This is a genomic window from Methylobacterium sp. B4, assembly GCF_003201865.1.
Classification (GTDB): Bacteria; Pseudomonadota; Alphaproteobacteria; order Rhizobiales; family Beijerinckiaceae; genus Methylobacterium.
Genome location: NZ_QJJJ01000014.1, coordinates 1 through 56454 on the forward strand (window position 1 = coordinate 1; position 56454 = coordinate 56454).

Here is a 56454-nt window from a genome sequence, read left to right on the forward strand (position 1 = left end):
TCCGCATGCGCAACCGCGACCTCGTCTACGTGTCGAGCGCGCCGTTCGCCGAGGTGGGCAAGGTGCTCGGCGTGTTCTCCACCGTGGCCGCTCCGATCGCCTCCGGCGCCTCCCTCTACTCCGTCGCACGATAGGATCGTCGTCCCGTACGATTCTCCCCCGCTAGACCGAGATCGCGACTTGCCAACGGCCCCGCCCGCATCGTTCCATAGGGAGGAACGGCCGGCTCCACCGATGGCCGCAGGGTCGCGCCGGCTTCGGCGCGACAGGACCTTTGTCCTGATGGCGGCGGAGGCTCGGACCGTTCAAGTCTGGGCGCAGGTGTCAGCCCAGGACTTGGCAACGGGGCGGCGGGCTGAAAAAGAGGCGCTATGACCGTCCGACGCTCCTTCGCCCTCGGTCCGGCCTCTCTCGCGCTGCTCGCCGGGCTCCTCTCGGCCGCGCCGGCCGCGGCGGATGTCAGGGTCGGCGTCGCCGTGCCGCGCACCGGCCCCTACGTCACCGTCGGGGAGCAGGTTCTGCGCGGCGTCGAGGCCGCGGCCAAGGACGCCAACGCCCGGGGCGGCATCAACGGCGAACCCATCGTTCTCGACGTGCAGGACGATTCGTGCGACTCGAATCAGGCCACCGCGGTCGCCAACCACTACGTCCATTCCGGCGTCCGGCTCGTGGTCGGCCATGTCTGCTCAAACGCCTCGCTCGCGGCCTCCGAGGTCTACGCGGCCAACGGCATCGTCATGATCACCGCGGCCTCGGTCGCCGCGCGGCTCACCGATCGCGGCCTGCCGACGATCTTCCGGGTCTGCGGCCGGGACGACGATCAGGCCAAGCTCTCCGCCGCGATCCTCGCCGAGCGCTTCCGCGACCGGAAGATCGCGATCCTGAGCGACCTCTCCCCGGCCTCGCGGGCGCTCGCGGCGGCGACCAAGGACAATTTGAACCGCATCGGCGTGAACGAGGCGCTCGCCACCGCCTTTCAGCCGAGCGACGCCGACGCCGCGGCCCTGGCCGACCGGCTGAAGGCGGCGGGGATCGACGTGGTCTATTACGGCGGGGACGCGCAGGAGATGGGCCGACTCGTGCGCATCGCGGCCGAGCGGGGCTTCCGCCCGCAATGGTTCGGCACCTCCGCCATCGCCACATCGGACTTCGCCAAGATCGCGGGGTCGGCGAGCAACGGCGTTCTGATGACCTTCTATCTCGACCCGAGCCGCAAGCCCGAGGCGCAGGGCGTGGTCAACGCCTTCAAAGCGCAGGGCGTCGAGGCGGACGGCTCGATGATCTACGGCTACGCCGCACTCCAGGCGCTGGTGGAAGCGGGCAACTTCGCCCACAGCACGGACCCTGCCGCGATCGCCAAGGCGCTGCGCGGCGAGCGCTTCGATCTGGTGCTGGGTCCCGTCGGCTTCGACGCCAAGGGCGACATCACCGCTCAGGGCTACGTGCTCTACGTCTGGCGCGACGGCAATTTCACGCCGGCCAAGGCGAACTGACCGATCAACCGGGCCGGACGGCGCGCCGCGTCAGCCCCGGAGCGCCGCGTCGACCTCCGCTCCACGGCCGAGATCGCGCATCACCTGATCGAGATGCGGGCGCTTGCGAAGCTGCAGCGCGTGCAGGCGCCGTACGGCCTCGCTCAGGCTGCCCTGCCGGCCGAGGATCTCGTCGGCGAAGGCGATCATTCGCGCGTTCGGCCACGCCTTCTCCCGCTGCTCGTGCAGGCGGGCAATCAAAGTCTCGGCGGGCGTCTCCGGCTCGGCCTGCGCGAAAAGGCTCGCCAGCGCCGCGGTCGAGCGCGAGATGCCGACATGGCAATGGACGAGGATGTGGACCTCCCCGCCATCGGCCGCCGCCGCGCGGCCGAAGCTCAGGATCGTCTCGACATCCTCGCGCTCGGGCAGGATCACGCCCGGCGCCGGCTCGATCGCATCGTGGAAGCGCAGGACGGTGCGCTGGTGCGTGCCGTAGCTGCCGAACGCCTCGGGGTCGGCCCGGTCGGGATCGAGGATCGACAGGACGTGGCTGACGCCGGCCGCCCGATGCTCGACGAGCTCGTCGAGGCCGCAGACGGTATGGAGGCTGAGGTTTTCGGTCTTCACGGGGCGCTTGGTATCACGGCCCGCCGTGGGAGGCGACCGCTCGAATACAGGCCGTGAACGCGGTTTCCGCTTGCCGTCGATCGCGTGTATGGCACGGGCCGGCCGCCAGACGGCCGTTGGCCACGGGACGAGCCGGGAGACCCATGTCAAAGACCCTGCAGCGGCGCGCCCTGCTCGCCGCGGGCCTCGGCGCCGCGACGCTGACCTCCCCCGCCCGCGCCCAGCAGGGCGCGCCGGAGCTGCGCTGGCGCCTGTCCTCGGCTTATGCGCGCAATCTCGACATCCTGTTCGGAGCCTCCGAGAGTCTCGCCAAGGCGGTGGCCGAGGCGACCGACGGCCGCTTCCAGATCCAGGTCTCGGCCGCGGGCGAGGCTGCCCCCGCCGACGGCCTGCTCGATGCGGTGGGCGCTGCCAAGGTCGAGATGGGTCACGCGCCGGCCAGCGTCGGCATGGCCAAGAACTCTGCCTTCGCGCTGGCAACGGCCATGCCCTTCGGGCTCAACGCCCGGGGGCAGAACGCGTGGTGGCTCCAGGGCGGCGCCTCGGAACTCTTCGCCGAGATCTTCTCCAAGCAGGCACTCGTCGCGCTCCCGGGCGGCAATACCGGCGCGCAGATGGGCGGCTGGTTCCGCAAGGAGATCAAGACGGTCAACGACCTCCAGGGATTGAAGCTGCGCATCGGGGGCCTCGGTGCCACGGTGATGGCCAAGCTCGGCGCGGCAGTGCAGGCGACGCCCGGACCGGAGATCTACGGCGCCCTGGAGAGCAAGGCGCTCGATGCGGCCGAGTGGATCGGTCCGCACGACGACGAGAAGCTCGGGCTGCAGAAGGTCGCGCCGATCTACCACTATCCCGGCTTCTGGGAGGGCGGCGCGCTCCTGCATTTCTGGATCAACGCGGAGGCCTGGAAGGGCCTGCCCAAGACCTACCGCGCGATCCTGCAGGCCGCCGCGGCCCAGGTGAACGCCGACGTGCAGGCCCGCTACGATGCGCGGAACCCGCAGGCCCTGCGCCGGCTCGTCTCGGGCGGGGCCCAGCTTCGCCCCTTCCCGCAGGACGTGATGGAGGCGGCCCTGAAAGCGGCCAACGAGGTCTACGCGGATCTCTCGTCGAAGAACCCGGACTTCAAACGGATCTACGACGCGATGAGGACCTTCCGGAATGAGGAATACCTCTGGTTCCAGGTCGCGGAATACACCTACGACAACTTCATGATCCGCGCCCGCGCCCGTGGGTAGCGCCGGCGAGCGGGCAAAAAAAAGCCGCCCTTGCGAGCGGCCCGAAGTCTAGGGAGGAAACGCCCAAGGAGGGCAGCGGGAGGCAGACGCCGTCTGCGTTCCCGCAATGCACAAAATGATCCGACGCCGGATTTTTGCAAGACCGGCAGCCGGCAATATTCGGCTTTGCGGGTGCGCCCCGCACGTCTGTCAGGCCCTGTCTCCAAAATGTCGCAGGCAGTTTCACAGATAGGTCATCTGTAATCTACCTCCCCGCTGAATAGAGATCGGCGCCGGCACTGTCTTCGCATCGGCTATGATCCTCGATCGTCTCGCGAATCCTGCCGGGCCAGCGCGGTGGGGCACTCTGTGCAGAGGCATCGATCGGATTGCGCCGCAACCTTTCGCGCACTGGTGCATTCGGCCCCCGGCGAGCCGGAGATCGCACCACATCGCTAGCGCGCAATGCATATCGCGTTGCGCGGACGGGTGTGCCTGATTCGGGTCGCGCGCGGTCGGAGCATGACCGGGCAAGAGAGGGACAGAAGCGAGTATGGCGATTCAGACCGGCCGCATCCGCGTGCTGCACGATGTCCCGGCCCGCGACGAGGCCGGGTACGTCCTCTACCTGATGCAGCAATCGATGCGGATCGCCTTCAATCCGGCGCTGGAACTGGCGGTGGAGGAGGCCAACCGCCTGGGCCTGCCAGTCCTCGTCTGCTTCGGCCTGCTCGACGGCGCGAACGGCTTTCCCGAGGCCAATGCCCGCCACTACGCCTTCCTGCTGCAGGGATTGGCGGATGCGGCGGCGGGATTGTCGAAGCGCGGCATCGGCTTCCACCTGCGCCGGGCGACCCCTGCGGAGGTGGCGGTCGATCTCTCGGGCAAAGCCGCCCTGCTGGTGCTCGACCGCGGTTACCTCGCGATCCAGCGGCGCTGGTACGAGGAGATCGTGAAGGGCGCGCCCTGCCGGATCGTCCAGGTCGAGGGCGACGTCGTGGTGCCGGTCGAGACCGCCTCGCCCAAGCACGAATACGCCGCGCGCACCCTGCGGCCGAAGCTGCAGAAGCTCTGGGACGACTTCCTGGAGCCGCTGACGATCCGCAAGGTGGCGCATCCCGCGACGGATTTGCGGCTCAAGGGCGGTCTCGATGTCTCGGACCCGGACGCACTCCTGGCCAAGCTGACGCTCGACAGGGTGGTCGGCCCGGTGAAGCGTTTCGGCGGGGGCTACACCGAGGCGCGGCGGCGCTTCGACCGCTTCCTGAAGGACGGCTTTGCGGGCTACGGCGCCGGCCGCAACAAGCCGGAGGCGGCCGCCGCCTCGCATATGAGCCCCTACCTGCATTTCGGGCAGATCTCGCCGGTGGAGATCGCCCTGGCGATCCGTGACGCCAAGACCGGCGACCGCGACGACCGCTCGGCCTATCTCGAGGAGCTGATCGTCCGGCGCGAATTGGCGATGAACCACGTCTTCCGAACGGAAGGATACGACGATTACGCCCGCGCGGTGCCCGAATGGGCGCGCAAGACCCTGGCCGAGCACGCCGACGACCCGCGCCCGCACCTCTACTCGGAGGAGGAGTTGGCGGAGGGGCAGACCCACGACCACTATTGGAACGTGGCCATGCGCGAGATGCGGGAGACCGGCTACATGCACAACCAACTGCGCATGTACTGGGGCAAGAAGATCCTCGAATGGTCGCCCTCGCCGGAAGAGGCCTTCGCCCGGACGCTTCGGCTCAACAACCGCTATTTTCTCGACGGGCGCGACGCGAACTCCTTCACCAACGTGGCCTGGATCTTCGGCCTGCACGACCGCCCCTGGCAAACCCGCAAGGTCTTCGGCAGCGTGCGCTACCAGAGCGAGAACTCCCTGCGAAAGTTCGATGCCAAGGCCTACGAGCGCGCCGTGACGCGGCTCTGCGAGGCGGAGAAGGGCTGAGGCCTCACCGCTTCAGGCAACCCATCAGCCCATCGACCTGCCCCATCCGGGCCTGGATGCGCGCCGCGATCGCCCGCACGCCGCGCGTCGGCTTGCCGGCGCTGCGCAGGATCGGGTTCGGCAGCACGGCGGCCAGCAGCGCGGCCTCGCCCCGGGTCAGGTCTCGGGCACTCTTGCGGAACCAGTGGCGGGCGGCGGCCTCGGCCCCGAAGATCCCCTCCCCCCACTCGGCCACGTTGAGGTAGATCTCCAGCGTGCGGCGCTTGCCCCAGAGCGCGTCGGCCATCACCGCGAGCGGAATTTCCAGACCTTTCCGGATGTAGGAGCGGCCGGGCCAGAGGAAGACGTTCTTGACCGTCTGCATGGTGATGGTGGAGGCGCCGCGGCTCGGCCCCTCCTCGTCGTCCACCACCTCGCGCAGCGCCCCCCAATCGACGCCGTTATGCAGGCAGAAGCGCTGATCCTCGGATGCCATCACCGCCTGGACCAGGGCCGGCGCGATCGCCTCCAGAGGCACGCTCTCGCGCTGCACGCCCTGGAGCGTCAACCATCGGCCCAGCATCAGGGTTGAGGGCGGGGTCACCACGCTATAGACGAGCGCCAACGTGAGCGTGACGACGAGAACCGCAACGGGCGCGAGGGTGATCAGGGTGGCGGCCCGCCGCAACCCGAACCGGCGCGCCGGAACGGCTTTCCGCGATGGGGAGACCCTTCGCAAGTCGCGCCCGCGCCAACCGGCTTCGCTGTCCTCCGGCACCGCCACCTCGCGTCCGCCCCTCCCCGATCCAGGCCAGTCCCGATGACCTCAACGCAGGCTCCCCACCCCTCGGTCAAGGCGGACGCGTATACGGGTGACTTTACCCACAGGCTCGCTCAGGTCGCCGACACCGTCGAGACCTTCCTCGTGGATCTGCTCGGGCCGAACCTCCAGGCCGGCGAGATCGCCCGGCCGCCGCGCCTGATGGAGGCGATGCGCCACGCCGTGCTCGGCGGCGGCAAGCGCCTGCGGCCCTTCCTCGCCATCGAGACCGCGCGGATGCTCGGCGGCGCCGAGGATGCGGCGCTGGCGGCCGGCGCGGGCGTCGAGCTCGTCCACTGCTACAGCCTCGTCCACGACGACCTGCCGGCCATGGACGACGACGACCTGCGCCGCGGCAAGCCCACCGTCCACAAGGCCTACGACGAGGCCACCGCGATTCTCGTCGGCGACGCGCTCCAGACGCTCGCCTTCGAGGTCACCGCCGATCCGCGCTGGCAGCCCGATCCGGCGATCCGGGCGGAACTCGTGCTCGGTCTGGCCCGGGCCTCCGGCCTCGGCGGCATGGTCGGCGGCCAGCTTCTCGACCTCTCGGCCGAAGGGCGGTTCGGCCCCGCCAGCATGGATATCGACGACACCCTGCGCATGCAGGCGATGAAGACCGGGGCGATCCTCGCCTTCTCGGTGGAGGCCGGCGCGCTGGTCGGCGGGGCGAGCGCCGAGGAGCGCGCGGCTCTCCTGAGCTACGGCAAGGCCTTGGGTCAGGCCTTCCAGGTCGCCGACGACATCCTCGACCGCGAGGCGTCGCCGGAGGCGATGGGCAAGGCCACGGGCAAGGACAAGGACGCGGGCAAGGCCACGCTCGTCGACCGCCTCGGTCTCGATGGCGCGCGGGCCGAATGCGACCGGCTGGTCGCCCTGTGCGAGGAAGCGGTCGCTCCCTGGGGCGCGCGGGCACAGGTGCTGAAGGACGCCGCCCGCTTCACGGTCGCCCGCAAGGCCTGATTTCGCTCCAAGGGCTCTTCGATGGGGCCCCTCCGCTGCCTCGTCTTGGAGGTGGGGAAGGCCGACGGGCGCCGAAGCGGCGTCCGGACGATGACGTCGTCGACGCTTCGTCCTTGCGATGCGAAGCCGTGGCAATCCAGGGCTCCGCACGCTCCGGAGAAGTCGCGCCCTGGATCGCTTCGCATCCGCTCGCGATGACGGAGTTCGGCAAAATCCGAACGTGATCGCCCGGAGATGGTGTGATCCGGTGTCGATCGGTCAGGTTGGCTGGGTTTCCGCCGGCCGTACGCCGTGGAAGCGGTGTCGCTGCGTCGGCGGCACTCGGGCGCAATCGACGCGCTGACCGAACCAGCGATAGCGGCGCCGCGCGACATACGCGTAGACGGCATCGCGCGGCCGCTTCGGGATGAAGCCGAACAGCCCCAGCCAGCGCCAGGGCGCCCGCAGGTGGCGCGCCAGAGCGAGGCCGGCATCCGAGTGGGTCAGCGCCCGGCCGTCCTGCACGAACAGGAAGGTCCCGTTCAGATCCTCGGCGGTGAAGCCGTGAGCCGCGGCCAGGGCGAGCCCGTCCGGGGACCACGCGCCGACGAAGTGCAGCCGGTCGTCGCGCTCATGCGCCAGCACGAAGCGCACGCTCGTCGCGCAGAGCACGCAATCCGTGTCGAAGACGAGGGTGGGCGGCATCGGCCGCGGAACGGAAACGTCGCTCATGTCGCGCTGACGACCACCTCCACGAGGTTCGGACCGCCGGAGCGGATGCCCGCCTCGATCGCTCCGGCAATGTCTCCGGCGCGCTCGATCCGCCGCGACGGCACGCCCATGGAGGCGGCCAGCGCCGGAAAGTCGATGCGGGGCTCGGTGAGATCCATGGCGATGAAGCGGTCGGCGCGCACGGAGGCGTAGTGCGTCTGCGATTTCATGAATTGCTTGAGGATGTTGTACTCGGCGTTGTTGATCACCACGAAGGTGATCGGCAGCCCCTCGTGGGCGGCGGTCCACAGCGCCTGGGGCGAGTACATCGCCGCCCCGTCGCCGACGATGCAGACCACAGGCGCCCGGTCGAGGCCGAGCGAGAAGCCGACCGAGGCCGGCATGCCCCAGCCCAGCACGCCGCCGCGGATGGACGAATATTGCCGCGTCCAGGTGCTGTGCAGGATCGTGCGCAGGTGCCCCAGCGTGGCGGGCGCCTCGTCTATGATGGCGATGTCCGAGCCGACAGCCCGGGCGATCTCCCAGGCGGCGACAAGGGGATGGATCACCGGATCGGCGAAGGCGGCCTGCGCCCGCTCCGCCAGAGCCGCCCGGCGCGCGTCGTAGGCCGCGACCGCCTCCATCCGAAGCCGGGCATAGGCCTCGGCCCGCGGCGCGAGACGGGCCTCCAGCAGCGGCAGCAACGCGTCGAGGGAGGCGCGAATGTCGCCGACGGTCGAGAGATGCGTGGCGTAGGTGCGGCCGAGATCGCGGGCATCGACCGAGAGCTGAAACACTTCGGTGCCCGGCGGCACCGCCGAGCCCTCCGTGTAGAGCACCGTGATCAGCGACTTGCCGCCCAGCGCGAAGACAGCGTCGTAGCGGCCCAGGATCTCCGCGATGCCGCTCGCCTTGGTCGGCAGGTTGCCCATCCAGAGCGGGTGGGCGGTCGGGAACGGGATGTGGGCCGGCCAGGACGAGCCGTAGACGGGTGCGGCCAGGAGGTCGGCGAGCCGCACCGCCTGGGCCGAGGCGTCGCTGGCCTCGACCTCGTCGCCCGCGATCAAGGCGAGGCGGCCGGGAGCGATGGCCGCAAGATGCTCCACGAGCCGGTCGAGGGAGCCGGCCACGGCGCGGTGGTCGATGGTGGAGATCTCGCCCAGCGGCGCGGCGGTCCTTTCCTCCATCACGTCCATCGGCAGCGACAGGAAGACCGGGCCGGAGGGCGCGGCGGCGCAATCATGGAAGGCGCGGCGCAGGAGCACGGGTAACTGGTCGGCATGCGTGACCTCGCGGGCCCATTTCACGGTGGGGCCGGCGAGGGTGACGAGGTCGCCGAAGAGCAGCGGATCGGTGACGACGTGGCGGGAATCCTGCTGCCCCGCAGTGACGACCAGCGGCGTGCCGGAGATCTGGGCGTTGAGCAGGTTGCCCATGCCGTGGCCGAGGCCGCCGGCCGTGTGCAGGTTGAGGAAGCCCGGCCGGCGCGCGGCCTGGGCATAGCCGTCCGCCATGGCGACGGCGCTGGCCTCCTGCAGGGCCAGAACGTAGGCGATGTCGGTGGCATCCGTCAGCGCGTCGATGAGGGGCAGTTCGGTGGTACCCGGATTGCCGAAGACGTAGGCCACGCCCTCGCTGCGCAAGACCTCGACCAGCACGTCGGCCCCGCGCCGCTCGGCCAGAGCTTCGAGTTTCGCAACCGTCATGCGCGCCTCCCGAGGACAGCATCATGCCCTGTCAACGCGGCAGGCCGGCTCCATCGTCCCACGCAGCGCCCACCTCGTTGTGCAGCGACTCGCGAAATGGCCGATGCGTCAGGGCGCGGCGGGGCGCGGCTGCACCGTCCAGGTCGCCCAGAAGACCGGGCGGCCGTAGAGGGAGGAGGCGTCGCTGCCGTCGACGCGCGGGGCCCGTCGGTCGAGCCAGGTCAGGAAACCGCCCTTGTCGGGATAGATCGCGGGGGCGTCGAGATTGCCGTAGCGGTCCGTCATCCAGCCGAAGCCGTCGCGGGTGAAGCGCCCGAGGGCGTCGCCGCCGGAGCGCAGGCCGAGATAGGCACTCGAATGGCCCGCCGCGACGGGCTCGGCGTAGAGCGACAGGGCGGTGATGCTGCCGGGCGAGAGGTCGGCGGTGTAGTGAAGGCAGATGTCGGCGACCGGACCGCCCGAGGCGGTGACCGGTCGCGCGCAGGAATAGGCCACCGCCCAGCGGTCCATGCCCCGCGCCTTGGCCACCCGCATGTTGGTGTCGGCCGGCAGGCCCTCGATCAGCGTGACGGGCGCCGACCATGCGCGCTCGGCCAGGGGGTCGCGGCTCGTGCGCAGGTAGAGCCCCATGCGCCGCTTGGCCGGTGCCGCGCTGCAATCGGAGGGCAGCACGTCGGTGTAGAAGTAGTGGTAGGTACGATCGACCATGGCGATCGAGCCGGTCAGGCCGCGGGCCTCCAGGCCCGGGGCGGCACAGTTGCCGACGATGGGCTTGCCGGTTTCGTCGAGCACCGGCGCGGGCTTCTGCGCCTCCGGCCGGCCGCGGCCTCGGCGCCGGCCCTCCGCTTCAGGCGGGGCGCCGAAGGGCTTCCACTCCGTGCCGGGATCGGACTCCACGCGCAGGTCGAGCCCCTGGAAGTCGTAGGTCCGCGCCTGCACCAGAACCCGGCGATGCCCCTCCGGCGCGGGCTCCGTCGCCGTGGTGAGGATGGCGTAATAGGGGTCACCCGCCCAGTCGCGCCCGGCCACCATCATGGCGCTGCCGGAAGGGTCGTTCTCCGGCGCGACGTTCTGGGGCTGGAAGGTCATCTTGCCCCGCTCGCCCGCCTCTCGCTCCGCGCGCCGGGCCTCCCGCCGCGCCTGGCGGCTTGCCCGGCTGCGGCGGCGCGGGGACGCGGCCTGCGCCGCCCGGGCGGCACCCGGGCCGGCCCCGGCCCGACCCTCGTTCCAGAAGCGCGGATCGGCGAGCGGCAGCGTGGTGGCCAGGGCCTCGACCTGCCGGCCGATGCGGACGGCGCCGCCCGCCGTAGCGTCGGTGGCCCGCAAGTCCGGCGGGCAGTTCTGCTCGCCGCGCCGTCCTTCGCGGCGGGGCGGCTCGGCCCGGTAGATCACTTGGAGCGGACCGGGCGGGCCGGTGTCCTTGAGGCGCAGGATCTGCACGTCGTGGACGAAGCGGCAGGGCGGCGGGACGGCGTAGACGCCCTCGGCCTCGTTCGACGAGCGGCAGATTTCGAGCGCGCCCCCGCCGGTGACGTAGCAGGTGCTGCTGCCCGCACGGGGCGCGCCGGCTTCGGAGGGTCCGGCCATCGCCGCCAGGAGCAGCACGCCGCCCGCGAGGGCGCGCGCCGACCGGCCGGCTCCGGGCCTCGGGACACCGCATCCGGCGGCGACAGGGGTTTGGGAAGGGCGCGTCCGATACACGGCGGAACCTTAGCGCGGCGGCCACGCTTGCGGAAGCAGTCGCGCACGGCTTCCCCCACGCGATCGAACCGATCGCGACCCGCGAACCTTGATCTTCGTCAAGGGCATGATCCTGGTGAAAGGATTGGCTCACCAACGGGGACTAGCCTGCGCGTTCGATCGATCGAGAGGGCATTCATCGATGAGTAGCGGTCTCTCAGCACCACCCGCCGGCCTGTCGGAGGTCTCCCGCCTCGCGACGCTGCTGGCCGATCAGGCGCTCGATGCGCAGATCATGAGCCGTCCGATTCCCGACGACCAGATCCGCGCGCTCATGGAGGCCGCCCTCCTGCTCGACGAGTACGGCCAGGAGCTGCCCCCCCTGCTGGGGCAGATCGTGCACGAGATCGGCACCGCCGCCTCCGCCAAGCCGTCGCGCCCTGGCCGACGCCCGGAGGAGGACGAGGTCGGGCGCATGGCCTGGATGCTGCGCCCGTTCCGCTCCTCCAAGCGGACGGGCTGAGGGCGAACCTCACGGGGATCCGTGGGCTTGCAGCCGCCCATCCGCCCCGATAGAGCCGCGGGCGCGATCAGCGACGCGCCGCATCCGCGCGCGAGACCGCGCGCGATCATCCCGGAGGCAGCCCGATGACCACCTACAAGCTTCTGCTCCTGCCCGGCGACGGCATCGGCCCCGAGGTGATGGCCGAGGTGGAGAAGGTCGTCGGCTGGCTCGGTCGTGCCGGTCTCGCCTCCTTCGAGATGGAGCGCGACCTCGTCGGCGGCGCGGCCATCGACGTGCACGGCAAGCCGCTCGCGGACGAGACGCTGACCCGGGCCGACGCGGCGGACGCGATCCTGCTCGGTGCCGTCGGCGGGCCGAAATGGAACGGCGTGGCCTACGACATCCGCCCCGAGGCGGGCCTCCTGCGCCTGCGCAAGGATCTCGGCCTGTTCGCCAACCTGCGCCCGGCGATCTGCTACCCGGCGCTCGCGGACGCCTCTGCCCTCAAGCGCGAGCTGGTCGAGGGCCTCGACATCATGATCGTGCGCGAGCTGACCGGTGGCGTCTATTTCGGCGAGCCGAAGGAGATCACCACGCTCCAGGACGGCTCGAAGCGGGCGGTCGACACACAGGTCTACACCACCGCCGAGATCGAGCGGATCGCGCACGTGGCCTTCGACCTCGCCCGCAAGCGCTCCGGCCGGGTCGCCTCGGCCGAGAAGAACAACGTGATGAAGACCGGCGTCCTCTGGAAGGAAGTCGTCACGCGCGTGCATGCCGAGCACTACGCCGAGGTCGAGCTGGAGCACGTGCTCGCCGACAATTGCGCCATGCAGCTGGTGCGGCGCCCCAAGCAGTTCGACGTGCTCGTGACCGACAACCTGTTCGGCGACGTGCTCTCGGACGTGGCGGCGATGCTGACCGGCTCGCTCGGCATGCTGCCCTCGGCCTCGCTCGGCGCGGTGGACGCGCGCGGCACCCGCAAGGCGCTCTACGAGCCGGTCCACGGCTCGGCTCCCGACATCGCCGGCAAGGGTTTTGCCAACCCCATCGCGATGATCGGCTCGCTCGCCATGTGCCTGCGCTACTCCTTCGGACTCGGCGAGGCCGCCGACCTCGTGGAGGGCGCGATCACCCGCACGCTCGCCTCGGGCACCCGCACCCGCGACATCGCCGGCGAAGGCCAGACCGCCGTCAGCACCAGCGAGATGGGCGACGCGATCCTGCGCGAGCTGGAGACGCAGGCGGGCTGAGACACATACACCCGCTTCCCCCCTTTCCCCGCAGGCGGGAGAGGGGGCGCCCCCCGCACCGTCACCGCGAGGCGAAGCCGAAGCGACCCGGAGCGCGACTACTCCGGAGAGTGCGGAGCCCTGGCTTGCCACGGCTTCGCCTCGCAAGGACGAAGGAAGCGACCGAAGCGATCAACCGAAACCGGATCACGCGTCCCCGAGCGGCAGCCACGCCCGGCCGTCGCGGGCCAGCAAGTCGTCCGCCGCCTTCGGTCCCTCGCTGCCCGCCGCGTAGGGCGCCACGGGTGCGTCCTTCCAGGCTTTGAGCAGCGGATCCACGGCGGCCCAGGCCGCTTCGATGGTGTCGGCGCGCTGGAACAGGGTCGTGTCGCCCCTCATGCAATCGTAGAGCAGCGTCTCGTAGCCGACGGTCGGGGCCGGATCGAAGAAATCGCCGTAGCGGAAACCCGTCTCGATCGCGGCGAGATGCATCTGCGGGCCCGGGCGCTTCACGTTCAGGCGGGTGGCGGAGCCCGGCTCCGGGTCGATGCGAAGCCGCATCACGTTCGCGTCGAGTTTGGGAGCGTCCTTGCCCTGGAAGAGCGGGAAGGACGGCGGCTTGAACTGCACCGCGATCTCCGTGCGCCGGCCGGCCAGGCGCTTGCCGGTGCGCAGGTAGAACGGCACCCCGGCCCAGCGCTCGTTCCCGATCTCGAGCTTCAGGGCGACGTAGGTTTCGGTGTGCGAGGCTTCGTCCACGTTCGACTCGTCGCGATAGGCGGCCACGTCGCTGCCCCCCTCCTTGCCCGCCCGGTACTGGCCGCGCACAGCGTTCTCGGGGGTCATGGGGCGGATCGCCTGGACCAGCTTGGACTTCTCGCCGCGCACGTCCTCGGCGTCGAAGCTGTCGGGCGGCTCCATCGCCGCCATGCAGAGAAGCTGGAACAGGTGGTTGGGCACCATGTCGCGCAGCGCGCCCGTCGGCTCGTAGAAGCGGCCGCGCTCCTCGACGCCGATCGTCTCGGCGGCGGTGATCTCGACATGATCGATGTGCTCATGCCGCCAGATCGGCTCCAGCATCCGGTTGGCGAAGCGGATCGCCAGGAGGCTCTGGACCGTCTCCTTCCCCATGAAGTGGTCGATCCGGTAGAACTGGCTCTCCTCGGCCTGGGCCAGGATCGTCTTGTTCAGGGCGCGGGCGGATTCGAGATCCGAGCCGAACGGCTTCTCGATGATGACGCGGCGGAAGGCGCCCTCCGCTTCCTTCAGCAGACCCGCCCGGCCCAGCCCCTCGACCACGGGGCCGAAGAAGCGGGCCGCCACCGCCAGATAGAACACGACGTTGCCCTTCAAGCGCCCGGCGAGCGCGCGGTAGGTCGCCTCGTCGGTGAAGTCGCCTTGCGTGACGTGCAGGCGGTCCCGCACGAAGTCCCAGGCCTTCGGCTCGATGCTCTTGGCGTGGAACTCGGCCGAGGTATCCTTGGTGAAGGATTCCATCGTCGCGCTGAGATCGTCGCGCCAGCCCTGGTCGGTCAGGGGGTTGTGATCGACGCCGAGCACGGAGAAGCCATCCGCCAGGAGACCGCCGCCGGCGAGATTATAGAGGGCCGGCATCAGCAGCCGCTTGGTGAGGTCGCCGCCGGCACCGAACACCACGAGGGTGCAGGGCGGGGCCTGCGGCGTGTCGGGCGTATCGTGGACGCAGGCGTCGGGCATGACTGATCCGGAGCTGACGGCCGGGGCCGAAGCCTGACCGCGGGAAACGCCGTTTCAACAGCACCGGGCGGCCCATGTTCCGGGATCGCGGGGCGGCCGACCGTGATCGTGCGCGCTCACACGTCCGAAGCCCGCTCTCCCCGTCATCGCGAGCGTGAGCGAAGCGATTTAGCTGCGCGCCTTCTCTGGTTGTCGCGGCGCGCTGGATTGCTGCGGCTCCGCCTCGCGACGATGGATCGAGCCTGAGCGAGCGCGATCCTACTCGTCGGTGCGGAGGGCCGTGCCCCGGTCGATCGGCAGGCGCGGCCCCTTCAGCTCCTCGCCGGTCGGGAGGGCGCGGGCGTCCCAGCCGCCGCCGAGCGCGCGGATCAGCGCCACGGCGGTGGTGAAGCGGGTGAGCCGCACCTGCAGGGCGGTGATCTCGTTGTTGATGAGCAGCGCCTGGGCCGTGACCACGGTGGTGTAGTTCTGCGTGCCGGCCCGGTACTCGTTCAGCGCGATCTCGACCGCGCGGCGGGCCGAGGCCACCGCCTCGTCCTGCTTGGCCTGCTGCCGGGCGAGGATGCGCACCCCGGCCAGCCCGTTCTCGACCTCGCCGAAGGCGGTCAGCACGGTCTGGCGGTAATTGGCCACCGCCGCCTCGTAGGCCGCCCGCGCCGCCTGCAGCACCGCTCCGCGGGCGCCGCCGTCGAAGAAGACCTGGCTGCCCGAGGCGCCGATCGACCAGACGCGGTTGACCGCCGAGAACACGCCGTTGCTGGTCGCCCCCGAGATGCCGCCCGAGGCCGAGAGGGTGACGGTGGGGTAGAAGGCGGAGACGGCCACGCCGATCTGCTCGCTCTGCGCCTGCACCAGCCGTTCGGCCCCGGCCACGTCGGGACGACGCTCCAGGAGGTCCGACGGGATGCCGACGGGCACCGCGGGCGGGCGCACCGGCAGCGGCGCGAAGGCGAGGCTGACCTCGGAGGGCGGACGCCCTGTGAGGATCGCCACCGCGTGCTCGAAGGTCGCCCGCTGGAGATCGACGGCGATCAGCGAGGCCTGCGTCGTCTGAAGCTGGGTCTGCGCGGTGATGACGTCGGAGCGCGCCGCCACGCCGGCCGCGTACTGGTTCTCGGCAATGGCGAGGCTGCGCTTGAAGCCCTCGACGTTCTCCTCCAGCACGCGCTTGAGCGCATCCTGGTAGCGGAGCTGGAGATAGTTCGTCGCCAGTTCCGCCTGGAGGCTGAGACGGACCAGCGCGAGGTCGGCAGCCGAGGCCTGGGCCGAGGCGACGTCGCTCTCGATCTGCCGGCGGATGCCGCCGAACAGGTCGAGCTCCCAGCTCGCCTGCCCCTGGAGGGAGACGGTGGTGCGCTCGGCGCCGAGCGCCCGGGAGCGGACGATGCTCGGTGCGCCGATCACCGTGGGAAACAAGGCGGCGCGGGCCTGCGCCACGAGGGCGCGGGCCTGATCGTAGACCGCGATCTGGGCGCGCAGGTTCTGATTGTCCACGTCGATGGAGCGGATCAGGCGATCGAGAGTCGGGTCCTTGAAGACGCGCCACCAGTCGCCGCGATCGGCCGCGTCGTTCGGGCTCGCCGGGCGCCAGCCCTTCTGCGCCTGGACGTAGGCGAGGCTGTCCTCTCGCGTGCCGCCCTGCTTGAAGCCGAGGGGCGTCTCGACGGAGGGACGCGAATAGTCGGGGCCGACAAGGCAGCCGGAGGTGGTTGCGGCAAGGGCGATCACGCCAGCAACCCGGAAAACAAGTGCGCGCACGTCCCTCTCCCCTCTGCAGGAGAGGGTGGCCCTCGAAGAGGGACGGGTGAGGAGAGCGCCGCTTCCGGACAGTGCGGAGCCGGCCCCTCTCCCGCCTGCTCCGCAGGCCCCCTCCCCCGCAGAGGGGAGAGGGTTTTTGCACGTGTCAGGGATCACGAAACGAACATCCTCACTCGGCGGGCACCGCCGCCGCTCCGCCCCGGCGGCGCTTCGCCCAGAGCCGGAGACGGTCGAGATACAGGTAGACGACCGGTGTCGTGTAGAGGGTCAGGATCTGGCTGACGATCAGTCCCCCGACGATGGCGATGCCGAGCGGCCGCCGCAGCTCCGCCCCCTCGCCGCCCGCGACGATGAGCGGGGCCGCGCCGAGGATGGCGGCCAGCGTCGTCATCATGATCGGGCGGAAGCGCAGGATGCAGGCCTCGAAGATCGCCTCATGCGGCGTCATCCCCCGATGCCGCTCGGCATCGATGGCGAAGTCGATCATCAGGATGGCGTTCTTCTTCACGATGCCGATGAGGAGGAACACCGCGATCAGGGCGACGATGGTGAATTCGGTGCCGGTGGCGAGCAGGGCCACGATGGCGCCGATGCCGGCCGAGGGCAGAGTCGAGAGAATCGTCAGCGGGTGGATGTAGCTCTCGTAGAGGATGCCGAGCACGGCGTAGACCGCGAGCAGGGCGGCGAGGATGAGGAGCGGCTGGCGCGAGGCGGAGTCCTGGTAGCTCTTGGCCGCGCCGGCGAACTCGCCGTGGATCGTCTGCGGCAATTGCAGGTCGAGCATGGTCTGGTCGATCACGGCCGTGGCCTCGCCCAGGCTCTTGCCCGGCACGAGGTTGAAGGAAATCGTGGTGGCCACGAACAGGCCCTGGTGCGAGACCTGGACCGGGGCGTTGCCGGTCTCGAAGCGGGCGAAGGCCGAGAGCGGGACCATGGTCTCGCGGGCGCTCGACACCGGCGCGCTCGACGAGGCACTGCCCCGGCTCGCGGCGATGGCGTTCGCGGCGGCGTTGCGCGCCGAGTCGGCGGCGAGCGTCGCGGCCGTGTCGGTGGTGGAGGTCGAGGCGGTCGATTCGGTGGTGGTGCCGCCGCCCTCGACCGTGCCGGCCACTGCGTTGGTCGTGGCCGAGCCTCGCGCCCGGCCGCCCGTGGTCGAGACGTAGATCGTCTTCAGAACCTCCGGGTTCTGGAGGTATCGCGGCGCGATCTCCATCACCACGTGGTACTGGTTGAGTGGGTTGTAGATCGTCGAGACCTGACGCTGGCCGAAGGCATCGTAGAGGGTGTTGTCGATCTGGTCGGGCGTGATGCCGTAGCGGAAGGCCGTCGGCCGGTCGATCACGAGGCGGCTCTCCAGCCCGCCCTCCTGCTGGTCGGAAGTCACGTCGGCGAAGATGTCGGTGCGCTTCTGCAGCGCCTGGAGCAGCTTCGGCGAGGCGGCGTAGAGTTCCTCCGCCGTGTCGCCCTGCAGCGTGTACTGGTACTGGGCGAAGCTCTGCCGGCCGCCCATGCGCAGATCCTGGCGGGGGAAGAGAAACAGGCGCGCGCCCGCCACCTGGGCGAGCTTGGGCCGCAGCCGGTTCATCACCTTCTCGATGGAATCGCGCTGGCCCAGGGGTTTGAGCCCGACGAAGACGTTGGCCGAGTTGGTGCCGCGCCCGCCGGTGAAGCCGACGATGCTCTCCACCGCCGGATCCGCCTGCACGATGGCGCTCGCCCGCTCCAACTTCTCCTTCATCGACTGGAACGAGATGCGCTGGTCGGCCTGGATGCCGCCCATGAGCTGGCCGGTATCCTGATCGGGGAAGAAGCCCTTCGGCACGATGATGTAGCCGTAGACGGTCAGCCCGATCGCGATGAAGACGCTGAGCGCGGTCAGGCGGCGATGGTGGAGCGCGATGCGCAGGGTCCGCTCGTAGCCCCGCAACAGCGCGTCGAAGCCGCCCTCCAGCCCCCGCAGCAGGATGTTGGGGCGCTTGGCCCCATGCCTCTGCGCCTCCGGCTTCAGCAGCAGCGCGCACATCATCGGCGTGGTGGTGAGCGAGAGCACGAGCGAGACGAGGATCGCCATCGACAGCGTGACCGCGAATTCCTGGAACAGGCGGCCGACGATGCCGCCCATGAGCAGGATCGGCAGGAACACGGCGATGAGCGACAGGCTCATCGAGACCACGGTGAAGCCCACCTCGCGGGCGCCGGTCAGCGCCGCCTCGACCCGCGGCATGCCGGCCTCGATGTGGCGCTGGATGTTCTCCAGCACGACGATGGCGTCGTCCACGACGAAGCCGGTCGCGATGATCAGGGCCATCAGCGAGAGGATGTCGAGGGAGTAGCCGAGCAGCCACATCGCCGCGAAGGTGCCGACGATCGAGATCGGCACGGCCACCGCCGGGATCAGCGTGGCCCGCCACGAGCGCAGGAAGATGAAGGTGACGAAGATCACGAGGCCGATGGCGATGACCAGCGTCTCCTCGGTACTCGCCAGCGAGGCGCGGATCGTGGCCGAGCGGTCGCCGGAGATGTTGAGGTCGATGTCGCCCGGCAGCGCCGCCTTGACCTGCGGGATCGCCGCGCGCACCCGCTCCACCGTTTCGACGACGTTCGAGCCCGGCTGCTTGTAGATGAACAGGATCACGCCCGGCTTGCCGTCGACCAGGCCGAGATTGCGCTTGTCCTCCACCGAGTCGACCACCTCGCCGACATCGGCCAGCCGCACGGCGGCGCCGTTGCGGTAGGCCACGACGATGTCGCGGTAGTCGGAGGCCTGCCGGCCCTGGTCGTTGGCGTAGAGCTGGTAGCGGCGGTCCCCTGCCACGATGTCGCCCTTGGGCGAGTTGGCGTTGGCCGAGGCCAGGCCTGCGCGGATGCCCTCCAGGCCGATGCCGTAGTGGAACAGGGCGGTCGGATCGAGCTCGACCCGCACCGCCGGCAGCGACGAGCCGCCGATATCGACGTTGCCGACGCCCTCGATCTGGCTCATCCGCTGCTGCACGATGGTCGCGGCGGAATCGTAGAGCTGACCGGGCGTCAGGGTGCCGGAGGTCAGCCCCAGGATCAGGATCGGCGAATCGGCCGGGTTGAACTTGCGATAGGTCGGGTTGGTGCGCAGCGAGGTCGGCAGGTCGGCGCGCGCGGCGTTGATCGCCGCCTGCACGTCGCGGGCGGCGCCGTCGATGTCGCGGTTGAGGCCGAACAGCAGGACGATCCGCACGGTGCCGGTCGAACTCGTCGAGGTCATCTCGTTGACGTCGGCGATGGCCCCGAGCCGCCGCTCCAGCGGCGCGGCCACGGTGGTGGCCATGGTCTCGGGCGAGGCGCCGGCCATCTGCGCCTGGACGAGGATGACCGGGAAATCGACCTGCGGCAGCGGCGCCACCGGCAGGCGCACGTAGGCGAACATGCCGGCCAAGAGCAGGCCGATGGTCAGCAGCGTCGTCGCAACCGGGCGGCGGATGAAGGGTTCGGAGAGGTTCAAGGCACCGCCCCGCCCGGCGCCAGCCCGTCCCGCTCCCGCCGCCGCATGATCCGGCGCTCCAGCCGGTCGAAGGCGAGGTAGATGACGGGGGTCGTGAACAGCGTCAGAACCTGGCTGACGATGAGGCCGCCGGCGATGACGATGCCGAGCGGCTGGCGCAGCTCCGAGCCGACGCCGGAGCCGACGATCATCGGCACCGCCGCGAACAGGGCGGCGAGCGTCGTCATCAGGATCGGGCGGAAACGCAGCAGGCAGGCTTCGTAGATCGCGTCGCGGGGCGTCTTGCCCTCCTCGCGCTCCGCCTGGAGCGCGAAGTCGATCATCATGATCGCGTTCTTCTTCACGATGCCGATCAGGAGCACGATGCCGATGATCGCGATGATGTCGAGCGAGAGCCCGAACCACATCAGCCCGAGCAGCGCGCCGATGCCGGCGGACGGCAGGGTCGAGAGGATGGTGATGGGGTGGATGAAGCTCTCGTAGAGCACGCCGAGCACGATGTAGACGGTGATGATCGCGGCGCAGACGAGGAACAGCTCGTTGGAGAGCGCCGTCTGGAACGCGATGACCGAGCCCTGCGGCACCACGTTGAAGCTCGCCGGCAGGTCGATCGCCTTGCGCGCGGCGTCGAGCGCATCCACCGCCTGGCCCAGGGCGACACCCGGGGCGAGGTTGAACGAGACGGTGGTGGCCGGGAACTGGCCGAGATGGCCGATCAGCAGGGGCGCGCGGCGCTCCTCGATTTTCGCCACCGCCGAGAGCGGCACCTGCCCCGAGGGCGCGGTGGAGGACGGCAGGTAGAGGTTTTCGAGGGAGGCCAGCGAGGTGTGCAGCTTCGGGTTCGCCTCGAGGATGACCCGGTACTGGCTCGACTGGGTGAAGATGGTCGAGACGATGCGCTGGCCGAAGGCGTCGTAGAGCACGTTGTCGATCGTGGCCGGCGTGATGCCGTAGCGGCCCGCCGTGGCGCGGTCGATGGTGACGTAGGCGGCCAGTCCGTTGCCCTGGTAATCGCTGGTGACGTCGGCGAGCAGCGGCGAGCGGCGCAGGGCATCGACGTAGCGCGGCACCCAGGTTTCGAAGTCGCCGAGATTCGGGTTCTCCAGGATCACCTGGTACTGCGTGGCGGAGACGGCCGTGTCGATCGTCAGATCCTGCACCGGCTGCATGTAGAGCCGCACGCCGGATACCGTGGCGGTCGCCGCGTTGAGGCGGCGGATGATCGTGCTCGCATCCGCGCCGCGGGCCTCGCGGGGCTTCAGGTTGATGAGGAAGCGGCCGGAATTGAGCGTGACGTTCTGCCCGTCCACGCCGATGAACGAGGACAGGCTCGCCACGTCCGGGTCCTTCAGCACCACGTCGGCCAGCGCCTGCTGGCGCTCCGCCATGGCCTCGTAGGAGACGCTCTGGTCGGCCTGGGAAATGCCCTGGATCACGCCCGTGTCCTGCACGGGGAAGAAGCCCTTGGGGATCACCACGAACAGCCAGGCGGTGAGCGCGACGGTGCCGAGCGTCACCAGCAGCGTCAGGCCTTGATGGGCGAGCACGACCCGCAGCGCCCGGCCGTAGAGCGCGATGACGCCGTCGTTGAGCCGACGGCCGGCACGGGCAATCGGGCCCTCGCGGCGGGTGGCGGGTGTGTCGGCGCCGTGGGCGACGGGCTTCAGAAGCCGCGCGCACATCATCGGAACGAGCGTCAGCGAGACCACAGCCGAGATGACGATGGTGGCCGAGAGCGTGATCGCGAACTCGCGAAACAACCGTCCCACCACGTCGGCCATGAAGAGCAGCGGGATCAGCACCGCGATCAGCGAAACGGTGAGCGAGATGATGGTGAAGCCGATCTCGCGGGAGCCCTTCAGCGCCGCCTCGAACGGGTCGTCCCCCTCTTCGACGTGGCGGGCGATGTTCTCGATGACGACGATGGCGTCGTCCACCACGAAGCCGGTGGCGATGGTGAGCGCCATCAGCGAGAGGTTGTCGAGGGAGAAGCCCCAGGCATCCATGGCCGCGAGCGCGCCGATCAGCGAGAGCGGCACCGACAGGCTCGGGATCAGCGTCGCGGAAAAACTGCGCAGGAACAGGAAGATCACCATCACGACGAGCGCGATGGCAAGCATCAGCTCGAACTGCACGTCGTGCACCGAGGCGCGGATCGTCGTCGTGCGATCGGTCAGCGTGGCGATCGAGACGGAGGCGGGCATCGTCGCTTCGAGCTGCGGCAGCAACCGCTTGATGCGGTCCACCGTATCGATGACGTTGGCGCCGGGCTGGCGCTGGATGTTGAGGATGACCGCGGGGGTCCGGTCGGCCCAGGCGCCGAGCCGGGTGTTCTCAGGGCCTTCCACCACCTCGGCCACGTCGGTCAGGCGCACGGGCGCGCCGTTGCGGTAGGCGATGATGGCGCTGGCATAGACCGCCGGGTCGCGGACCTGATCGTTGGCGTTGATGGCGTAGGACTGGGTCGGGCCGTCGATGTTGCCCTTGGGCGTGTTGACGTTGAGGTTGGCGATCGTGGTGCGCAGGTCGTCGATGTTGAGGCCGTAGGCGGCCATGGCCATGGAGTTGAAGCGCACCCGCACCGCCAGCCGCTGGCCGCCGCCCATGCTGACGAGGCCGACGCCCGCGATCTGGCTGATTTTCTGCGCCAACCGCGTTTCGGCCAGATCCCGGACCTGCGTGAGGGGCATCGTGGCGGAGGTCAGCGCCAGCGTCAGCACCGGTGCGTCGGCCGGGTTGACCTTGGCGTAGATCGGCGGCGCCGGCAGGTCGGTCGGCAGCAGGTTGCCCGCCGCGTTGATCGCCGCCTGGACCGACTGCTCGGCGATGTCGAGGGGGATGTCGAGGTTGAATTGAAGGGTGATGACCGAGGCCCCCGCCGAGCTCTGCGAGGACATCTGGTTGAGATTGGTCATCTGGCCGAACTGCCGCTCCAGCGGAGCGGTCACGGCCGAGGTCATCACCTCCGGGCTGGCGCCCGGGTAGAAGGTCTGCACCTGGATCGTCGGGTAATCGACGGCGGGCAGCGCCGAGACCGGCAGGTTCAGGTAGGAGACCGCGCCGACGATCAGGATCGCCAGCATCGACAGCGTGGTCGCGACGGGCCGCAGGATGAAGATGCGGGACGGGTTCATGGCTTCGACCCGCCTACTGCGCCGGTCGCCGGCGTCCCCGACGTTCCTGGCCGCCCTGTTCGGCGCCCGCCTCGGCCGGCGGACCGGCCGCGGGCGCGCCTCCCGCGGATGCGTTTGCAGCCGGCGTCCCCGGGAGCGTCGAACCGGGCGCGCCGGCCGCCGGACCCGCGGCTTGAGGACCGGCCGTGTGCCCGACGACCCGCACCTGCGCGCCCTCGCGCAGGCGGTCGGTTCCGTCGGTGACGACGCGGTCGCCGGCCGTGAGGCCCGACAGCACCACCGTGTTCACGCCGTCGGTCTCGCCGGTCTTGATCGGCCGCACGGTGACCTTCTCGTCGCCGTCCATCAGGTAGACGTAGGTGCCCGGCGTGCCGCGCAGGATGGCGCCGTTGGGCACGAGCGGCGCGTTCTCGATGGTCTCGACCGTGAGACGCGCGTTGACGAACTGGTTCGGGAACAGCGTCTCGTCGCCGTTCTCGAACATCGCCCGCAGCTTCACGGTGCCGGTTGTGGTGTCGATCTGGTTGTCGACGGTGTCGAGCCGGCCGGTGGCGATCTCGTGCTGGTCGCTGCGGTCGTAGGCGCGCACGGTGAGCGTGGCGCCCGCGCGCACCCGGCGCATCACCCGCGCCACGTCGTCCTCGGGCAGGGTGAACACCACCGAGATCGGCCGCAGCTGCGTCACGACCACGATGTTGGTCGAGCCGGCGGTGATGTAGTTGCCGAGATCGACCTGACGCAGGCCCACACGCCCCTCGATCGGCGAGACGATCCGGGCATAGGTGAGGTTGAGCTTCTGCTGATCGACCAGCGCCTGGTCAGCCGCCACCGTGCCCTCGTTCTGCTTCACCAGGGCGGCCTGGGTGTCGACGTTCTGCTTGGAGATCGAATCCTGGCGGTTCAGCGTCTGGTAGCGCTGGAGATCAAGCTTCGAGTTCTGCAGCAGCGCCTGATCGCGGGCAAGCTGGCCCTGATACTGCGCGAGCAGGGCCTCGTAGGGACGCGGGTCGATCTGGGCGAGGAAGTCGCCCTCCTTCACCATCTGGCCCTCGCGGAAACCGATCTTCGTGAGGTAGCCGCTGATCTGCGAGCGGATCGAGACGGTGGCGAGCGGCGTCACCGTTCCGAGCCCCTGGAGCACCACCGGCATGTTGCCGGTGGTGACCGGCGCGACGCCGACCGCCTGCTTCATGTCGGCCGGGCGTCCGCCGCGGCCCGGACCGCCATGGCCCGGCGCGCGGGCGGTCTCCTCGGCGGGCTTCTGCCTCGCGTCGTAGGTGCGGTGCGCGACCGCGCCGGCCCCGCCCAGGATCAGGAGCGCGAGCATCCAGCGGCCCAACCGGCGGCGCCGACGGACCGGCACCGAGGCCGGCACGGGATCGGCGACCCTGTATTCCCGGGCCGTCTCCCTACGTATCGGCGAACTCTCGTTCATCCCTCACACTCGTCGACAGAAGTCCGAGCCCGAAACGCGGGCCCGCTCGTGGGGAGCCCCATGGCTCCGTTCCCAACTTGGCGGTGAAGCGATCCCAGCCGACGCGCGCGCGGACGGAGGCCGGGCCGAAGCGGAGCCGGCCGCGAGGCTGACCGGGCAATACGGTGTTCCTAGGGCGACGACGTTTCCGGCGTATTGCTGGATCCCGCCGCGCCCTGCGGCTGATAGAGGCGGATCACCTCGCGAAACGAGGCATCCACCGCCGTCACCGGCAGCGCGAGACGCAGGCCCAGCCCGGAGACGCCGCAGCCGAGCGCGAGGAGCAGACAGGTTCCCAGACGCATGTTCCGCCGATTCCGAGCCCGTTCGCCGCGCTGGTCGCGATCGGACATGAAAAAGGCCGCCGAGTCGAGCGGCGGCCTTTTTCATTCTGCGACCGGACCGGCCAGCCACACTCGCGAGACGAGGGGGCGAAGTCCCTCAAGTGCGGCGGCCGGTCCGACCGTGGTCAGAACATGCGCTTACGACTGATGATCGTCAACATTCGTCACCCCCAACTCCGCCCGCAAATCCCGGCTTTCCTGCTCGTCACGCAAGCTCATGTGCGTGAGCGCACCTTACAGGAAGCCTTCGCCGAGAGCCCTGGCAAGTTTCTGCAAGACGCCTCTTGCCTGAGGCCATGACGATGCCATGCAGCGCCAAGTTCTTGTGGCAGCTCCCGTCTTGCACCGGAGCCTCGACGCCGCGCGACCGGCGGGCAAAGACAACTTCATGGATCGTTTCGCGCACCCCGTCTTCGCCGACCTTCCGGAAACCGTGTTCGAGACGATGTCGCGCCTGGCCCGACAGCACGGCGCCATCAATCTCGGACAGGGATTTGCCGACGGCCAGGGACCGGACGACGTACGGGCCGCCGCCGCGCGGGCGCTGGAGAGCGTCAGCAACCAGTATCCGCCGATGATGGGGCTGCCCTCCCTGCGCACGGCGGTCGCCGCGCATTACCGGGCGCACCAGGGCCTCGATCTCGATCCCGAGCGGGAGGTGATGGTCACATCGGGCGCGACCGAGGCCCTGGCCGGCGCGCTGATGGCGCTGATCCGGCCCGGCGACGAGGTCGTGCTGTTCGAGCCGATGTACGACGCCTACCTGCCGCTGGTGCGCCGCGCAGGCGGCGTGCCGCGCTTCGTCACGCTCAAGCCGCCGCATTTCCGGATCGAGGAGGCGGCCCTGGCCGAGGCCTTCTCCGAGCGCACCCGGCTCGTCCTCCTGAACAACCCGCTCAACCCGAGCGCGACCGTCTTCCCCGAGGCGGACCTTGCGCTGGTGGCCGCCTTCTGCCGCCGCCACGACGCGGTCGCGGTCTGCGACGAGGTCTGGGAGCACGTGATCTTCGATCGCAGGCGCCACGTGCCCCTGATGGCCCTGCCGGGGATGCGCGAGCGCACGGTGAAGATCAGCTCGGCCGGCAAAATCTTCAGCCTCACCGGCTGGAAGGTCGGCTTCGTCATGGCGGCCGAGCCCCTCATGCGCGTGCTCTCGCGGGCGCATCAGTTCCTGACCTTCACCACGCCGCCCAACCTTCAGGAGGCCGTCGCCTACGGTCTGGCCAAGGACGACGCTTTCTTCGAGGCCATGCGAGACGGCCTCGGCCGCTCCCGCGACCGGCTCGCGCGCGGTCTGTCCGACCTCGGGTTCACGGTGCTGCCGAGCGCGGGCACCTACTTCCTCAGCATCGACATCGCCGGGTTCGGCGAGGGCGACACCGCCTTCTGCGAGCGCATGGTGCGGGAGCACGGCGTGGCGGGCATTCCCGTCAGCGCCTTCTACGAGCGGGGAGACGTGACGAACCTCGTCCGGCTCTGCTTTGCCAAGAACGACGCCACGCTCGACGCGGCGATCGAGCGCCTCGCCGGCCTCGTGCGCGCGGGGTAGCGCGCGGCCGGTCGTTCCTTGTGGAACGCGAAAGGCGGGGCCACATCCCGTCCCATGAGCACGCCCGCCGACACACACCGCATGGCCTTTCGCGAGTCCGAGGGCGCGGCACAGATCCGCCGCTTCACGGATACCGGCACGGAGGCGAGCCTTCAGCGCCTGGAGCAGCTCGCCCACCTGATGGACTCGGCCTTCCTCCTGCCGGGCATCAACCGCCGCGTCGGCCTCGACGCGGTGATCGGTCTCGTCCCCATCATCGGCGACATCGCGGGCATGGCGATCGCCTCGTACATCGTCTACGAGGCCAAGCGGCTCGGCGCGCCGCGCTGGCTGGTCTGGCGCATGATGGCCAACGTCGCCCTCGACGGCGCCGTCGGCTCGGTGCCGCTGGCCGGCGACCTGCTCGACGCCGCCTTCAAGGCGAACCGTCGCAACGTGCGCCTGCTGCGCCGCCATCTGGAGCGCAAGGGCAACTTGCGGCCGAGCGAGATCGAGGGCACCGCAGTCCGGCTCGACTGAGCCGTGCATCGGCCGCCCGAGCGGGAGGGTTGAGCCGATGAACGAGCACCTGCGACCCGAACTCGACGCGGTGCCCGTCACCGCGCCGGGCAACGCGCCGCAGATGCAGGTCCTGCCGACCGCCGCCCGCCGCGGCCTCTCGCCGCTGAACCGGCGGCGGCTCGCGAACTTCCGGGCCAACCGGCGGGGCTACTGGTCGGCGGTGATCTTCGCCACCCTGTTCGTGCTGAGCCTGTTTGCCGAACTCATCGCCAACGATCGCCCGATCGTGATGCAGTACAAGGGCGAGTGGCTGTTTCCCGTCCTGATCGACTACCCGGACGAGAAGTTCGGCGGTTTCCTGGCGCGGACCGATTACCGCGATCCGCTGACACGCCAGGAGATCGAGTCGAACGGCTGGGTGCTCTGGCCGCCGATCCCCTACGCCGACAACACCTTCATGCGGGACCTGCCGACCGCGGCCCCCTCCCCGCCGACCTGGATGCTGGACGACGCGCAGTGCCGCCCGGTCGCCGAGCGGGCCGGCGTCAAGGCGGAGGGGCGCGAACTCGGCTGCCGCGACATCGAGTGGCACTGGCTCGGCACCGACAACGCGACCCGGGACGTGCTGGCCCGCATCATCTACGGCTTCCGAATCTCGGTCCTGTTCGGCCTCGTGCTCGCCGCCCTCTCCTCGGTCATCGGCGTGATCGCCGGGGCGGTGCAGGGCTATTTCGGCGGCTGGACCGACCTGATCTTCCAGCGGGTCATCGAGATCTGGGGCGCGATCCCGACGCTCTACCTCATCATCATCATGTCGGCCTTCCTCGTGCCGAGCTTCTTCACCCTGCTCGGCATCCTGATCCTGTTCTCGTGGACGGCGCTGGTCGGCGTCGTGCGCGCGGAATTCCTGCGCGCGCGCAATTTCGAATATGTGCGCGCCGCCCGCGCCCTCGGCCTGTCCAACATCCGCATCATGACCCGCCACCTCCTGCCCAACGCCATGGTGGCGACGCTGACCTTCCTGCCGTTCATCCTGAACGGCTCGATCACGACGCTGACCTCTCTCGACTATCTCGGCTTCGGCCTGCCCCCGGGCTCGCCCTCGCTCGGCGAACTGCTGGCGCAGGGAAAGGACAACATCAATGCGCCCTGGCTCGGGCTGACCGGCTTCGCCGTGGTGGCCCTGATGCTGAGCCTGCTCGTCTTCGCGGGCGAGGCGGTGCGGGACGCGTTCGATCCGAGGAAGACCTTCGGGTAGGGGGCCGGAGCATCATCCCGAAAGACGGCCTCCGGCTTTCGGGATGATGCAGACTCGGATGCCGGGATCCTCGTCCTGGATCCGGGATCCAGGGCGAGGCTCTAGCGCCGTGCCTCGTCGCTGCCCGGCGGCCCGCGCCAGCCGGTCTCGACCGTGAAGCCGGCGCTTCGCGTGCCGACGGAATCGCCGCCGACATGGGCGAGGTAGGCGCCGGCCTCGACCACGAGGGTGCCGTCCGGCTCGTGGTAGCCGAGGTCGCGCGCCGGGACGCGGAAGGTGGCGATTCCGGTCTCGCCCGAGGCGAGGTCGAGCAGGGCGACCCCCTTGAGCAGGCGCCTCGGGCGGCTGCGGGCGGCCACCGGTTGGCTCACGTAGAGCTGGACCACCGCCCGCCCCGCCCGCGTGCCGTGATTGGTCACGGGCGCGCGGACCTCCAAGACAGCCTCGAAGCGGTCGCCCACGCCGAGGCGCGGGGTCGCGATCTCCGGCTCGCCGTAGGCGAAGCGGGTGTAGGACAGGCCGTGGCCGAACGGGAACAGCGGCAGCGGCGACGCGTCGGCGTAGCCCATGGTCCAGCGCGTGCCCGGAAGATGCGGGCGTCCGCCCGGCAGGGCGTCGTAGGTGAGCGGCATCTGCCCGACGGTGCGCGGCCAGGAGACCGGCAGCTTTCCCGACGGGTTGGCATCGCCGAACAGCGTCTCGGCGATCGCCGGCCCGCCCTCCGTGCCGGGAAGCCAAGCCATTAGCACGGCCTGCGCCCGATCCAGCGCCGGGCCGAGTTCGGTCGGCCGCCCGCCGAAGACGACGAGCGCCACGGGCGTGCCGGCCTGCGAGACCGCCGCGAGCAGTTCCTGCTGCAGGCCGGGCCAGGACAGGAAGGCGCTCGACGAGCCCTCCCCCGAACGATCGCGGGGCTCGCCCATCACCGCCACGACGAGGTCGGCCCTGCGCGCCGCCTCGACCGCGGCGGGAAAGCCGTCGCTGCCGTCGCAGACCCGCCCGCAGCCGGGCGCGAACGCGATCTCGACCCCGGATGCGGCACCCCGCGCGCGCAGGCCCGCGAGGACGCTCGTCGCGTCCCATTCCTGCCCGGCGCCCTCGTGCGGCCCGACCTGATCCCAGGCGGAATCGGCGAACGGCCCGACCACGGCGATGCGCCGCACGCGGGCGGGATCGATCGGCAGCACGTCGCCTCGGTTCTGGAGCAGCACGAGGCTCGCGCGCGCCGCGGCGCGGGCCAGATCGCGGGTCTCGGGACGCAGCAACCGGCCCTCGGCGCCCGCCGGATCGAGGACGGGGCGGTCGAACAGGCCGAGCCCGAACTTCAGCCGCAGCACCCGGCCCACCGCCGCGTCGAGAGCGGTCTCGGGGATGCGCCCGGCCCGCACCTCCTCGGGCAGGTGGCGCAGGAACAGGCCGCTGGTCATGTCCATGTCGACACCCGCGAGCAGCGCCTTACGCGCGGCCTCCGCATCGTCGCGGGCGACGCCGTGCTTCACGAGGCCGGCCACCGCCTGCCAATCCGCCACGACGAGGCCGGAAAAGCCCATCTGCCGCCGCAGCAGGCCGGTCATCAGGCTCGCATCGGCGGTGGCGGGCACACCGTTCAGCGCAGTCAGCGCCGTCATGACCGCGTCGGCGCCCGCCCGGATGCCGTCGCGGAAGGGCGGCAGGTGCAGGTCGTGCATCTCGGTCGGGGCCACGAAGGTGGCGTCGTAGTCGCGCCCACCGAGCACCGCGCCGTAGCCGACGAAGTGCTTGAGCGTGCTCGCGAGCCCGCCGTCGCGAAATCCCTCGACCTGCGCCGCGGCGAGGCGTCCGGTCAGCCACGGGTCCTCGCCCAGTCCCTCGACCACGCGGCCCCAGCGCAGGTCGCGGGCCACGTCCGCCATCGGCGCGAAGGTCCAGTTGATGCCCACCGCCGCCGACTCGCGGCCCTGGGCGGCGGCGGCGCGGCGCAGCAGGCCGGCATCGAAGCTCGCCGCCATGGCCAGCGGCAGCGGGAAGACGGTGCGGTAGCCGTGAACGATGTCGAGGCCGACGAGCAGCGGGATGCCGAGACGCGAGGCTCGGGCGAGGCGGTCGGCCTGGGCGGCGAGCCCGGCATTGTTGAAGTTGATGACAGCCCCGACCTCGCCCCGGCGGATGCTGTCGAGGTCGAGGATCGGCTCGTGCGAGATCAGGTTGAGCTGGCCGGCCTTCTCCTCCAGCGTCATGCGGGAGATGAGCGCCTCGATCCGGCCCTCGACGGGTTCCGCTGCGGCGGCCCCCGCGGCGAGGGCGCCGGCCGCGAGCGCTCGGACCATCCCCGACACCAGCCGTCGCATCGCACCCGCCCCCGCTCGGGACGGTCCTCTCCGCCCTCGATTGCCGGCGAGGACCATGCCTGAAACGAAGCGGGGCCGTCGACCGTCCCCGCGCCCCGCGTTCGGCGCTTCGTGTGGACGGCTCAGCGCGCGCTCGCCCGTCCCTGGCGTCCGCTCTGGCGCAGCGGCACCTCGAAGCCGTCGTCGCACATCACGCGGTCGCGCCCGGCATCCTTGGCCCGGTAGAGCGCCTCGTCGGCCCGGCGGAGCAGGTAGTCGAGGCTGCCGCCGATCTGGCTCTCGGCCGCCGTGCCGACGCTGACCCGTAGCCTGAGATCGGGATAGTCGGGATGGGTGAAGCCCGCCACGGCGGAGCGGACCTGCTCGGCGATGCGGGCCGCCGCCCGTCCGTCGTGCCGCGGCAGCAGGCAGGCGAATTCCTCGCCGCCCATCCGCCCGAACACCGCGCCGGGTGGAAGGAGCGGCACCGTGACGTGGCAGAAGGCGGAGAGCACGGCGTCGCCGACATTGTGGCCGTAGCGGTCGTTGATCGCCTTGAAGTGATCGAGATCGAACAGGAGCAGGGCCGCCGGACCGTGGGCGAGGTGCCGCTCGGCCTGGTCGACCAGGGCGCGCCGGTTGGCGATGCCGGTCAGGGAATCGGTCTCGGCGGCGAGGCGCTGCTCACGCTCCGCCCGCTCCTTGGTCAGTGCCATGAACACGAAGGCGATGGCCACCGAGAACAGCGTGCCGGCAAAGCACAGGATGGCGAACCAGGGCGAGCTCATCGAGACGGAGCTGGGCAGCGGCACCGTGAGCGCCAGCGGAATCCGGATCCAGTAGAGGCCGGCATAGATCGCGAGCAGCGCCAGTGCAGGGTAGCGGGAGACCAGCGGCTCGTCGCGCCCGCGCCAGATGGTCCCGGCGCCGAGGGCGCAATAGATCCCGGCGATGGTCGAGGCGAGGATGACGCGCGCCACGATCGACGCGAAGAAGGGCGGCACGAGGCAGGCCGCGAGCCAGACCAGCCCGCCGGCCGCAGCCCAACCGAGCAGCGGCGGACGGCGCTCGAAGGCGCGCACCCCACTCCAGATCAAGCCGTAGCTCGCGATCATCAGCGCGTTGGCGACACCGATCGACAGTTCGTCCGAAATCTGGCCGCGCAGGGCCAGCATCAGCGAGGCGATCCCGCCGATCAGATGGGCGACGCCCCAGATCGCCAGGGCGCGCTCCCGGCGGGTCTGGCTCCACGACAGCAGGAACAGAACGCCCACGGTGACGATGATGGCGACCGTCATCATGAAGAGCGTGGGCAGGTCGAGGCGCATGACGATCCTGGATCGGAGGGCTCAAGAGATCGCGCCGTCTCCTCCGCACCGGATCCCGCTCAAATCGAACCGGGACACGACTTGCATGCGAAAGGCAATGGTCGGCATTCGAATGCAAAACGAATAAAATTGCGTTTCCCGATCCGCCGATAAAGCGGTCGGCGATACCGTTCGGACGGCTTCTATAGTTGCCTTTCACCCTCCGCAATCACGTCCTGCTGATCGTTCAGCGGGTGCAGGTCGCGCACCATGCCCTTCAGCCGCTCGTCGAGGACGTGGGTGTAGATCTGGGTCGTCGAGATGTCGGCATGGCCGAGCAATTCCTGCACGATGCGCAGATCCGCGCCGTTCTGGAGGAGATGGCTCGCGAAGGCGTGACGCAGGACGTGCGGGCTGACCCGGTCGGCGCGCAGGCCCGCGGCGGCAGCGACCGCCTTCAGGTCGCGGGCGAAGACCTGCCGGCTGAGATGGCCGCTCTCGCTCTCGGCGGGGAACAGCCAGGGGCCGTCGGCGGGCAGATGGCCGGCATGGGCGCGCATCGCGTCGCGGGCGAGGTCGGTGAGCGGCACGAGGCGCTCGCGCCCGCCCTTGCCCTTGACCACGAGGTAGCGTTCGCGCGTGGCCGCGGCCGAGCGCGGCAGGGCGACGAGTTCGGAGACGCGCAGGCCCGTGGCGTAGAGCAGTTCGAGCAGGCACAGCATCCGCGCGGCGACGCGAGCCTCGGCCCGGTTCTCGCCCGCGGCCTCGGCCCGCTCCCGGGCAACGGCGAGCAGGCGGTCGACCTCGGCCACGGACAGGATCTTCGGCAGGCCCTTGGCCCGGCGCGGGGCGGCGACCGGTGCGGTCGGATCGGTGTCCGAAAACCCTTCCGCGTAGAGGAAGCGGTGGAAGCCGCGGATACAGGACAGCCGCCGGGCCGCCGAGGACGCCTTCAGGCCGCGCGGCTCCAGGGAGGCGATGTAGGCCCGCACCTGCTCGGCCTCCGCCTCCAGCGGATCGACGCCCTGCCGGGCGAGGTCGCCGAGATAGTCGTCGAGATCGCGCCGGTAGGCCGCCAGCGTGTTGGCGGCCGCGCCGCGCTCCGCGGCGAGCATGTCGAGGAAGGCCTGCGCCGGATCCTCCGCCGGACCGGATGGGGGCACGGGCGGGACCGGAGACCCGCCCCCGCTCATCGGCCGCCCGGCTGGAGCTTCGAGTTGGGAATGTTGACGCTCATCTCCCGGGGCGTCGGCTCGACGAAGGTCGCCAGGGCGAACATCCCGGCGAAGACGAGGCCCGCGAGGATCGCGATCGTGGCAAGGAAGCGGAAGAGGGTGGGCAAGGGAACCGGCCTTTCGCCGAGATACGCGGACGAGCGGGTCGTGTTGCGATGCGCAAACCGTGGGCCTCGATCCCATGGCACCGGCCCGAAGGCAAGGTCCGCCGGAGCACAGGCGCCCATGGAAATGGCGCGACGGGTCGGCCGCACCCCATCCATGCGCCGGCTGAGTCGCTTCCGCGAGGCCTCGGTGTCTCCGGCGTGGCCGGTTTCGCCTCAGCGCTGTTCCTTGCGCCAGATGTCGAGGAACGCCTGGGCCTTGGTCGTCAGGGCCATGCGCTCGTCCGAGAGGGCATCGACGAAGGCGGCGAGGCGCCGCGACTTCACGACCGTGTAGGTGGTGAGCAGCAGCACGCCAACGAATACGACGATGACGGCGACGAGCTTTTCGAGATGGGTCGCGTGCGCGAAGTCGAGCACGTTCATCCCCAGCACCGTCGCCGTGATCGCGCCCACCATGAAGCAGATCGTCACCACGGTGAGTTTGAGGAAGAAGCGCGACTGGCGCCGTAGCGACTCGCTGTCGAGATAGGCCGACATGGCGCCCAGGGATTGCCGGACATCCTCGTAGAGACGTTCCGTGCCGAGCTGGGTCGTGAGCAGCGCGAAGATCTCGCTGGCCTGCGTCTGGTTCGAGGCCTGATGGAACCAGTAGCGGTGGTTGAAGCGCAGGAAGCTCTCCATCGACAGGCGCATGTCCTGCGCGAAGCGGCCCACGCTCCGGCGATCGGTGATGTCGAGGGCGTTCACCGCGACCGCCAGCCGGTCGGCCATCATCAGAAGCGCGGCCTTGTGAAAGCGCGCCATGAGAAACAGCTGGAAGTAGCGGTGCCGGAACTCGCCGAGCAGCCCGCGCTCGGGGTCGATCGCGGCCGTCGACGTCCCCGTCACCATGGTCAGACCCCAGCCGCTGCAGGTCAGCCGCATGCCCGAGGCCACGCCGCGCCCCGGATCGAAGAACCGGTCGTGGCAGTATTCCTCCTCGAAACGCGCGAGGTAGGCGTCGGAATAGGGCAGCTCCTCGGACGGGTCGGGACCGGTGTTGAGGCCGAGACGGACGTAGTCGGTGCGCGTGATCTGCGACGGATCGCGGGTCGCGAAGAAGCCCATGCCTGGAATCCGGTAATCCTCGAGATGCCGGTAGCGGAGCGCCCCGGGGACCTTCGAGTGATGCGGGACGATCGGCGCGACCAGGAAGTCCCAGTGGGCCGCCACCCGCGCCGAGCGGTTGCGGCACATGGCGGCGAGGTAGTGTTCGCAATTTTCGAAGTCGGAAGCCGCAAGGACCTCGCCGCCGGAACCGAGCCACTCCATGCGCCGCGGGCAATGGAGCGCCCGCCCCTGCTCGTCCCAGCCGGACGGGTAGGTGCGGCCGATGCGGAACATGAGATCCTGCGCGCCGGCGAGCGGTAGCCCCTCCGCCGCCAGCTCGACGTAGAGCAGCGCGATGTCCAGGTCGTGGAAGAAGTAGAGGTCGATGTGCACGACATCGAGGTCGATCGGCGGCCCGTCCTCGTCGAGCGTGACGCGGGCGGACGTCACGTCCTCGCGGCGGACGATGTGGATCGGCGACTCGCCGTAGCCCCGGCCGGCCTCGCGCTCATAGGCCTCGCCGTAGAGGAAGTGCTGGACGTGCGGGAGGAAGGCGACGAATTCCCGGTAGTGGCGCTCCTGGAATCGACCGCGCTCGTGGGCGAACCGGTCATCGAGGTTCCGCCAGGGCGGCCCGAGCTTCTGCCAGTGACAGGCCATCGGCTCGCGGCCGGTCGGGACCAGTTGCAGCGGCCAGAGCAGGATGTGACGGAAATGCTCCACGATGGTGTCCGACGACATCCGCAGCCTCGTCCCGTCTCAAGAATCGGCCTGCCTGTTCGGCACCTCCCGGTTTTTATGATTCGCGCGTCGCGCCGAAGACAGTCGTTCGCATCGCCGCCGGTGACATAAGCGGATGTGTGATCGTCCCGCGCTGGCCGGACCGCGGTTCCAGGCCTGGAACCGCACGATCGGGCCGCGCCGCCCCTCGTCGCGACGCGTTCCCGGAGCCGAAGCGGATGCCGCCTCGGCCCGGGACGCGACCCCTAGAACCGGTTCTTCCAGGCCCGCAGCGCGGTGAACACCGCCGCCGGATCGCTTCCCGGCTCGAGCCCGGCGGCCCGGGCGAGGGCCGGCTCGCCCACACGCAGGAAGGGGTTGGTCGCCTTCTCCTCACCGATAGTCGAGGGGATCAGGAAACCGCCCTGCTCGGCGAGGCGCTCGGCCTGCGCCACGCGGTCCTTGAGATTTCTGTTGTCCGGCTCGGCGGCCAGCGCGAAGCGGCCGTTGGAGAGCACGTAATCGTGGCCGCTATAGACGGCGGTGGCGTCGGGCAGGTCGAGGAAGCGCCTCAGCGAGCGCCACAGCACCTGCGGCTCGGCCTCCATCACGCGTCCGCAGCCGAGGGTGAACAGCGTATCGCCGGCAAAGACCACCTCGGCCTGCGCGAAGTGGTAGGTCACGTGGTCGGCGCAGTGGCCCGGCGTCTCCCAGACCTTGGCGACGAGGTCGCCGACCGTCACGGTGTCGCCCTCCGCGACGGTGCGCTTGGCGCCCGGGACCGCCTCGCGGGCCTTCTCCGGCGCCGTCACCCGCGCGCCCGTGCGCTCCACCACCTCGGGGATGCCCTCGATATGGTCGGCGTGGCGGTGGGTCACGAGGATGTCCGTGAGCTGCCAGCCCTCGGCCTCCAGGGTGGCGAGGACGGGCGCGGCCTCCGGCACGTCGATCGCCGCGCAGGCGCCGCTCGCCGGATCGCGGATCAGCACGCCGATATTGTCGCTCCGGCACAGGAAGGTACGGATCTCGGGTTTGACGCTCGCCATCGATGAGCCTTTCGCGAAGAATGCGGCCCGCCCGGCTCGGCGGGAACGATACGACATCTAGGACGACAGCCGTCGGAATGCGCGTCGGCGCGAACGCCCTCTCCGCTGGAAACGCTTGCCGGACGCGCCCGCGATCCCCATTGATGCGGAAATCTGCCTCGCGGAGGACTTTTGAGCCGTGCCGGCACCCCATCCGATGCGCCTCGACGTCACGGACCTGCGGGCGTTCTACGCCAGCCCGCTCGGCATCGTCACGCACCGCGTCGTCGGCCGGGCGATCCACGGCTTCCTCGGCTCCGTCTCGGGCCTAAGGGTGCTCGGGCTCGGCTTCGTCACGCCCTATCTCGGACCCGTTCACGTCATCGCCGAGCGCACGCTGGCCTTCATGCCGGCGACGCAGGGCGTGGTGAACTGGCCCGCCAGCGGGCGCTCGGTCACGGCCCTGGCCGACCTCACCATGCTGCCCCTGCCGGAGGCGGCGGTCGACCGGGTCGTGCTCGTCCACGGGCTCGAAGCCGTCGAGAGCCCGAGCGAACTGCTCTCGGAGGTGTGGCGCGTGCTGACGCCGGGCGGGCGGCTCGTGCTCGTGGTGCCCAACCGCACCGGCGTCTGGGCGCGGCGGGACGCGACGCCCTTCGGGCACGGCCAGCCCTACAGCCGCTCGCAGCTTTCCCGGCTGATGCGCGACACGCTGTTCTCGCCGGAGGGCTGGGCGGAGACGCTCTACATGCCGCCGATCCGCAGCCGCTTCTGGCTCGGCACCGCGTCGGCCTGGGAGCGGTTCGGCACCGGGCTCGCCATGCCGTTTGCCGGCCTGCACGTGGTGGACGCGACCAAGCAGCTCTACCGGCCGGTCGCGGTGCGGCAGGTGCGCCGCGTGCCGAGCCGGGCGCCCGCCCGGGTGCTGGTGCCGGCCGGTCAGCCGGGCTAAAGCCGCCTCGCCTCCCAGACACTGCCGAGCCGCGCCCGCATGCTGGCATCCATCGGATTCGAGACCGTCCTGACGAGCTTCCTGCTCGCGCTGTCCAGCCTGTTCTCGATCGTGAACCCGGTCGGGTCGGCGCTGATGTTCGCGCAGATCACCGCCGACCGCTCGCATGCCGAGCGGGCCGAGCTGGCGCGGCGGATCGGCTTCTATGCCGCCCTCGTCATGCTCGCCGCCCTGTGGGCCGGCGCCCCGATCCTCAACTTCTTCGGCGTCTCGCTGGCGGCCCTTCGCATCGCCGGCGGCCTGTTCGTGGCCGCCTTCGCCTGGACCCTGCTCAACGCGCCCGAGGCGCGGGAGGCCCGCAAGCACGCCGAGGCCGAGCCGGAAGCCGGCGACAATCTCGCCGAGGTCGCGTTCTTCCCCCTTACCCTGCCCTTCACCACCGGTCCGGGTACCATCGCCGTCGCCATCGCGCTGGGCGCCAACCGCCCCTCCGAGCCGGGCGACCTCGCCGGCTTCTTCCTCGGTGCTTCCCTGGCGGCGATGGCCATCGCCGGCCTGATCCGCCTCGCCTACGGCTCGGCGGACCGGGTCGTGACCTTGATCGGACCGGTACGGGCACGGGTGCTCGGGCGCCTCTCAGCCTTCCTTCTGCTGTGCGTCGGCACGCAGATCACCGTCAGCGGCGTGTCGGACGTGCTCGGACCGCTGATCGCCTCGCAGCGGGCCTGACGGCCATGCGCGGGGCGCTCCACCGGCGGCCGAATGCGCTACAAGCGCCCGACGGCCGCCGGCCATCCATCGCAGCGGAAAGTCGATCAACATGAAGCTCGTGGTCGTGGGCGCCGAGGGGCGCATGGGGCGGATGCTGATCCGTGCCGTCGCGGAAGCGGACGGGTGCACCCTACACGGCGCCATCGAGCGCCCGGGCTCGCCGACCCTCGGCCGGGATGCAGGGCTGCTCGCGGGGGTGGGCGAACTCGGCGTGCCGGTCTCGGACGATCCGCTGCCGCTCTTCGTGGCCGCCGACGGCGTACTCGACTTCACCGCGCCCGCCGCGACGCTCGCCTTCGCGGAACTGGCCGCCCAGGCCCGCATCGTCCACGTGATCGGCACGACGGGGCTTTCCGAAGAGGACCTGAAGCGGCTGGAGGCGGCGAGCTACCACGCGCGCCTCGTGCGCTCAGGCAACATGTCGCTGGGCGTCAACCTGCTGGCCGGCCTCGTGCGCCGGGTCGCGGCCACGCTCGGCGAGGAGTTCGATATCGAGGTGCTGGAGATGCACCACCGCATGAAGGTCGATGCGCCCTCCGGCACCGCCCTGCTGCTGGGCGAGGCCGCGGCCGAGGGCCGCCGGGTCGCGCTCGCCGAGACCCGCGTTTCGACTCGCGACGGGCATACCGGCGCGCGCCGGCCCGGCGATATCGGCTTCGCCACCCTTCGCGGCGGATCGGTGGTCGGCGATCACAGCGTGATCTTCGCCGGCCCCTCCGAGCGCATCACGCTCTCGCACCACGCCGAGGACCGGGCCATCTTCGCCCGCGGCGCCCTGCGGGCGGCGCGATGGGCCTTCGACAAACCGCCGGGCCTCTACGGCATGGACGACGTGCTCGGGCTTCGGGATTAGACTTATCTCCGAATAACGAATTCGGCGGAACGTCAGGCTCGGGCTTGGGGCGCGGCGAGCCCTCTGGTAGAGGCCGGGCGCATGTTTCCCGAGGCCAAGGCGGCGGCCTCGCACAGCCATCCTCCGGAGAGATCGATCCCATGGAGCGCCTGCTCGTCCTCGCTCGGCACGGCCAGAGCGAGTGGAACCTCAAGAAGCTGTTCACCGGCTGGCGCGATCCGGAGCTGACCGAACTCGGCATCGAGGAGGCCCGCCGCGCCGGGCGCTGGCTCAAGAGCCAGGGCACGCAGTTCGACGTGGCCTTCACCTCGAACCTGCGCCGCGCCCAGGACACCTGCTCGCTGATCCTCGAAGAGATGGGTCAGAGCGGGCTGGAGACGATTCGCAACGAGGCGCTCAACGAGCGCGATTACGGCGACCTCGCGGGCCTCAACAAGGACGATGCCCGCGAGCGCTGGGGCGACGCCCAGGTCCACGAGTGGCGCCGCTCCTACGATGTGCCCCCGCCCGGCGGCGAGAGCCTCAAGGACACCGCCGCCCGGGTGCTGCCCTACTACATCCAGTCGATCCTGCCGCGGGTGATGTCCGGCCAGCGCGTGCTGGTGGCCGCTCACGGCAACTCCCTGCGGGCGCTGGTGATGGTCCTCGACGGCATGACCACCAAGACCATCGCGAGCCTGGAGATCGCGACCGGCATCCCGCTGGTCTACCAGCTCAAGGCCGACACCACCGTCGAGTCGAAGCTCGTCCTCGACAAGGACATCGACCAGGACGATTGAGGGCCGGCTTCAGCCCGCCCCCAGAACCTCCTCCACGGCCCGCGCCACACGCGCCGTGGAGCCGGATTCGTCGAGCGGATTGCGGCGCAGACGGTGGCGGAGCGCGCTCGGGGCGACTTGCCGCAGATGCGCGACCGTCACGGCGTCCGCCCCTTCGAGGGCGGCGAGTGCCCGGGCCGTGCGCATCAGCGTGAGCTCGCCGCGCAGGCCGTCGGTGCCGAGCGCGAGGCAGAGCCGGGCCGCGCTCTCCAGCACCGCATCTGGAACGCCCACTCCGCCCAGACGCTCGCGGGCGGATAGAATCGTCTTCTGGAGCGCCTTCTCGGCCTTTCCTTGCGCGGCGCAGAACCCGTCCGCGTCGCGCTCGTAGGCGTCGCGCCGCCGCACCACCTCGATGCGCGTGGCGATGTCGGTCGGTGTCGTCACCTCGCAGGCGAGCCCGAAGCGGTCGAGGAGCTGCGGGCGCAACTCCCCCTCCTCCGGGTTGCCGCTGCCGACGAGCACGAAGCGGGCCGGGTGGCGCAGCGATAGCCCCTCGCGCTCGACCGTGTTGACGCCCGAGGCCGCGACATCGAGCAGGAGATCCACGAGGTGGTCCTCCAGCAGGTTCGCCTCGTCGATGTAGAGGAAGCCGCGATTGGCCCGCGCCAGCAGGCCCGGCTCGAAGGCCTTTTCGCCCTTCGTCAGGGCGCGCTCCAGATCGAGGGCGCCGACGACCCGGTCCTCGGTGGCGCCGAGCGGCAGGTCGACCACCGGCACCGGGATCATGTGGCTCTTGCCCCTTCCCCGCGCGCAATGCGGGCAATCGGCGGCGGGTGCCTCGGGGGAACAGGAATAGGGGCAGCCGGCCACCGCGCGGATCTTCGGCAGCAGGGCGGCGAGCGCCCGAACCGCCGTGGACTTGCCGGTGCCCCGGTCGCCGAAGACGAGGACGCCGCCGACGGACGGATCGACCGCCGCGATCAGCAGAGCCCGCTTCATCTCCTCCTGGGCGACGATGGCAGTGAAGGGAAAGGGAGGCACGCTCGATCAGCTTCCGTGGCCGGATGGGCCCGGACGCGGCGCGCGGGCAGGATTAGCGGATCATGCACGATTCGAACGGCGCGGACAGCCGCGCGGCTCTCACAACCGGGACAATCGCGCGAAGCCGCAGGCCCTCGCCTCACAATCCGCGGCAGCGGGTACGCAGCAGGCCCGAAAATTCCTTTTCGGAGCTCTGGACCTGACCCAGGCGCTCGGTGCGCTCGGGGCCCGATAGGCAGCGCCCGTAGACGCCCGCGATCCGGCGCATCGTCTCGACATGGCGCTGCCAGACCCGGCAACGGCTCGCATCGTCGTCGCCGCCGCTTTCGAGCTGTTCGACCGCCTGCCGCTGCATCGATCCCGCCACGAGCACGTCGCGGGCGCAGGCCGCCTCGCTCTGCGCCCGCAGGCTGCCGGGTGTGAGGAGCGCCGCCGCGAGGAGTGCGGCACGCAATCCGTATGCGATCATGGTCAGGCCGCCTGCGTCGTCGGCCCGTGGGCCAGCAGGGCGTAGAGGGCGGTGGCATCCCGGGCGCTGCGGATGCGCTCCAACATGCCTGGCTCGCGCAGGAGCCGGGCCACCTGGGCCAGCGCCTTCAGGTGTTCGGCGCCGGCGCCCTCGGGAGCGAGCAGCAAGAAGGCGACATCGACGGGCTGGCCGTCGAGGGCATCGAAATCCACCGGCTTCTCGAGCCGGGCGACGAGGCCGAACAGGCGGTCGAGCTGGCCGAGCTTGCCATGAGGGATCGCCACCCCGTCGCCGATGCCCGTCGATCCCAGGCGCTCGCGCTGAAGCAGCGTCTCGAAGATGTCGCGCTCCGACAGCCCGGTGAGGTGGCGGGCAGCGTGGGCGGCCAGTTCCTGGAGCACGTGCTTCTTGTCCCGCACGCGCAGGGACGGGACCACGGAGTCCGGACTCAGGAATTCAAGCATGGGCATGAAAACTAAACGCCTCGTCGGCGGGATTCCATCCAGCGGTCCCGCGTTCTCCGGCGCGGGCTCCGGAGTGCACACCCCGGCTCAGAGCGCCTCACGACATTCCGAGATCTCCAAGATCTCGGGGATGCCTTCCCCGGCCGCAAGGGTGCGGCCGGCATTTCATGAAGGACGCCCTGTCCCCGCCCGAGGCGGCCCGAAGGAGGGCCGTGCCTCAGCCACGGTCGCCGGGAGGATCGACCCACCCGATCGCGCCGTCACTGCGCCGATATACGACGTTGATGCGCCCGGTGCCAGCGTGAACGAAGACGATGACGGGAGCGCCCGTGAGGTCGAGGGCGGTCACCGCCTCGCTGACGGATTGCCTCTTCAGGGTCCGGGTGCTCTCGGCCACGACCGGGGGGTGATCGCCCTCCTCCTCGGCCTCGACGCCGTCATCCTCCAGATCCTCGCCGGCTTCCTCGGCCGGCGCGGCGAAGACGGCGTAGGCCGCCTCGACGCCGGCGCCGTTATGGCTCGACGCGGCGTGGTCCTTCAGCTTGTGCTTGTAGCGGCGCAGCCGCTTTTCGAGCCGGTCCGCCGTCTGCTCGAAGCTGGCGTGAGCGTCGTGCGCCGCGCCCGAGGCTTCGAGCGTCAGGCCGGTGACGAGATGGAGCACGCAATCCGTCCGGTAGGCGGTGCCGTCGCGGCGAAGCGTGACGTGACCCGTGCAAGTCTCGCTCATGTGCGGGTCGAGATATTTCGAGAGCGTCGCCGCCATGCGGTCTTCGACCCGGCCGCGCAAAGCCGTACCGAGATCGAGGCCATGCCCCGTCACCCGCAAACCCGCCATCGACGTCTCCGTTTTCTCTCCCGAACATCGAGAGTTAGACAGAGGGCGGGGCAAGTCAACGCGAAGGCGAGCCGGCGCAGGCCCCCCCGACCGACCGCTGCCGGAAATCCCGGGCTCAGCGCGCGGCCGAGGCCATCCGCGACCTGCGGCGCTCGATCGAGGAAGGGATGCGCAGGGATTCGCGGTATTTCGCGACCGTGCGGCGGGCGATATCGACGCCCTCGTCGCGCAGGCGCTGCACCAGAGCGTCGTCGGAGAGCACGTCCGCGGCCTCCGCATCGACGAGCTGCTTGATGCGGTGGCGCACGGCCTCGGAGGAATGGGCCGCCGCCCCGGCCGCACCGGGGATCGCCGCGGTGAAGAAGTACTTCATCTCCAGCGTGCCGCGGCTGGTGCCGATCGACTTGTTTGAGGTCACCCGCGAGACGGTCGACTCGTGCATGCCGATCGCTTCGGCGACGGTCTTGAGGTTCAGGGGCCGCAGGTGGGCAACGCCGTGCAGGAAGAAGGCGTCCTGCTGGCGCACGATCTCGGTGGCGACCTTGAGAATGGTGCGCGCGCGCTGCTCCAGGCTTCGGGTGAGCCAGTTGGCGGTCTGCAGGCATTCGGAGAGGAACGCCTTGTCCCCGTCGGCGACCGCGCCCTTCGAGACGCGGGCATAGTAGCTCTGGTTGACCAGCACCCGCGGCAGCGCTTCGGAATTCAGCTCCACCAGCCAGGAGCCGTCGGGGGCCGCACGCACGAAGACATCGGGGATCAGCACCTCGACGGCGTGGGCGCCGAAGGCCCGGCCGGGCTTCGGGTCGAGACGGCGGATCTCGGACAGCATTTCGACGAGATCCTCGTCGTCCACGCCGCAGAGGCGCCGCAAAGCCGGAAAATCCCGCTTGGCCACGAGGTCGAGGCGCGAGACCAGCGCCTGCATGGCCGGGTCGAAGCGATCCTGCTCGCGCAGCTGGATCGCGAGGCATTCGGCGAGGTCGCGCGCGGCCACGCCCGGGGGGTCGAAGCTCTGGACCAGCTTCAGCACGCGGGCGACGTCGTCGAGCGCGGCGCCGAGCCGCTCGGCCACGAGATCGATCTCCTCGCGCAGGTAGCCGGCCTCGTCCACCGCATCGATCAGGAAGCTGCCGATCAGCCGGTCGGTGGGGTTCTGCGTGGCGAGGTCGAGCTGCGCCGCGAGGTGCTCGCGCAGGCTGGTCTCGGCGGTCAGCGTCGCCTCGAAGTCGGGAAGTTCGCCGTCGAAGCTGCCGCCGGTGTTGCCGTAGGGCGCGGGCGTCAGCGAGAGCATGTCGCCGCTGCCCGTATCGCGGGGGGTGGGGTTCTCGTCGGCGAAGACGTTGTCGAGGCGGGTATCGAGGTCGCCCTCGATCTCGCCGCGGCTCGGCGTCATCTCGGAGGCGAGCCAAGCTTCGGACTCGGGCGCGTCCCCGCCCTCGTAGCCCTCGCCGGCGCCGTCGTAGGCCTCACCGTCCGACGACGCTTCCGGCGCCTCGCGCTCGGGGGCACCCTCGCCCTCGATACGCTCCAGCAGCGGATTGCGCTCCAGCTCAGCATCGACATAGGCTGCCAGATCGAGCTGCGAGAGTTGCAGCAGCTTGATCGCCTGCAGCAGTTGCGGCGTCATCACCAGGGCCTGGCCCTGGCGCATCTCGAGGCGCTGCATCAAACTCATGGCGACGCTCAACCCCCGACAAGCCTGAAGGAACTGCCAGCCGCAAGCCACTCGGCCGCATCGGCACGCTTCTTGCTTCCTCCTGAGTTAGGTTTAGACCCGGCCGAGCCTTCCGTCAAAGCGTGATTGGCGGCACCCGCTCCGAAATCCATGCAAGCCGGCAGCATTGTCACAGAGTTCTCGCCGGATGCGGCCCGGCCGGCCCACACGCTCCGCGTGAGCCGGTTTCCATTCGTGCCATCGCGAGGATCAAGAATCCCTTGCGCGGCCCCGGGCGGCAACCGTCATGGTTCAGAAGCGGTGATCGCGGCGGCGCGTGTTTTACGCGGCGAGCGTTTTCCGATCCGGCGGCGGACGGCCGCCATCGTGCTCAGGCAGGCGAAGGGATGGCTTCGATCAAAGTTTAAAGGCGAAAATCTTCGCCGAGATAGAGCCGCCGCGCATCCTCGTTCGCCACGATCTGCTCGGGCGTGCCTTCGGTGAGGATGCGGCCGGAATGGGCGATGTAGGCCCGGTCGATCAGACCCAGGGTCTCGCGGACGTTGTGGTCGGTGATGAGCACGCCGATGCCGCGCTGCTTCAGGTGCTTCACGAGATCCTGGATGTCGCCGACCGCGATCGGGTCGATGCCGGCGAAGGGCTCGTCGAGCAGCATGTAGCTCGGGGACGAGGCGAGCGCCCGGGCGATCTCGCAGCGCCGCCGCTCACCGCCGGACAGGGCGATGGAGGGCGACTTGCGCAGGCGCGCGATGTCGAACTCTTCCAGCAGCGAATCGAGCTTGCGCTCGCGGGCCTTGCGGTCGGGCTCGGCCACCTCCAGCACGGCGCGGATGTTGTCCTCGACCGAGAGCCCGCGGAAGATCGAGGCCTCCTGCGGCAGGTAGCCGATGCCGAGCCGGGCGCGCTGGTACATCGGCAGGTTCGTGATCTCCAGGCCGTCGAGGCTGATATAGCCGCGGTCGGCCGGCACGAGGCCGGTGATCATGTAGAAGATCGTGGTCTTGCCCGCGCCGTTGGGCCCCAGCAGCCCCACCGCCTCGCCGTTATGGACGGTGAGACCCGCCTCGTGGACCACGGTGCGCGCGCCGTAGCTCTTGCGCAGCCCCCGCACGTGCAGGACGCCCGGACCACCGCCCTCGGCGGCGAGGCTCCCGGCGGCCTGCGCGGTCGTCGGATTGCGGCCGAGCACCCGACCGAGCCAGGAGCCCTTCCGGCCGCGCGGCGGCTCGGCGCCCGCCTGGAGCGACACGCCCGTGGGCATTCCCGAGGGCGTCACGATCAGTTCGCCTGCGCCCGCGTCTTGATCGAGGGCTTCTCGGCCGGCTTCTCGGTCGTCTTGGAACCGGGCTTGGCCGCCACCGCCGGCGCGGCACAGCCCTTCGGCTGGCTGCCCTTGGCAGCCGCCTTGTCGCCGCCCTCGCCGGGCACGAACATCGCCGAGACGCGCCCGCCGGCAACCGGGTCCATGTTCGCCCTGCCGCTGGCCATGTCGTAGACGAGCCGCGAGCCGCGGGTCACGTTCTGGCACTGGCTGAGCACGACGTTGCCGGTCAGCACGATGCGCTTGGCGACCTGATCGAACACCGCGTTGTCGCCCGTGGCGACCTGATCCTTCTGGGCCACCGTGACGGGACCGGCGCACTCGACCTTGCGGATGCCGTTGCCGCCGAGCGCATCGACCGCCTTGGCCTTGGCGTCGTCCGACGCCTCGGACTCGGTCTTGGCCGCGTCCTTGCCCGGATCCTTGTCCTTGTCGCGCTTGTAGTGGACCGTCATCGCCGAGCAGCGGATCGTGCTGTCGCCCTGCACCGCCACGACGTTGCCGGCGAAGATCGCCTTGTTCTCGCGGTCGAACACATCGAGCCGGTCGGCGTCGATCTTGATCGGGCCCTTGCCGCCGCCGACGGTGCCGAGCGGCGCGGACTTCTCCTTCGACGCATCCTTGGCCACGTCCTTGGCCGGCTGCTGCGCCGTGGCGCCGGCCCCGGGATGGGTCAGGCCGAGGACGAGACCGAAAGCGAGCCCGAGGGTACGGCCAAGGGTACGGCCAAGGGTGCGGCCGCGAGTCAGGCCGGAATGGGCGCTCATCGGGCCTGCTCCGACGGTTCGGCCGCGGAGGTGCGGATGCGCTCCGACTCCGCCTTCGCGGCGACCTTCGCATCCCCTTTCGTCCCCGGCTCCTCGCCGTGGAACACGGCGTGCACGCCGCCGACGAAGGACACGACCCGGCCGTTCTCGACCACGTCGAGGCTGTCGGCGACGATCAACCCGGCGGGGACCGTGACGGTGACCGCCTTGGACGAGCGCAGACTCCCGCTCTTGAAATCGACGGTGGCGACGGAGAGGCGGATCTCCTCGCCCTTGTCGGTCCAGAGGCGGATGTCGTTCTCGAGGTTGAGCGATTCGCGGGTGGAGTCGAACACGCCGCCGCGCGCCTCCAGATAGGCGCGCCCGCCCTTGTCGTCGGTGGCGACGTGGCCCTTCATGGCCTGCAATTCGATGATGCTCGGCTTGCGCACGTCCTGCTGCGCGGCGTCGGCGATCACCTCGTAACCGCGCTCGCCCTTGCGGAAGCCGGACAGGCGCGGGTTCTCCATGGTCACCTTGGTGCCCGAGACGCTGATCGGACCGACCGAGACGTTGGGGATGCTGCCGGAAAGCGGGCCGTAGAGCACGATCGCGGCCAGCCCGAACATGGCGAGGCCGGCGACGACGGGAATGACCCGGCGTAGCGTCCGCACCTGCGCGCTGTGCCGGCGTGCGCGCCCGTGCGCCCGCTTGCGGCGCGCGTTCTCGTTCGCGGCGAGCGCGAGGAGATCCGTCTCCGTCTGGATGGTGTCCGCCGCCTGCATCGCGTTCCTGAGGGGGTCGGCGCGCCTGCGGTCGCGCCCTGCCGGCCGGATGCCCCGGTGCGGTGGCGAAGTTATGGCCTCGTCTCGCGGCCGGGATCAACGGTGCCCGCGTGCGCCCCCGCACGAAGAGCGGCCGGAATCATCCTGCCTGCGAAGACATTTCCCGTCCCCGTTGCAGCCCGGCATCGTTTCCCGATCGAAGTCGTGGGTTTTGCTTCAGGAATGAGCGAAGATATCGACCTCCGGCCAGCCCGCGAGATCGAGTTTCGCCCGGGTGGGCAGGAATTCGAAGCAGGCATTGGCGATCGCGGTGCGCCCTTCGCGGGCGAGCATCGCGTCGAGGCGCTCGCGGGCGGCGTGGAGATGGAGCACGTCGGAGGCCGCGTAATCGATCTGCGCCTGACTCAAGGTGTCCGCGCCCCAGTCCGACGATTGCTGCTGCTTGGAGAGATCGACGCCGACGAGTTCGCGCACCACGTCCTTCAGGCCGTGCCGGTCGGTATAGGTGCGGGCGAGCTTCGAGGCGATCTTGGTGCAGTAGACCGGGGCGGGCATCACGCCGAAAGCGTTGAACAACGCCGCGAGATCGAAGCGGGCGAAGTGGAAGATCTTGACGACGCCCGCATCGGCCAGAACCGCCTTCAACCGTTCCGGCGCCGGATCGCCCGGGCGGATCTGCACCACGTCGGCGCTGCCGTCGCCCCGCGAGACCTGCACGACGCAGAGCCGGTCGCGGTGCGGGTTGAGCCCCAGGGTTTCCGTGTCGATGGCGATGGCCGCGCCGGGCTCGAAATCGGGGGGAAGGTCGCCGTGATGGAGGCGGATCCGGTGGCTGGCGGCGGACATTCTCGCGCGGGCGCTTTCGAAGGGTCGGGCAAGGGGCACGCAAACGGGCGTGAGCGCCCGCGGTAGCACCGCGGGGCCCATCCGGAAAGGCTGCCTTCGCGACCGGGCGCTCGCGGGAGCGCCCGGCGCACGGCTCGCCTATTTCTGCTTGGCGATGATCCGGTCCTTGATCTCGGCATAGACCGACTCGGGCAGGATCTTCTTGCGCACCAGCTCGTCCTTGCCCCGGTAGGGCCGGCCCTTGACGATGGCGGCGGAGCGTGCCTCCCCGATGCCCTTGAGCTGGCTCAGCTCCTCGGCACTGGCCGAGTTGATGTCGATGAGGGCCGCCTTCGCGTCCGGCTTCGCCGCATCCGGGGTGGCGGCGGGCGCCGTCGACGGGGCAGCGGCCGGGGGCCTCGCGGCCGGCGGGGTGGCCGGGCTCGGCGCCTGGGCGAGCGCAGGCGCGGCGGCGAGGCCGAGGAGCAGGGTCAGGGTGGGGATCAGGGAAGCACGCATGTCGATCTCCCGACAGCGGGCGGCGGGGCGCCGCACCGGTATCCTAGGGATAAGGCGGGCCGCTTGAACCGCGTTTGAACGGCCCCGGGTGGACCGGCCACGCCTCAGGCTGCAACCGCGTCCCCCTGAAATGCTCTGACTGCGCAATTCTTTCCCGGAACAAGCTCGCCCGCGATCCGTTCGTGGTCCGCTGTGCTGCCGGTCCGCTCCTGGGTCCGGCCCGGCCGATGCTCCGCCCTCTCGAACGCGGCGGAAGCCAGAACACGTTTCGAACGAGAGAGGATCGAGGCCATGGTCGACAGCGACAGGATCACGGGCGCCGCGCGGGAACTCGGCGGCAAGGTGCAGGGTGCGGTCGGCAGCCTGAGCGGCTCGCGCGACGACGTGGCGGCGGGCCGGCTGCGCGAGGCAACGGGCCGCGCGGAGAATGTCTACGGACAGGCCAAGGACGCCGTGCGCCATGCCGCCGACGAGGCCTACGACGTGGCGGAAGAGGCCTACGATCGCGGCCGCCGGACCCTCAAGGAGGGCCATGAGCGCTCCGTCGAGTGGCCGCACGCCTCGTTGCTCGTGGCCGGATTGATCGGCTTCGGGCTCGGCCTGCTGGTGCGCGGGCGCAACTGAGGCCCGGCGCACCCGGCATCCGGCGACCTCACGTCGCCGGATGCGAACCGGCCGGTCGCGCGTTGTTCCTTCGGGATCCGGCCGAGCGGCCGGGTACCCGCTCCTTCCGCCGACCTGCGGCGATCACCAAGGAATCGACGACACGATGAAGCTGACCCTCGCGCTTGCCGCCACCGTCACCGCCCTCCTCGCGGCCGCGCCGGCCTTCGCCGCGCCCGCTCCGCAGAGCCCGATCGAGGCTCTGGTCAAGGGTGATCTGCCGACCGGCTACAGCCAGTACCGCCGCTACGGGCACCGCCATTACGGCCACCGCCGCCACGGCTACGGGCGGGGTTGGCGCAGCGGCTATCGCCGGGGGCCGGGCGTGGGCGCCGCGGTCGGCGCGGGCGTAGCGGGTCTGGCGGCGGGCGCCATCCTCGGCGGCGCGATCGCCAATTCGCAGGCGCAGGCCGCTCCGGTCGTCGTGCAGGGCGGCCCGAGCCCCGAAGCGGTCGCCGCCTGCGCCCGGCGCTTCCGCTCCTACGATGCACGGAGCGGGACCTATCTCGGCAATGACGGCGCCCGGCATCCCTGTCCGTAACGCAGCCCGCCGGTTCACCCGCGCGGCGAAAGCCTCATCGCACGGGTGAGCCGGCTGCCGCCGGCAGCCGAAACGCCTCCGGGGCACGCTCAACTTCCCCAACGACGGGCGCACAGATCGTACGGTCGCGGCCGGCTTCCTTGGCCGCGTACAGCGCCGTGTCGGCCCTTCGATAGAGATCGTGCATCGTCCCGCTGCCGCGCGCGACGGCGAGGCCGATGCTGACGGTGACGGAACCGGCCGGAATTCCGGCCGACGGAACGCCGATTGCGGCCACGGCCGCGTGGATCGCCGCAGCGCGTTGCAGGGCTCCCTCCCGGTCGGTCTCGGGCAGCAGGACGACGAATTCCTCGCCGCCGACGCGGGCTGCGAAGTCGCCAGGCCGGCGCAAGCTCTTTCTCAGCGCCTCGGCGAGCCCCTTCAGCACCTCGTCGCCGACCATGTGGCCGTGCGCGTCGTTGTAGCGCTTGAAGTGGTCGGCATCGGCCACGAGGAGCGCCGCCGGCCTGCCCGTGCGCTGGGCCGTCCTCCAGGCACGCGAAAATACCTCTTCGAAGCGCCGCCGGTTCGGCAGACCGGTGAGGGCGTCGGTCTGCGAGAGGCGTGCCAGTTCCGCCTGCATCGCCGTCCGGCGACCGAGTTCGCGCCCGAACAGGAGCGAGAGCAGAATGGTCAACCCGCACAGGAACAGGACCGCGAAACCGATCACCAGGGCCTTCTCCCGCCACTCCGCCTCGATCTCGGCGGCCGAGAGGGCGACGTTGAGCAGAAGCGGGAAGTCCGCGACCTGGGTGAAGGCATAGTAGCGCTCGACGCCGTCGCGCACCGACTGCCCCGTGAAGCTGCCGCTGCGCTGGGCCAAGAAGCGCTCGAAGGTCGGCGCCCCGGCGATGTTGGCGCCGATATCGGCCTCGACGGACGGGTGGCGCATCAAGCGCGTGCCGTCGCGCAGGTAGAGGTTGATCGCGCCGTCCCGGCCGAGCCCGATCTGGTCGAACAGGCGGCTGAAATAGGAGAGCTTGAGGCTCGCCGACACGATGCCGCCGAATGACCCGTCGGGGCGGTCGATGCGGCGGCTCAGCACGATCACTTGCGTGCCGAGCAGGCGCGAGACCAGCGGCCGACTGATGGTGAGCCCGAGACCGCTCTGCGCTCGATGGGCCTGGAAATAGGCCCGATCGGCGTTGTTGATGCGGCGGGCGGGCAAGGCGTGAGAGTCGATCACCGTGTCGCCGTTCGCATCGACGACGAGCATCACACCCATGTCCCGCGCCGTGGCCGCGCGATCGAACAGGATGAGCTGGCGCAGGCCCGGATCGAGATCGACGACACCCGTCGCATTGAGGTTGTCGATCACCGCCGTCAGGGAAAGATCGATGATCTCGATGTTGCGGGCGATGTCCCGCTCGATCACCTGAAGCAGGTTCTTGGAGGTCTGCTCGGCCTTGTCCCAGGCGTCCCGCCTCAGGTCGAGCAGCATCAGGCCCGAGAGCACCAGCATGCCGAGGGGCGCGAGAATGCCCAGAATGAGCCAGGTCCGAGCCGGGCGCGCCCGCAAGTCGGGCGGGCAAAGCCGATCTGCCGCCCCCTCGCCGTCGACGCCCGCTCCGCGCATCGTGCCGCCCACCTCGCCTCGAGTCGTTCTGCGCGAAAGGCGCTAAAAGATTCTTTTGTCCGCTACGGTACGCCCCGTCGCCCCGTCGCCCCGCGCTTTTCGGTTAACGCGATCCTCCTGATGAAAAGGGGCCGGCGACCGTCGCACGCAGACGTGATCGAGGAGCCGGGATTAAGAACGCCCGAGCCAGGAACGAAGGCAGCAGCAGCAACTTAGCGCCGTGGCCGTCCGGCTGCCCGTGTTCTTGCAGCGGACCGACGACGGCCTTCGACCCACGTTTCAGAGATGTCGGCCATGCGAGTCGAGGCGCACCCGTCCTCCGATCCCGAGCGGCAGCCGTCGCGGGCCGCGCTGCGCGGTCTCGATCTGCTCAACGTCACCCTCGCCGACGTGCGCGACGGGCTGGGGCCCTATCTCGCGATCTACCTGCTCGCCGTGCGCGGTCCGGAGCAGGGTTGGAACGAGGCGACGATCGGTCTCGTGATGACGATCGCCGGCATTGCCGGCCTGCTGACGCAGACGCCGGCGGGCGCCCTGATCGATCGCACCCGGAACAAGCGCGGCGTCGTCATCGTCGCGGCGTTGGCCGTCACCGCGAGCTGTCTCGTCCTGCCCTGGATCTCGAATTTCTATCTCGTCGCCGGTACGCAGGCGCTCGCCAGCATGGCTGGCTCGATCTTCGCGCCCGCATTGACCGGCATCACCCTGGGCATCGTCGGCCCAAAACTGTTTTCCAAGCGCATCGGCCGCAACGAGGGCTTCAACCACGCCGGCAACGCGGTCTCCGCGATGCTCGCGGGCGGGCTGGCCTACCTGTTCGGCCCCATCGTCGTGTTCTGGCTGATGGGAATCCTGGCCGCCTGCTCGATCGGCGCGATGCTGATGGTGCCGGCCGAGTCGATCGACGACGACCTCGCCCGCGGCCTCGACTGCCGGGAAGACCAGAACTGCGAGCAGCCCTCGGGCCTGAGCCTGCTGCTGCGCAACCGCCACCTGATGCTGTTCGCGCTGCTCTGCGCCGCCTTCCACCTCGCCAACGCGGCGATGCTGCCCTCGGTCGGCCAGTTGCTGACGAAGGTGGTCGGCAAGGACAACGCGACCTCGCTCATCGCGGTCTGCATCGTGGCCGCACAATGCGTGATGGTGCCGATGGCGGTGCTGGTGGGCGCCAAGGCCGACAGCTTCGGGCGCAAGCCGATCTTCCTGGCCGCCTTCGGCGTTCTGGCCCTGCGCGGGGTGCTCTACACCTTCTCCGACAACCCCTTTTATCTCGTGGCGGTGCAGTGCCTCGACGGGGTCGGCGCCGGTATCTACGGCGCGCTGTTCCCGATCGTCGTGGCCGACCTGACCCGCGGCACCGGCCGCTTCAACGTCGCGCAGGGTGCGGCGGCGACCGCCCAGGGCCTCGGCGCGGCGCTGAGCGCGACGCTGGCCGGCGTCATCATCGTCGCCGCGGGCTATTCGGCGGCCTTCCTCGTGCTCGCCGCGGTCGCGGGGGCGGGCTTTGCCCTCTACCTGCTGTTCATGCCCGAGACCCTCGGCTACGAGCCCCGTCCGACCGACGCGCAGCCGCCGACACCCGCTTCGCCGCTCGCGGTGCCGGCCGAGTAGCAAGCCGGCGACACCCGCCGACGCTCGCGAAAAACCCCTTCACAGGAACCGGACGACGATGGGCGGCTTCGCGCTCACTCCCCACCTCGCGACCTGGGGGATCGCGGCGCTGGCCACGCTCGGCGTCATCACCCGGCCGATGGGCTGGCCGGAGGCGGTCTGGGCCGTGCTCGGGGCCTCCGCCCTCGTCCTCCTCGGCCTCCTGCCCGTCGGCGCCGCCTGGGATGGGGTGCTCAAGGGCGGCGACGTCTACCTCTTTCTCATCGGCATGATGCTGATGTCCGAGGTCGCCCGGAAGGAGGGCCTGTTCGACTGGCTCGCCGGCCTCGCGGTGCGCGCCGCCCGGGGCTCGGCGACCCGGCTTTTCGCCCTGGTCTACGCCGTCGGCACGCTGGTGACGGTGTTCCTCTCGAACGATGCCTGCGCGGTGGTGCTGACGCCCGCGGTCTACGCGGCGACGCGGGCCGCCAAGGTGCGCGATCCCCTGCCCTACCTCTTCATCTGCGCCTTCATCGCCAACGCAGCGAGCTTCGTCCTGCCGATCTCGAACCCGGCCAACCTCGTCGTCTTCGCCGACGCCATGCCGCCGCTGACGCGCTGGCTCGCGCTGTTCGCCCTGCCCTCCATGCTCGCCATCGCGGCCACCTACGCCGTGCTGCGGATCACGCAAGGCCCGACCCTGCGCGCGCAGAGCGTGGCGACCGAGGTCGAGGGCGCTCCCCTCTCGCGCACCGGGCTCGTGGCGGGCCTCGGCATCGTCGCGACGGGCGCCGTGCTGATCGCCGCCTCGGCCCTCGGGCGCGATCTCGGCCTGCCGACCTTCGCCGCGGGCCTCGCCACGACGTTGATCGTGCTCCTGATGCGGCGCGGCGGCCTCGTGACGGTGGTGCGCGACGTGTCCTGGGGCGTGCTGCCGCTCGTCGCCGGACTGTTCGTGCTGGTCGAGGCCCTGGAGAAGACCGGCCTGCTCGGCCGGATCGCCGAGGGGCTGAAGGCTGCCGTCGGCACCGCGCCGGAGGCGACAGCCTGGGGCGCGGGGGCGCTGGTGGCCGTGCTCTCGAACCTCGTCAACAACCTGCCCGCCGGCCTGATCGCGGGCGCCGCCGTCCAGGCCGCCGCCGTGCCCGAGCGCGTCGCCGGGGCGGTGCTGATCGGCATCGATCTCGGGCCCAACCTTTCGGTGACGGGGTCGCTCGCCACGATCCTCTGGCTCACCGCCCTGCGCCGCGAGGGTATCGACGTGAGCTTCTGGCGCTTCCTGAAACTCGGCGCGCTGGTGATGCCGCCGGCCCTTCTGCTGGCGCTCGCCGGCCTCCTGCTCGCTCCCTGAGGCACGGACCGTGAACGCAGCCCTGCTCTACCCCTTCATCCTCGTCGCCGGTGCGCTTCAGGCGCTCGGCAATTCCATGAACGCGCGACTGCGCGGGGCCATGGTCAATCCCTGGCTGGCTGCAGCGACCTCCTTCGCGCCGATCGTCTTCGTCTTCGTCATCCTGTTCCTGACGATGCCGGTCCCGCTGCCGAGCCCGGACGATCTCGCCCGGATGCCGTGGTACGCGCCGCTCGGCGGCCTCGCCGGGGCCGTGGCGGTGTTCGGCGGTCTGGCCCTCGTCGACAAGGTCGGCGCCGGCCCGTTCAACGGCCTCCTCATCACCGGCAATATCCTCAGCTCGCTGGCGCTGGATGCGTTCGGCCTGTTCGGCCTGAAGGGCGGCGGATGGAAACCGCTGCCCTGGCTCGGCGGCCTGCTGATGGTCGGCGGCATCGTCCTGATCGCCCGCGCGAGCCGCGGCGAGCCCGACCGGGATGGGCAGGACGGCCACGGCCTCAGCGGCCGGCTGCTCTATCCCTTCGTCCTCGGCGCGGGCGCGCTGCAGGCCCTCGGCGTCGTCTGGAACGCGCAGCTGCGCGGCGCCCTGGTCAATCCCTGGCTCGCCGCAGCCGTCTCCTTCGTGCCGATCGTCTTCGTGTTCCTGACCGTTTTCGCGATCCGGCCGACGCCCCTGCCGACCCGCGAGGATCTCTCCGGAATGCCGTGGTGGGCGCCGCTCGGCGGGCTCGCGGGCGCGGTGGCGGTGTTCGGCGGACTGCTCTTCGTCGACACCGTCGGGGCCGGCGCCTTCAACGGGCTGCTGATCACGGCCAATCTCCTGACCTCGATCGCCATCGACCATTTCGGCTGGCTCGGCATGCCGGTCTGCCGTGCCCGGACGGGGCGCCTCGTCGGGGCCGGGCTGATGGTGGGCGGCATCCTGCTGATCTCGGTGGCGTGAGCCGAAAGCTCAACGCCCCGGCGGGATCGAGTAGGTGCCGGTGGCGTGGCAGACGATGTCGTCGGATCCTTTGGTCCGAATCGCCACGTCGCCGACGGCGAGCCGGCGCCCGATCTTGAGCAGACGACACTCGGCGATCAGCCCGCCCTGGCCGGGCCGGCGCAGGAAGTTGAAGCTCAGGTTCGTCGTCACCGCGAGGGCCACGGGTCCGATATTGGAGAGGATCGCCGCGTAGAGCGCATAATCGGCCAGCGCCATCATCGACGGGCCGGAGACGGTGCCGCCGGGGCGCAGGTGGCGCTCGTGATGGTCGAGGCGCATCCGCGCGCGGAGCGGTCCGACCGCCTCCAGATGGTAGTGCCGACCGTCCGCATTCATCTGCGGGAATTCGCGCTCCAGGAACGCGACGGTCTCCTCCAGGCTCATCACGGTCTCGCTCATGCCCGCCTTGCAGCACGCCCGCGCTTGGCGGACAAGAGCGGGATGATCCCGACCCTCGACGGCGCACCCGACGGAATCGCCACCCGGCACGACCGCTACCCGGACGCGCAGATCCGCGCGATCCTGAAACAGGCGCGCTCCATCGCCCTGGTCGGCGCCTCGGCCAACCCGGCCCGGCCGAGCTACATCGTCTTCAAGTATCTCTCCGAACGCGGCTACGGGGTCACGCCGGTCAATCCGGGTCTCGCGGGCCAGACCCTGCTCGGGCGCCCGGTGGTGGGACGGCTCTCCGATTTGGCCGGTCCGGTCGACATGGTCGAGATCTTCCGCAATTCCGCCGCGGCGGGGCCTCTCGTCGACGAGGCGCTGGCGCTTCCGGAACCGCCGAAGGTGATCTGGATGCAGCTCGGCGTGCGCGACGACGCGGCCGCCGCGCGGGCGGAGGCGGCGGGCCTCACGGTCATCATGAACCGCTGCCCGAAGATCGAGTACGGCCGGCTCTCCGGCGAAATCGGCTGGACAGGGGTCAATTCCCGCATCCTCAGCGCGAAGAAGCCGCAGATGGCCAGGGGCGGGGTGCAGAAGCGGACGATCGAGGGGACGTGAGCCGGGCCTGAGAGCCGGCAGAGCGGGGTCCCGGTCATCACCGACGACATCGCCGAGGACCCGGCCTTCCGAGAACACCACACCCCCGCCGAGTACGGCTTCCAGAGCTAGATCTCGATGCCCATCGTGCTGCCGGACGGGACGTTCCAACGCATCGGTGACCCGTAGCTCCGCCGACACGCTGCCGATCGATCCCGGATCGCCCCCTGCAACGGGCGATCCGGTGCCCTCTCGTCGCTCACGAGAGGAGGCCCTCGGACGGAGGGCCTCCCGCGATCATCGATCGGGCGTCACGCCAGCGTCAGCCCGACATCCACATTACCCCGCGTGGCGTTGGAATACGGGCAGATCTGATGCGCCGCCTCGACGAGGCGCTCGGCGTCGGCGCGCTCGAGGCCGGGGAGGCTGACCTTGAGGTCGGCGGTGATGCCGAAGCCGCCCTCGGAGCGCGGGCCAATGCCGACATTCGCGGTGACGGTTGTGTCGGCGGGCACCTTCAGCTTGAGCTGGCCGCCGGCCACCTTGAGGGCGCCGATGAAGCAGGCGGAGTAGCCCGCCGCGAAGAGCTGCTCCGGGTTGGCACCGGGGCCGCCCGCGCCGCCGAGTTCTTTCGGGGTCGAGAGCTGGACCTGGAAGCTGCCGTCCTCGGTGCGGGCGGAGCCGTCGCGGCCGCCCGTGGCGGAGGCGGTGGTGCGGTACTTCACATCGACGGTCATGGGCTGTCCTCGTGATCGGGGTTCGAACGCGGCCGATCGGTTCGGCTTGCTACAGAGATAGCGCGCATGTGAATTGTGCGCAATCTATATCGTCGCTCTCGGGCCATGTCTCCGTTGCAGAGCCGGCTGCGGAGCCT

General features: G+C 70.3%; 49 protein-coding genes and 1 pseudogene. 20 read left to right on the forward strand and 30 right to left on the reverse strand.

Annotated features, from left to right (window positions below):
* Positions 1-134 (forward strand): annotated as a pseudogene (locus BY998_RS24785) (sugar transporter); the annotation flags it as partial.
* Positions 135-371: 237 nt separating this feature from the next.
* Positions 372-1493 carry a branched-chain amino acid ABC transporter substrate-binding protein gene (locus BY998_RS16425; protein WP_110352691.1) on the forward strand — a complete coding sequence of 374 codons (1122 nt, stop codon included), beginning with the start codon at positions 372-374 and terminating at the stop codon, positions 1491-1493.
* Positions 1494-1523: 30 nt separating this feature from the next.
* Here the strand turns inward: BY998_RS16425 and BY998_RS16430 are convergent, their stop codons facing one another.
* Positions 1524-2099, reverse strand: coding sequence for a protein-tyrosine-phosphatase (locus BY998_RS16430; RefSeq protein ID WP_110352692.1), 576 nt, complete (start codon positions 2097-2099; stop codon positions 1524-1526).
* A 143-nt stretch (positions 2100-2242) separates the two neighbouring features.
* On the opposite strand from BY998_RS16430, the gene dctP reads away from it, so the two are divergent.
* A complete protein-coding gene (gene dctP, locus BY998_RS16435; RefSeq protein ID WP_110352693.1) occupies positions 2243-3337 on the forward strand; it encodes a TRAP transporter substrate-binding protein DctP in 1095 nt (364 codons plus the stop codon).
* Between the two features lie 532 nt (positions 3338-3869).
* Positions 3870-5261 carry a deoxyribodipyrimidine photo-lyase gene (locus tag BY998_RS16440; RefSeq protein ID WP_110352694.1) on the forward strand — a complete coding sequence of 464 codons (1392 nt, stop codon included), beginning with the start codon at positions 3870-3872 and terminating at the stop codon, positions 5259-5261.
* 4 nt (positions 5262-5265) lie between these two features.
* On the opposite strand, the gene mtgA is transcribed toward BY998_RS16440, so the two are convergent.
* Positions 5266-6024, reverse strand: a complete 759-nt coding sequence (mtgA, locus tag BY998_RS16445) for a monofunctional biosynthetic peptidoglycan transglycosylase (protein WP_110352695.1) — start codon at positions 6022-6024, stop codon at positions 5266-5268.
* Between the two features lie 36 nt (positions 6025-6060).
* Here mtgA and BY998_RS16450 point away from each other — a divergent pair, with 36 nt between their 5' ends.
* Positions 6061-7023, forward strand: a complete 963-nt coding sequence (locus tag BY998_RS16450) for a polyprenyl synthetase family protein (RefSeq protein ID WP_110352696.1) — start codon at positions 6061-6063, stop codon at positions 7021-7023.
* A 258-nt stretch (positions 7024-7281) separates the two neighbouring features.
* Here BY998_RS16450 and BY998_RS16455 read toward each other — a convergent pair whose 3' ends face one another.
* From BY998_RS16455 to BY998_RS16465, 3 genes are all read right to left on the reverse strand, one after another.
* Entirely contained in the window at positions 7282-7734 is a 453-nt protein-coding gene (locus BY998_RS16455) for a DCC1-like thiol-disulfide oxidoreductase family protein (protein ID WP_245421621.1), read from the reverse strand.
* Positions 7731-9419 carry a thiamine pyrophosphate-binding protein gene (locus BY998_RS16460; RefSeq protein WP_110352697.1) on the reverse strand — a complete coding sequence of 563 codons (1689 nt, stop codon included), beginning with the start codon at positions 9417-9419 and terminating at the stop codon, positions 7731-7733. The genes BY998_RS16455 and BY998_RS16460 overlap by 4 nt, the downstream gene beginning before the upstream one ends.
* A gap of 108 nt (positions 9420-9527) precedes the next feature.
* Positions 9528-11006, reverse strand: coding sequence for a hypothetical protein (locus BY998_RS16465; RefSeq protein ID WP_110352770.1), 1479 nt, complete (start codon positions 11004-11006; stop codon positions 9528-9530).
* A 295-nt stretch (positions 11007-11301) separates the two neighbouring features.
* Between BY998_RS16465 and BY998_RS16470 the strand changes: the two genes are divergently transcribed.
* Both BY998_RS16470 and leuB read left to right on the forward strand, forming a co-directional pair.
* Complete coding sequence (locus BY998_RS16470; protein WP_110352698.1) at positions 11302-11622, forward strand: hypothetical protein; 321 nt, start codon at positions 11302-11304, stop codon at positions 11620-11622.
* 125 nt (positions 11623-11747) lie between these two features.
* Positions 11748-12857 carry a 3-isopropylmalate dehydrogenase gene (gene leuB / locus BY998_RS16475; RefSeq protein WP_110352699.1) on the forward strand — a complete coding sequence of 370 codons (1110 nt, stop codon included), beginning with the start codon at positions 11748-11750 and terminating at the stop codon, positions 12855-12857.
* Between the two features lie 186 nt (positions 12858-13043).
* Here the strand turns inward: leuB and zwf are convergent, their stop codons facing one another.
* From zwf to BY998_RS24440, 6 genes are all read right to left on the reverse strand, one after another.
* Positions 13044-14552 carry a glucose-6-phosphate dehydrogenase gene (gene zwf, locus BY998_RS16480; protein WP_110352700.1) on the reverse strand — a complete coding sequence of 503 codons (1509 nt, stop codon included), beginning with the start codon at positions 14550-14552 and terminating at the stop codon, positions 13044-13046.
* Positions 14553-14810: 258 nt separating this feature from the next.
* The gene (locus BY998_RS16485; protein WP_110352701.1) at positions 14811-16310 is read right to left on the reverse strand and encodes an efflux transporter outer membrane subunit; all 1500 of its coding nucleotides are present in this window, start codon (positions 16308-16310) and stop codon (positions 14811-14813) included.
* A 169-nt stretch (positions 16311-16479) separates the two neighbouring features.
* The gene (locus BY998_RS16490; protein ID WP_110352702.1) at positions 16480-19785 is read right to left on the reverse strand and encodes an efflux RND transporter permease subunit; all 3306 of its coding nucleotides are present in this window, start codon (positions 19783-19785) and stop codon (positions 16480-16482) included.
* Positions 19782-22919, reverse strand: a complete 3138-nt coding sequence (locus tag BY998_RS16495; protein ID WP_110352703.1) for a multidrug efflux RND transporter permease subunit — start codon at positions 22917-22919, stop codon at positions 19782-19784. Before BY998_RS16495 ends, BY998_RS16490 begins: the two co-directional genes overlap by 4 nt.
* 13 nt (positions 22920-22932) lie before the next feature.
* Positions 22933-24354: an MdtA/MuxA family multidrug efflux RND transporter periplasmic adaptor subunit gene (locus BY998_RS16500; protein ID WP_110352704.1), complete on the reverse strand. Its 1422-nt coding sequence runs from the start codon at positions 24352-24354 to the stop codon at positions 22933-22935.
* Between the two features lie 170 nt (positions 24355-24524).
* Positions 24525-24698: a hypothetical protein gene (locus BY998_RS24440; RefSeq protein ID WP_181425542.1), complete on the reverse strand. Its 174-nt coding sequence runs from the start codon at positions 24696-24698 to the stop codon at positions 24525-24527.
* Positions 24699-25125: 427 nt separating this feature from the next.
* Between BY998_RS24440 and BY998_RS16515 the strand changes: the two genes are divergently transcribed.
* The 3 genes from BY998_RS16515 to BY998_RS16525 all read left to right on the forward strand — a co-directional run bounded on the left by BY998_RS16515 (position 25126) and on the right by BY998_RS16525 (position 28045).
* Positions 25126-26286 (forward strand): aminotransferase, encoded by a 1161-nt coding sequence (locus BY998_RS16515; RefSeq protein WP_110352771.1) that lies wholly within the window; start codon positions 25126-25128, stop codon positions 26284-26286.
* 81 nt (positions 26287-26367) lie between these two features.
* Positions 26368-26805: a DUF4112 domain-containing protein gene (locus BY998_RS16520; protein ID WP_110352772.1), complete on the forward strand. Its 438-nt coding sequence runs from the start codon at positions 26368-26370 to the stop codon at positions 26803-26805.
* 37 nt (positions 26806-26842) lie between these two features.
* Complete coding sequence (locus BY998_RS16525; protein WP_110352706.1) at positions 26843-28045, forward strand: ABC transporter permease; 1203 nt, start codon at positions 26843-26845, stop codon at positions 28043-28045.
* A gap of 101 nt (positions 28046-28146) precedes the next feature.
* Here BY998_RS16525 and BY998_RS16530 read toward each other — a convergent pair whose 3' ends face one another.
* The 6 genes from BY998_RS16530 to gloB form a co-directional block, all read right to left on the reverse strand.
* Positions 28147-30351: a glycoside hydrolase family 3 N-terminal domain-containing protein gene (locus BY998_RS16530; protein WP_245421622.1), complete on the reverse strand. Its 2205-nt coding sequence runs from the start codon at positions 30349-30351 to the stop codon at positions 28147-28149.
* Positions 30352-30494: 143 nt separating this feature from the next.
* Entirely contained in the window at positions 30495-31679 is a 1185-nt protein-coding gene (locus tag BY998_RS16535; protein ID WP_110352708.1) for a GGDEF domain-containing protein, read from the reverse strand.
* A gap of 182 nt (positions 31680-31861) precedes the next feature.
* A complete protein-coding gene (locus tag BY998_RS16540; RefSeq protein WP_110352709.1) occupies positions 31862-32851 on the reverse strand; it encodes a site-specific tyrosine recombinase XerD in 990 nt (329 codons plus the stop codon).
* Positions 32848-33000 carry a histidine kinase gene (locus tag BY998_RS16545; protein WP_110352710.1) on the reverse strand — a complete coding sequence of 51 codons (153 nt, stop codon included), beginning with the start codon at positions 32998-33000 and terminating at the stop codon, positions 32848-32850. The genes BY998_RS16540 and BY998_RS16545 overlap by 4 nt, the downstream gene beginning before the upstream one ends.
* Before the next feature lie 213 nt (positions 33001-33213).
* Positions 33214-34830 (reverse strand): hypothetical protein, encoded by a 1617-nt coding sequence (locus BY998_RS16550; RefSeq protein ID WP_110352711.1) that lies wholly within the window; start codon positions 34828-34830, stop codon positions 33214-33216.
* Between the two features lie 245 nt (positions 34831-35075).
* A complete protein-coding gene (gloB, locus tag BY998_RS16555) occupies positions 35076-35855 on the reverse strand; it encodes a hydroxyacylglutathione hydrolase (protein WP_110352712.1) in 780 nt (259 codons plus the stop codon).
* A gap of 196 nt (positions 35856-36051) precedes the next feature.
* Between gloB and BY998_RS16560 the strand changes: the two genes are divergently transcribed.
* The 4 genes from BY998_RS16560 (at position 36052) to BY998_RS16575 (ending at position 39189) form a co-directional block, all read left to right on the forward strand.
* Positions 36052-36786 (forward strand): class I SAM-dependent methyltransferase, encoded by a 735-nt coding sequence (locus BY998_RS16560; RefSeq protein WP_110352713.1) that lies wholly within the window; start codon positions 36052-36054, stop codon positions 36784-36786.
* 39 nt (positions 36787-36825) lie between these two features.
* Complete coding sequence (locus BY998_RS16565; protein ID WP_110352714.1) at positions 36826-37515, forward strand: MarC family protein; 690 nt, start codon at positions 36826-36828, stop codon at positions 37513-37515.
* A gap of 91 nt (positions 37516-37606) precedes the next feature.
* Positions 37607-38410: a 4-hydroxy-tetrahydrodipicolinate reductase gene (dapB, locus tag BY998_RS16570; RefSeq protein ID WP_110352715.1), complete on the forward strand. Its 804-nt coding sequence runs from the start codon at positions 37607-37609 to the stop codon at positions 38408-38410.
* A gap of 140 nt (positions 38411-38550) precedes the next feature.
* The gene (locus tag BY998_RS16575; RefSeq protein WP_110352716.1) at positions 38551-39189 is read left to right on the forward strand and encodes a 2,3-bisphosphoglycerate-dependent phosphoglycerate mutase; all 639 of its coding nucleotides are present in this window, start codon (positions 38551-38553) and stop codon (positions 39187-39189) included.
* 9 nt (positions 39190-39198) lie between these two features.
* Here BY998_RS16575 and bchI read toward each other — a convergent pair whose 3' ends face one another.
* The 10 genes from bchI to BY998_RS16625 all read right to left on the reverse strand — a co-directional run bounded on the left by bchI (position 39199) and on the right by BY998_RS16625 (position 47851).
* On the reverse strand, positions 39199-40212 hold the full coding sequence (gene bchI / locus BY998_RS16580; protein WP_110352717.1) for a magnesium chelatase ATPase subunit I: 1014 nt from the start codon (positions 40210-40212) through the stop codon (positions 39199-39201).
* 139 nt (positions 40213-40351) lie between these two features.
* Positions 40352-40681: a hypothetical protein gene (locus BY998_RS16585; RefSeq protein ID WP_110352718.1), complete on the reverse strand. Its 330-nt coding sequence runs from the start codon at positions 40679-40681 to the stop codon at positions 40352-40354.
* A gap of 2 nt (positions 40682-40683) precedes the next feature.
* On the reverse strand, positions 40684-41151 hold the full coding sequence (gene ptsN / locus BY998_RS16590) for a PTS IIA-like nitrogen regulatory protein PtsN (RefSeq protein ID WP_110352719.1): 468 nt from the start codon (positions 41149-41151) through the stop codon (positions 40684-40686).
* A gap of 211 nt (positions 41152-41362) precedes the next feature.
* Entirely contained in the window at positions 41363-41980 is a 618-nt protein-coding gene (gene raiA, locus BY998_RS16595; protein WP_110352720.1) for a ribosome-associated translation inhibitor RaiA, read from the reverse strand.
* 115 nt (positions 41981-42095) lie between these two features.
* The gene (gene rpoN / locus BY998_RS16600; RefSeq protein ID WP_110352721.1) at positions 42096-43655 is read right to left on the reverse strand and encodes an RNA polymerase factor sigma-54; all 1560 of its coding nucleotides are present in this window, start codon (positions 43653-43655) and stop codon (positions 42096-42098) included.
* Between the two features lie 403 nt (positions 43656-44058).
* Entirely contained in the window at positions 44059-44916 is an 858-nt protein-coding gene (lptB, locus tag BY998_RS16605) for an LPS export ABC transporter ATP-binding protein (RefSeq protein WP_110352722.1), read from the reverse strand.
* A gap of 17 nt (positions 44917-44933) precedes the next feature.
* Positions 44934-45743 carry an LptA/OstA family protein gene (locus BY998_RS16610; RefSeq protein WP_110352723.1) on the reverse strand — a complete coding sequence of 270 codons (810 nt, stop codon included), beginning with the start codon at positions 45741-45743 and terminating at the stop codon, positions 44934-44936.
* Positions 45740-46507: a lipopolysaccharide-assembly, LptC-related protein gene (locus BY998_RS16615; protein WP_110352724.1), complete on the reverse strand. Its 768-nt coding sequence runs from the start codon at positions 46505-46507 to the stop codon at positions 45740-45742. The genes BY998_RS16610 and BY998_RS16615 overlap by 4 nt, the downstream gene beginning before the upstream one ends.
* Positions 46508-46723: 216 nt before the next feature.
* Positions 46724-47353 (reverse strand): ribonuclease D, encoded by a 630-nt coding sequence (locus BY998_RS16620; RefSeq protein ID WP_110352725.1) that lies wholly within the window; start codon positions 47351-47353, stop codon positions 46724-46726.
* Positions 47354-47491: 138 nt separating this feature from the next.
* Positions 47492-47851 (reverse strand): helix-hairpin-helix domain-containing protein, encoded by a 360-nt coding sequence (locus BY998_RS16625; protein WP_110352726.1) that lies wholly within the window; start codon positions 47849-47851, stop codon positions 47492-47494.
* A 291-nt stretch (positions 47852-48142) separates the two neighbouring features.
* Between BY998_RS16625 and BY998_RS16630 the strand changes: the two genes are divergently transcribed.
* Together BY998_RS16630 and BY998_RS16635 are read left to right on the forward strand one after the other, a co-directional pair.
* Positions 48143-48475, forward strand: a complete 333-nt coding sequence (locus BY998_RS16630) for a CsbD family protein (RefSeq protein WP_110352727.1) — start codon at positions 48143-48145, stop codon at positions 48473-48475.
* A gap of 145 nt (positions 48476-48620) precedes the next feature.
* Entirely contained in the window at positions 48621-49055 is a 435-nt protein-coding gene (locus BY998_RS16635; protein ID WP_110352728.1) for a BA14K family protein, read from the forward strand.
* 34 nt (positions 49056-49089) lie between these two features.
* On the opposite strand, the gene BY998_RS16640 is transcribed toward BY998_RS16635, so the two are convergent.
* The gene (locus BY998_RS16640; RefSeq protein ID WP_110352773.1) at positions 49090-50670 is read right to left on the reverse strand and encodes a sensor domain-containing diguanylate cyclase; all 1581 of its coding nucleotides are present in this window, start codon (positions 50668-50670) and stop codon (positions 49090-49092) included.
* Between the two features lie 294 nt (positions 50671-50964).
* On the opposite strand from BY998_RS16640, the gene BY998_RS16645 reads away from it, so the two are divergent.
* Genes BY998_RS16645 through BY998_RS16655 form a run of 3 tightly spaced genes read left to right on the forward strand, consistent with a single transcriptional unit; the run spans position 50965 to position 54554 of the window.
* Positions 50965-52281, forward strand: a complete 1317-nt coding sequence (locus BY998_RS16645; protein WP_110352774.1) for an MFS transporter — start codon at positions 50965-50967, stop codon at positions 52279-52281.
* A 58-nt stretch (positions 52282-52339) separates the two neighbouring features.
* Positions 52340-53611, forward strand: coding sequence for an arsenic transporter (locus BY998_RS16650; RefSeq protein ID WP_110352729.1), 1272 nt, complete (start codon positions 52340-52342; stop codon positions 53609-53611).
* Positions 53612-53621: 10 nt separating this feature from the next.
* Positions 53622-54554, forward strand: coding sequence for a DMT family transporter (locus tag BY998_RS16655; protein WP_110352730.1), 933 nt, complete (start codon positions 53622-53624; stop codon positions 54552-54554).
* A 9-nt stretch (positions 54555-54563) separates the two neighbouring features.
* Here BY998_RS16655 and BY998_RS16660 read toward each other — a convergent pair whose 3' ends face one another.
* Positions 54564-54995: a PaaI family thioesterase gene (locus tag BY998_RS16660; protein WP_110352731.1), complete on the reverse strand. Its 432-nt coding sequence runs from the start codon at positions 54993-54995 to the stop codon at positions 54564-54566.
* A gap of 42 nt (positions 54996-55037) precedes the next feature.
* Here BY998_RS16660 and BY998_RS16665 point away from each other — a divergent pair, with 42 nt between their 5' ends.
* Positions 55038-55601, forward strand: coding sequence for a CoA-binding protein (locus BY998_RS16665; protein WP_110352732.1), 564 nt, complete (start codon positions 55038-55040; stop codon positions 55599-55601).
* A 290-nt stretch (positions 55602-55891) separates the two neighbouring features.
* Here the strand turns inward: BY998_RS16665 and BY998_RS16675 are convergent, their stop codons facing one another.
* Positions 55892-56317, reverse strand: a complete 426-nt coding sequence (locus tag BY998_RS16675) for an organic hydroperoxide resistance protein (protein WP_110352733.1) — start codon at positions 56315-56317, stop codon at positions 55892-55894.
* Positions 56318-56454 lie beyond the last annotated feature (137 nt).

Bases quoted from the DNA above. Each gene is read 5' to 3' on its own strand.
- BY998_RS16495 (WP_110352703.1), bottom strand. From the start codon at position 22,919: ATGAACCCGTCCCGCATCTTCATCCTGCGGCCCGTCGCGACCACGCTG.
- ptsN (WP_110352719.1), bottom strand. From the start codon at position 41,151: ATGCCCATGCTTGAATTCCTGAGTCCGGACTCCGTGGTCCCGTCCCTG.
- BY998_RS24440 (WP_181425542.1), bottom strand. From the start codon at position 24,698: ATGCGTCTGGGAACCTGTCTGCTCCTCGCGCTCGGCTGCGGCGTCTCC.
- gloB (WP_110352712.1), bottom strand. From the start codon at position 35,855: ATGGCGAGCGTCAAACCCGAGATCCGTACCTTCCTGTGCCGGAGCGAC.
- BY998_RS16550 (WP_110352711.1), bottom strand. From the start codon at position 34,830: ATGTCGTCGGACACCATCGTGGAGCATTTCCGTCACATCCTGCTCTGG.
- BY998_RS16565 (WP_110352714.1), top strand. From the start codon at position 36,826: ATGCTGGCATCCATCGGATTCGAGACCGTCCTGACGAGCTTCCTGCTC.
- dctP (WP_110352693.1), top strand. From the start codon at position 2,243: ATGTCAAAGACCCTGCAGCGGCGCGCCCTGCTCGCCGCGGGCCTCGGC.
- BY998_RS16640 (WP_110352773.1), bottom strand. From the start codon at position 50,670: ATGCGCGGAGCGGGCGTCGACGGCGAGGGGGCGGCAGATCGGCTTTGC.
- BY998_RS16520 (WP_110352772.1), top strand. From the start codon at position 26,368: ATGGCCTTTCGCGAGTCCGAGGGCGCGGCACAGATCCGCCGCTTCACG.
- BY998_RS16575 (WP_110352716.1), top strand. From the start codon at position 38,551: ATGGAGCGCCTGCTCGTCCTCGCTCGGCACGGCCAGAGCGAGTGGAAC.
- raiA (WP_110352720.1), bottom strand. From the start codon at position 41,980: ATGGCGGGTTTGCGGGTGACGGGGCATGGCCTCGATCTCGGTACGGCT.
- dapB (WP_110352715.1), top strand. From the start codon at position 37,607: ATGAAGCTCGTGGTCGTGGGCGCCGAGGGGCGCATGGGGCGGATGCTG.
- rpoN (WP_110352721.1), bottom strand. From the start codon at position 43,655: ATGAGTTTGATGCAGCGCCTCGAGATGCGCCAGGGCCAGGCCCTGGTG.
- BY998_RS16455 (WP_245421621.1), bottom strand. From the start codon at position 7,734: ATGAGCGACGTTTCCGTTCCGCGGCCGATGCCGCCCACCCTCGTCTTC.
- BY998_RS16530 (WP_245421622.1), bottom strand. From the start codon at position 30,351: ATGGTCCGAGCGCTCGCGGCCGGCGCCCTCGCCGCGGGGGCCGCCGCA.
- lptB (WP_110352722.1), bottom strand. From the start codon at position 44,916: ATGCCCACGGGCGTGTCGCTCCAGGCGGGCGCCGAGCCGCCGCGCGGC.
- BY998_RS16540 (WP_110352709.1), bottom strand. From the start codon at position 32,851: ATGAGCGGGGGCGGGTCTCCGGTCCCGCCCGTGCCCCCATCCGGTCCG.
- BY998_RS16645 (WP_110352774.1), top strand. From the start codon at position 50,965: ATGCGAGTCGAGGCGCACCCGTCCTCCGATCCCGAGCGGCAGCCGTCG.
- BY998_RS16535 (WP_110352708.1), bottom strand. From the start codon at position 31,679: ATGCGCCTCGACCTGCCCACGCTCTTCATGATGACGGTCGCCATCATC.
- BY998_RS16525 (WP_110352706.1), top strand. From the start codon at position 26,843: ATGAACGAGCACCTGCGACCCGAACTCGACGCGGTGCCCGTCACCGCG.
- BY998_RS16660 (WP_110352731.1), bottom strand. From the start codon at position 54,995: ATGAGCGAGACCGTGATGAGCCTGGAGGAGACCGTCGCGTTCCTGGAG.
- BY998_RS16450 (WP_110352696.1), top strand. From the start codon at position 6,061: ATGACCTCAACGCAGGCTCCCCACCCCTCGGTCAAGGCGGACGCGTAT.
- BY998_RS16665 (WP_110352732.1), top strand. From the start codon at position 55,038: ATGATCCCGACCCTCGACGGCGCACCCGACGGAATCGCCACCCGGCAC.
- BY998_RS16650 (WP_110352729.1), top strand. From the start codon at position 52,340: ATGGGCGGCTTCGCGCTCACTCCCCACCTCGCGACCTGGGGGATCGCG.
- BY998_RS16460 (WP_110352697.1), bottom strand. From the start codon at position 9,419: ATGACGGTTGCGAAACTCGAAGCTCTGGCCGAGCGGCGCGGGGCCGAC.
- BY998_RS16470 (WP_110352698.1), top strand. From the start codon at position 11,302: ATGAGTAGCGGTCTCTCAGCACCACCCGCCGGCCTGTCGGAGGTCTCC.
- BY998_RS16500 (WP_110352704.1), bottom strand. From the start codon at position 24,354: ATGAACGAGAGTTCGCCGATACGTAGGGAGACGGCCCGGGAATACAGG.
- BY998_RS16440 (WP_110352694.1), top strand. From the start codon at position 3,870: ATGGCGATTCAGACCGGCCGCATCCGCGTGCTGCACGATGTCCCGGCC.
- BY998_RS16585 (WP_110352718.1), bottom strand. From the start codon at position 40,681: ATGATCGCATACGGATTGCGTGCCGCACTCCTCGCGGCGGCGCTCCTC.
- BY998_RS16465 (WP_110352770.1), bottom strand. From the start codon at position 11,006: ATGGCCGGACCCTCCGAAGCCGGCGCGCCCCGTGCGGGCAGCAGCACC.
- BY998_RS16515 (WP_110352771.1), top strand. From the start codon at position 25,126: ATGGATCGTTTCGCGCACCCCGTCTTCGCCGACCTTCCGGAAACCGTG.
- BY998_RS16425 (WP_110352691.1), top strand. From the start codon at position 372: ATGACCGTCCGACGCTCCTTCGCCCTCGGTCCGGCCTCTCTCGCGCTG.
- BY998_RS16635 (WP_110352728.1), top strand. From the start codon at position 48,621: ATGAAGCTGACCCTCGCGCTTGCCGCCACCGTCACCGCCCTCCTCGCG.
- BY998_RS16560 (WP_110352713.1), top strand. From the start codon at position 36,052: ATGCGCCTCGACGTCACGGACCTGCGGGCGTTCTACGCCAGCCCGCTC.
- leuB (WP_110352699.1), top strand. From the start codon at position 11,748: ATGACCACCTACAAGCTTCTGCTCCTGCCCGGCGACGGCATCGGCCCC.
- BY998_RS16630 (WP_110352727.1), top strand. From the start codon at position 48,143: ATGGTCGACAGCGACAGGATCACGGGCGCCGCGCGGGAACTCGGCGGC.
- BY998_RS16610 (WP_110352723.1), bottom strand. From the start codon at position 45,743: ATGAGCGCCCATTCCGGCCTGACTCGCGGCCGCACCCTTGGCCGTACC.
- BY998_RS16675 (WP_110352733.1), bottom strand. From the start codon at position 56,317: ATGACCGTCGATGTGAAGTACCGCACCACCGCCTCCGCCACGGGCGGC.
- BY998_RS16615 (WP_110352724.1), bottom strand. From the start codon at position 46,507: ATGCAGGCGGCGGACACCATCCAGACGGAGACGGATCTCCTCGCGCTC.
- BY998_RS16620 (WP_110352725.1), bottom strand. From the start codon at position 47,353: ATGTCCGCCGCCAGCCACCGGATCCGCCTCCATCACGGCGACCTTCCC.
- zwf (WP_110352700.1), bottom strand. From the start codon at position 14,552: ATGCCCGACGCCTGCGTCCACGATACGCCCGACACGCCGCAGGCCCCG.
- BY998_RS16625 (WP_110352726.1), bottom strand. From the start codon at position 47,851: ATGCGTGCTTCCCTGATCCCCACCCTGACCCTGCTCCTCGGCCTCGCC.